This is a genomic window from Evansella sp. AB-P1, assembly GCF_029688925.1.
GTDB lineage: Bacteria > Bacillota > Bacilli > Bacillales > Salisediminibacteriaceae > Evansella.
In genome coordinates this window covers 1-57,671 of sequence record NZ_JARUKY010000021.1, presented here as the reverse complement: position 1 = coordinate 57,671, position 57,671 = coordinate 1, and the positions used below count along the sequence as shown (strand labels likewise).

General features: G+C 34.2%; 60 protein-coding genes. 37 read left to right on the top strand and 23 right to left on the bottom strand.

The annotated features are described in order from the left end of the window. Positions 1-67 precede the first annotated feature (67 nt). The 4 genes from QA612_RS18800 to QA612_RS18785 form a co-directional block, all read right to left on the bottom strand. Positions 68-478, bottom strand: coding sequence for a YppG family protein (locus QA612_RS18800; protein ID WP_278285364.1), 411 nt, complete (start codon positions 476-478; stop codon positions 68-70). A 13-nt stretch (positions 479-491) separates the two neighbouring features. Beyond that, positions 492-920: an Hsp20/alpha crystallin family protein gene (locus tag QA612_RS18795; protein WP_278285363.1), complete on the bottom strand. Its 429-nt coding sequence runs from the start codon at positions 918-920 to the stop codon at positions 492-494. A 490-nt stretch (positions 921-1,410) separates the two neighbouring features. Continuing rightward, positions 1,411-2,097, bottom strand: coding sequence for an ATP-binding cassette domain-containing protein (locus tag QA612_RS18790; protein ID WP_278285362.1), 687 nt, complete (start codon positions 2,095-2,097; stop codon positions 1,411-1,413). Between the two features lie 286 nt (positions 2,098-2,383). After that, positions 2,384-3,490 (bottom strand): radical SAM/SPASM domain-containing protein, encoded by a 1,107-nt coding sequence (locus tag QA612_RS18785; RefSeq protein ID WP_278285361.1) that lies wholly within the window; start codon positions 3,488-3,490, stop codon positions 2,384-2,386. Between the two features lie 294 nt (positions 3,491-3,784). Between QA612_RS18785 and QA612_RS18780 the strand changes: the two genes are divergently transcribed. The 3 genes from QA612_RS18780 (at position 3,785) to QA612_RS18770 (ending at position 5,708) form a co-directional block, all read left to right on the top strand. After that, positions 3,785-4,201 carry a universal stress protein gene (locus QA612_RS18780; RefSeq protein WP_278285360.1) on the top strand — a complete coding sequence of 139 codons (417 nt, stop codon included), beginning with the start codon at positions 3,785-3,787 and terminating at the stop codon, positions 4,199-4,201. 141 nt (positions 4,202-4,342) lie between these two features. Beyond that, positions 4,343-5,419 carry a mechanosensitive ion channel family protein gene (locus tag QA612_RS18775; RefSeq protein WP_278285359.1) on the top strand — a complete coding sequence of 359 codons (1,077 nt, stop codon included), beginning with the start codon at positions 4,343-4,345 and terminating at the stop codon, positions 5,417-5,419. A 43-nt stretch (positions 5,420-5,462) separates the two neighbouring features. Then, positions 5,463-5,708: a glutaredoxin family protein gene (locus QA612_RS18770; RefSeq protein ID WP_278285358.1), complete on the top strand. Its 246-nt coding sequence runs from the start codon at positions 5,463-5,465 to the stop codon at positions 5,706-5,708. 705 nt (positions 5,709-6,413) lie between these two features. Here the strand turns inward: QA612_RS18770 and QA612_RS18765 are convergent. Beyond that, complete coding sequence (locus QA612_RS18765; RefSeq protein ID WP_278285357.1) at positions 6,414-7,085, bottom strand: hypothetical protein; 672 nt, start codon at positions 7,083-7,085, stop codon at positions 6,414-6,416. Between the two features lie 180 nt (positions 7,086-7,265). Beyond that, on the bottom strand, positions 7,266-7,997 hold the full coding sequence (locus QA612_RS18760) for a BMQ_0737 family morphogenetic spore coat protein (RefSeq protein ID WP_278285356.1): 732 nt from the start codon (positions 7,995-7,997) through the stop codon (positions 7,266-7,268). Positions 7,998-8,555: 558 nt separating this feature from the next. On the opposite strand from QA612_RS18760, the gene QA612_RS18755 reads away from it, so the two are divergent. The 5 genes from QA612_RS18755 (at position 8,556) to QA612_RS18735 (ending at position 12,788) form a co-directional block, all read left to right on the top strand. Then, positions 8,556-9,224, top strand: coding sequence for a hypothetical protein (locus tag QA612_RS18755; RefSeq protein WP_278285355.1), 669 nt, complete (start codon positions 8,556-8,558; stop codon positions 9,222-9,224). A gap of 513 nt (positions 9,225-9,737) precedes the next feature. Continuing rightward, positions 9,738-10,361 (top strand): hypothetical protein, encoded by a 624-nt coding sequence (locus QA612_RS18750; protein WP_278285354.1) that lies wholly within the window; start codon positions 9,738-9,740, stop codon positions 10,359-10,361. Between the two features lie 181 nt (positions 10,362-10,542). After that, the gene (dapD, locus tag QA612_RS18745) at positions 10,543-11,262 is read left to right on the top strand and encodes a 2,3,4,5-tetrahydropyridine-2,6-dicarboxylate N-acetyltransferase (protein WP_278285353.1); all 720 of its coding nucleotides are present in this window, start codon (positions 10,543-10,545) and stop codon (positions 11,260-11,262) included. Positions 11,263-11,280: 18 nt separating this feature from the next. After that, positions 11,281-12,405: an N-acetyldiaminopimelate deacetylase gene (locus QA612_RS18740; RefSeq protein ID WP_278285385.1), complete on the top strand. Its 1,125-nt coding sequence runs from the start codon at positions 11,281-11,283 to the stop codon at positions 12,403-12,405. A gap of 131 nt (positions 12,406-12,536) precedes the next feature. Further along, complete coding sequence (locus QA612_RS18735; RefSeq protein WP_278285352.1) at positions 12,537-12,788, top strand: YkuS family protein; 252 nt, start codon at positions 12,537-12,539, stop codon at positions 12,786-12,788. A 47-nt stretch (positions 12,789-12,835) separates the two neighbouring features. On the opposite strand, the gene QA612_RS18730 is transcribed toward QA612_RS18735, so the two are convergent. Continuing rightward, positions 12,836-13,672 carry a mechanosensitive ion channel family protein gene (locus QA612_RS18730; RefSeq protein WP_278285351.1) on the bottom strand — a complete coding sequence of 279 codons (837 nt, stop codon included), beginning with the start codon at positions 13,670-13,672 and terminating at the stop codon, positions 12,836-12,838. A 314-nt stretch (positions 13,673-13,986) separates the two neighbouring features. On the opposite strand from QA612_RS18730, the gene QA612_RS18725 reads away from it, so the two are divergent. The 3 genes from QA612_RS18725 to QA612_RS18715 all read left to right on the top strand — a co-directional run bounded on the left by QA612_RS18725 (position 13,987) and on the right by QA612_RS18715 (position 15,991). Further along, entirely contained in the window at positions 13,987-14,538 is a 552-nt protein-coding gene (locus tag QA612_RS18725; RefSeq protein ID WP_278285350.1) for a peroxiredoxin, read from the top strand. 111 nt (positions 14,539-14,649) lie between these two features. Beyond that, complete coding sequence (locus QA612_RS18720; RefSeq protein WP_278285349.1) at positions 14,650-15,096, top strand: TlpA family protein disulfide reductase; 447 nt, start codon at positions 14,650-14,652, stop codon at positions 15,094-15,096. 229 nt (positions 15,097-15,325) lie between these two features. Further along, positions 15,326-15,991, top strand: coding sequence for a potassium channel family protein (locus tag QA612_RS18715; protein ID WP_278285348.1), 666 nt, complete (start codon positions 15,326-15,328; stop codon positions 15,989-15,991). A gap of 107 nt (positions 15,992-16,098) precedes the next feature. Here QA612_RS18715 and QA612_RS18710 read toward each other — a convergent pair whose 3' ends face one another. The 3 genes from QA612_RS18710 to QA612_RS18700 form a co-directional block, all read right to left on the bottom strand. Further along, a complete protein-coding gene (locus tag QA612_RS18710) occupies positions 16,099-17,466 on the bottom strand; it encodes a hypothetical protein (RefSeq protein WP_278285347.1) in 1,368 nt (455 codons plus the stop codon). A 223-nt stretch (positions 17,467-17,689) separates the two neighbouring features. After that, positions 17,690-19,354, bottom strand: a complete 1,665-nt coding sequence (gene rnjA / locus QA612_RS18705; protein ID WP_278285346.1) for a ribonuclease J1 — start codon at positions 19,352-19,354, stop codon at positions 17,690-17,692. Position 19,355: 1 nt separating this feature from the next. Beyond that, positions 19,356-19,565: a DNA-dependent RNA polymerase subunit epsilon gene (locus QA612_RS18700; RefSeq protein ID WP_278285345.1), complete on the bottom strand. Its 210-nt coding sequence runs from the start codon at positions 19,563-19,565 to the stop codon at positions 19,356-19,358. 763 nt (positions 19,566-20,328) lie between these two features. On the opposite strand from QA612_RS18700, the gene QA612_RS18695 reads away from it, so the two are divergent. Beyond that, positions 20,329-21,120: a Cof-type HAD-IIB family hydrolase gene (locus QA612_RS18695; RefSeq protein WP_347568883.1), complete on the top strand. Its 792-nt coding sequence runs from the start codon at positions 20,329-20,331 to the stop codon at positions 21,118-21,120. A gap of 47 nt (positions 21,121-21,167) precedes the next feature. Here the strand turns inward: QA612_RS18695 and def are convergent, their stop codons facing one another. Both def and QA612_RS18685 read right to left on the bottom strand, forming a co-directional pair. Then, a complete protein-coding gene (def, locus tag QA612_RS18690) occupies positions 21,168-21,752 on the bottom strand; it encodes a peptide deformylase (protein ID WP_278285344.1) in 585 nt (194 codons plus the stop codon). A 129-nt stretch (positions 21,753-21,881) separates the two neighbouring features. After that, positions 21,882-22,079, bottom strand: a complete 198-nt coding sequence (locus tag QA612_RS18685; RefSeq protein ID WP_278285343.1) for a sporulation protein YjcZ — start codon at positions 22,077-22,079, stop codon at positions 21,882-21,884. 282 nt (positions 22,080-22,361) lie between these two features. Between QA612_RS18685 and QA612_RS18680 the strand changes: the two genes are divergently transcribed. The 5 genes from QA612_RS18680 to lpdA all read left to right on the top strand — a co-directional run bounded on the left by QA612_RS18680 (position 22,362) and on the right by lpdA (position 28,388). After that, positions 22,362-23,012 (top strand): YkyA family protein, encoded by a 651-nt coding sequence (locus QA612_RS18680; protein ID WP_278285342.1) that lies wholly within the window; start codon positions 22,362-22,364, stop codon positions 23,010-23,012. Between the two features lie 491 nt (positions 23,013-23,503). Beyond that, positions 23,504-24,592: a pyruvate dehydrogenase (acetyl-transferring) E1 component subunit alpha gene (pdhA, locus tag QA612_RS18675; RefSeq protein WP_278285341.1), complete on the top strand. Its 1,089-nt coding sequence runs from the start codon at positions 23,504-23,506 to the stop codon at positions 24,590-24,592. 3 nt (positions 24,593-24,595) lie between these two features. Next, positions 24,596-25,573: an alpha-ketoacid dehydrogenase subunit beta gene (locus QA612_RS18670; protein WP_278285340.1), complete on the top strand. Its 978-nt coding sequence runs from the start codon at positions 24,596-24,598 to the stop codon at positions 25,571-25,573. Between the two features lie 99 nt (positions 25,574-25,672). Continuing rightward, on the top strand, positions 25,673-26,974 hold the full coding sequence (locus tag QA612_RS18665) for a dihydrolipoamide acetyltransferase family protein (RefSeq protein ID WP_278285339.1): 1,302 nt from the start codon (positions 25,673-25,675) through the stop codon (positions 26,972-26,974). A gap of 4 nt (positions 26,975-26,978) precedes the next feature. After that, complete coding sequence (gene lpdA, locus QA612_RS18660) at positions 26,979-28,388, top strand: dihydrolipoyl dehydrogenase (protein ID WP_278285338.1); 1,410 nt, start codon at positions 26,979-26,981, stop codon at positions 28,386-28,388. Between the two features lie 188 nt (positions 28,389-28,576). On the opposite strand, the gene QA612_RS18655 is transcribed toward lpdA, so the two are convergent. Both QA612_RS18655 and QA612_RS18650 read right to left on the bottom strand, forming a co-directional pair. Further along, positions 28,577-28,981, bottom strand: a complete 405-nt coding sequence (locus QA612_RS18655) for a hypothetical protein (protein ID WP_278285337.1) — start codon at positions 28,979-28,981, stop codon at positions 28,577-28,579. A 350-nt stretch (positions 28,982-29,331) separates the two neighbouring features. Further along, positions 29,332-30,846, bottom strand: a complete 1,515-nt coding sequence (locus QA612_RS18650) for a glycine betaine uptake BCCT transporter (RefSeq protein WP_278285336.1) — start codon at positions 30,844-30,846, stop codon at positions 29,332-29,334. 244 nt (positions 30,847-31,090) lie between these two features. On the opposite strand from QA612_RS18650, the gene QA612_RS18645 reads away from it, so the two are divergent. From QA612_RS18645 to QA612_RS18625, 5 genes are all read left to right on the top strand, one after another. Then, entirely contained in the window at positions 31,091-32,023 is a 933-nt protein-coding gene (locus QA612_RS18645) for a polysaccharide deacetylase family protein (RefSeq protein ID WP_278285335.1), read from the top strand. Between the two features lie 23 nt (positions 32,024-32,046). After that, positions 32,047-33,189, top strand: coding sequence for a peptidoglycan DD-metalloendopeptidase family protein (locus QA612_RS18640; RefSeq protein WP_278285334.1), 1,143 nt, complete (start codon positions 32,047-32,049; stop codon positions 33,187-33,189). A 255-nt stretch (positions 33,190-33,444) separates the two neighbouring features. Beyond that, positions 33,445-33,906 (top strand): hypothetical protein, encoded by a 462-nt coding sequence (locus tag QA612_RS18635; protein WP_278285333.1) that lies wholly within the window; start codon positions 33,445-33,447, stop codon positions 33,904-33,906. Between the two features lie 405 nt (positions 33,907-34,311). Beyond that, positions 34,312-34,608 carry a DUF3055 domain-containing protein gene (locus QA612_RS18630; RefSeq protein WP_278285383.1) on the top strand — a complete coding sequence of 99 codons (297 nt, stop codon included), beginning with the start codon at positions 34,312-34,314 and terminating at the stop codon, positions 34,606-34,608. 315 nt (positions 34,609-34,923) lie between these two features. Beyond that, positions 34,924-35,043: a GapA-binding peptide SR1P gene (locus QA612_RS18625; protein WP_278285332.1), complete on the top strand. Its 120-nt coding sequence runs from the start codon at positions 34,924-34,926 to the stop codon at positions 35,041-35,043. A gap of 232 nt (positions 35,044-35,275) precedes the next feature. On the opposite strand, the gene QA612_RS18620 is transcribed toward QA612_RS18625, so the two are convergent. Further along, on the bottom strand, positions 35,276-35,443 hold the full coding sequence (locus tag QA612_RS18620) for a hypothetical protein (protein ID WP_278285331.1): 168 nt from the start codon (positions 35,441-35,443) through the stop codon (positions 35,276-35,278). A 652-nt stretch (positions 35,444-36,095) separates the two neighbouring features. Further along, entirely contained in the window at positions 36,096-37,580 is a 1,485-nt protein-coding gene (locus QA612_RS18615; protein ID WP_278285382.1) for an aminotransferase class I/II-fold pyridoxal phosphate-dependent enzyme, read from the bottom strand. Between the two features lie 136 nt (positions 37,581-37,716). Here QA612_RS18615 and QA612_RS18610 point away from each other — a divergent pair, with 136 nt between their 5' ends. Next, a complete protein-coding gene (locus QA612_RS18610) occupies positions 37,717-37,995 on the top strand; it encodes a UPF0223 family protein (protein ID WP_278285330.1) in 279 nt (92 codons plus the stop codon). Positions 37,996-38,036: 41 nt separating this feature from the next. Here the strand turns inward: QA612_RS18610 and QA612_RS18605 are convergent, their stop codons facing one another. Continuing rightward, complete coding sequence (locus QA612_RS18605; protein ID WP_278285329.1) at positions 38,037-38,663, bottom strand: YktB family protein; 627 nt, start codon at positions 38,661-38,663, stop codon at positions 38,037-38,039. 324 nt (positions 38,664-38,987) lie between these two features. Between QA612_RS18605 and QA612_RS18600 the strand changes: the two genes are divergently transcribed. Further along, on the top strand, positions 38,988-39,176 hold the full coding sequence (locus tag QA612_RS18600; RefSeq protein WP_278285328.1) for a hypothetical protein: 189 nt from the start codon (positions 38,988-38,990) through the stop codon (positions 39,174-39,176). A gap of 54 nt (positions 39,177-39,230) precedes the next feature. On the opposite strand, the gene QA612_RS18595 is transcribed toward QA612_RS18600, so the two are convergent. Beyond that, positions 39,231-39,368: a hypothetical protein gene (locus QA612_RS18595; RefSeq protein WP_278285327.1), complete on the bottom strand. Its 138-nt coding sequence runs from the start codon at positions 39,366-39,368 to the stop codon at positions 39,231-39,233. A 171-nt stretch (positions 39,369-39,539) separates the two neighbouring features. Here QA612_RS18595 and QA612_RS18590 point away from each other — a divergent pair, with 171 nt between their 5' ends. Next, positions 39,540-40,319: an inositol monophosphatase family protein gene (locus QA612_RS18590; RefSeq protein ID WP_278285326.1), complete on the top strand. Its 780-nt coding sequence runs from the start codon at positions 39,540-39,542 to the stop codon at positions 40,317-40,319. 264 nt (positions 40,320-40,583) lie between these two features. Here QA612_RS18590 and QA612_RS18585 read toward each other — a convergent pair whose 3' ends face one another. Beyond that, positions 40,584-40,766, bottom strand: coding sequence for a DUF5325 family protein (locus QA612_RS18585; RefSeq protein ID WP_278285325.1), 183 nt, complete (start codon positions 40,764-40,766; stop codon positions 40,584-40,586). A gap of 209 nt (positions 40,767-40,975) precedes the next feature. Here QA612_RS18585 and QA612_RS18580 point away from each other — a divergent pair, with 209 nt between their 5' ends. After that, positions 40,976-41,323: a YlaH-like family protein gene (locus tag QA612_RS18580; protein WP_278285324.1), complete on the top strand. Its 348-nt coding sequence runs from the start codon at positions 40,976-40,978 to the stop codon at positions 41,321-41,323. Between the two features lie 234 nt (positions 41,324-41,557). Here the strand turns inward: QA612_RS18580 and QA612_RS18575 are convergent, their stop codons facing one another. Both QA612_RS18575 and QA612_RS18570 read right to left on the bottom strand, forming a co-directional pair. Continuing rightward, positions 41,558-41,764 carry a YlaI family protein gene (locus QA612_RS18575; RefSeq protein ID WP_278285323.1) on the bottom strand — a complete coding sequence of 69 codons (207 nt, stop codon included), beginning with the start codon at positions 41,762-41,764 and terminating at the stop codon, positions 41,558-41,560. Positions 41,765-41,836: 72 nt separating this feature from the next. Continuing rightward, positions 41,837-42,190, bottom strand: coding sequence for a DUF5665 domain-containing protein (locus QA612_RS18570; RefSeq protein WP_278285322.1), 354 nt, complete (start codon positions 42,188-42,190; stop codon positions 41,837-41,839). Positions 42,191-42,366: 176 nt separating this feature from the next. On the opposite strand from QA612_RS18570, the gene QA612_RS18565 reads away from it, so the two are divergent. Next, positions 42,367-42,822 carry a pyridoxamine 5'-phosphate oxidase family protein gene (locus QA612_RS18565; protein ID WP_278285321.1) on the top strand — a complete coding sequence of 152 codons (456 nt, stop codon included), beginning with the start codon at positions 42,367-42,369 and terminating at the stop codon, positions 42,820-42,822. A 360-nt stretch (positions 42,823-43,182) separates the two neighbouring features. Then, the gene (locus tag QA612_RS18560; protein ID WP_278285381.1) at positions 43,183-44,496 is read left to right on the top strand and encodes a PhoH family protein; all 1,314 of its coding nucleotides are present in this window, start codon (positions 43,183-43,185) and stop codon (positions 44,494-44,496) included. An 82-nt stretch (positions 44,497-44,578) separates the two neighbouring features. Here QA612_RS18560 and QA612_RS18555 read toward each other — a convergent pair whose 3' ends face one another. Then, positions 44,579-45,073: a peptidyl-prolyl cis-trans isomerase gene (locus tag QA612_RS18555; RefSeq protein ID WP_278285320.1), complete on the bottom strand. Its 495-nt coding sequence runs from the start codon at positions 45,071-45,073 to the stop codon at positions 44,579-44,581. A 95-nt stretch (positions 45,074-45,168) separates the two neighbouring features. Between QA612_RS18555 and glsA the strand changes: the two genes are divergently transcribed. From glsA to QA612_RS18535, 4 genes are all read left to right on the top strand, one after another. Continuing rightward, positions 45,169-46,098, top strand: coding sequence for a glutaminase A (glsA, locus tag QA612_RS18550; RefSeq protein WP_278285319.1), 930 nt, complete (start codon positions 45,169-45,171; stop codon positions 46,096-46,098). Positions 46,099-46,197: 99 nt separating this feature from the next. Continuing rightward, complete coding sequence (locus QA612_RS18545) at positions 46,198-46,479, top strand: Fpa/YlaN family protein (RefSeq protein WP_278285318.1); 282 nt, start codon at positions 46,198-46,200, stop codon at positions 46,477-46,479. 272 nt (positions 46,480-46,751) lie between these two features. Further along, positions 46,752-50,198: a pyruvate carboxylase gene (pyc, locus tag QA612_RS18540; RefSeq protein ID WP_278285317.1), complete on the top strand. Its 3,447-nt coding sequence runs from the start codon at positions 46,752-46,754 to the stop codon at positions 50,196-50,198. A 150-nt stretch (positions 50,199-50,348) separates the two neighbouring features. Next, positions 50,349-50,795 (top strand): Dps family protein, encoded by a 447-nt coding sequence (locus QA612_RS18535; protein ID WP_278285316.1) that lies wholly within the window; start codon positions 50,349-50,351, stop codon positions 50,793-50,795. Between the two features lie 318 nt (positions 50,796-51,113). On the opposite strand, the gene QA612_RS18530 is transcribed toward QA612_RS18535, so the two are convergent. Next, on the bottom strand, positions 51,114-52,016 hold the full coding sequence (locus QA612_RS18530; protein ID WP_278285380.1) for a COX15/CtaA family protein: 903 nt from the start codon (positions 52,014-52,016) through the stop codon (positions 51,114-51,116). A 597-nt stretch (positions 52,017-52,613) separates the two neighbouring features. Between QA612_RS18530 and cyoE the strand changes: the two genes are divergently transcribed. The 5 genes from cyoE to QA612_RS18505 are packed head-to-tail and all read left to right on the top strand — an operon-like array spanning position 52,614 to position 57,440. After that, on the top strand, positions 52,614-53,546 hold the full coding sequence (gene cyoE / locus QA612_RS18525; RefSeq protein ID WP_278285315.1) for a heme o synthase: 933 nt from the start codon (positions 52,614-52,616) through the stop codon (positions 53,544-53,546). A gap of 33 nt (positions 53,547-53,579) precedes the next feature. Further along, positions 53,580-54,593, top strand: coding sequence for a cytochrome c oxidase subunit II (coxB, locus tag QA612_RS18520; RefSeq protein WP_278285314.1), 1,014 nt, complete (start codon positions 53,580-53,582; stop codon positions 54,591-54,593). A 27-nt stretch (positions 54,594-54,620) separates the two neighbouring features. Beyond that, complete coding sequence (ctaD, locus tag QA612_RS18515) at positions 54,621-56,465, top strand: cytochrome c oxidase subunit I (protein ID WP_278285313.1); 1,845 nt, start codon at positions 54,621-54,623, stop codon at positions 56,463-56,465. 2 nt (positions 56,466-56,467) lie between these two features. Further along, positions 56,468-57,085 (top strand): cytochrome (ubi)quinol oxidase subunit III, encoded by a 618-nt coding sequence (locus tag QA612_RS18510; RefSeq protein ID WP_278285312.1) that lies wholly within the window; start codon positions 56,468-56,470, stop codon positions 57,083-57,085. Positions 57,086-57,089: 4 nt separating this feature from the next. Then, positions 57,090-57,440, top strand: coding sequence for a cytochrome C oxidase subunit IV family protein (locus QA612_RS18505; protein WP_278285311.1), 351 nt, complete (start codon positions 57,090-57,092; stop codon positions 57,438-57,440). Positions 57,441-57,671 lie beyond the last annotated feature (231 nt).

Genomic DNA, 57,671 nt, shown 5'->3' with positions numbered 1-57,671 from the left:
ATAGATAAAAACGGACGACTGTTTTTGTCCGTCCGTTTTAATGAATGAAAGTAAATGATAGGTAGTATTAATTCTTTGTAGTGAAAAATCCTCCGACCTGTTTTACGATTGGTGATACTTGGTTACCAATTTTCATTACTTGATCTATTGTTGTTGATGCTTTTTCAAAGTCGAATTTACCATCCTTTGTTTTAAAGGCTGACATAAAGCTAGTTTTTTGCATTCCATGTGGTGGATAACTGTATCCTCCTGGTCCTCCATGAAAAAAAGGGGCATGCTGCATTTGCTGTTGTTGTGATTGAGATTGCGGTGGTTGTTGCGTATTTTGTTGCTGTGACTGCTGCTGCCCTTGATTTTGCTGCATTGGTGGTTGGTTAGGTTGTTGCCAATAGTTAGATTGTTGATAAAATTGTGGAGGATACATTCCATTGTTCATTGATTGATGATAATTCCTACCATGGAAAGGTGGAAAGTACATTGTTCAACCCTCCTTAATTAATTTCGATTCGTTTCTTTTTATTTGGAATTTTTATTCGAAGTAAACCATTATTTAATTCCGCCTTAACTTCTGATTCATTTACAGCAAATGGTACTTGAACCACTCTTTCAGCACGTTCAAATCGATGATTGTGTTTATACGTTTTATTTATATCATCGGTTTCTTCAACAACCTCCTCTGATTGAACAGAGATTTTTATAAAGTTGTGATAAATATCTAGAGATACTTGTTCTTTTTTTACACCTGGAAGCTCAGCCTCAATGATGTATTCATTTTTTGTTTCATATTGGTGAATAGGAATGAAGCGTGGAGCTTGTAAGGAACGAACAGTATCTTGAAAAAATGAATCGATGGATTGCAAAATATCCCCAAATGGAATTTCCTTAAACGGGAGAGAAGGACGATTCTTTTCTTTACTCATTGGACATCACCTCACTATTGTTTCCACTAGTATCGTATGAAATAAAAAGGAGTAGCGCATGGGCAGCTGCCTGAAAATATATAGAATTTTTTAAGAAACAATGTTTTTTAAATGTTTAATGAAACAATTATAAAAGAAGTATGTACGTAATTAAATGAGAACTGATCGTCGTTGGGAAAATGAAATCAAGAGACGGTGGATTGTTCATTCTGTCATTTAGTTATACTACGTGAATTTTCTTTATTATTTTTTCAATGTGCTTGTCTAGCACCTGGGAGATAATAAGAGTAAAATTTGAGTATAATGGAAATGTGTTTTTGAAGGGGAGTGTTTATAGTGGATAAGCTTCAAAATATTTTAATTGTTTTATTTTTAGTAGGTGCTGCAGGGGTTGTAATTGTCTATACAATCTTGACAATATTAGCGGTCTTTGCCGGGGCAGAATAAATCGGTGCTCTCTTACAGAGAAGCACCGATAACATAAACCTGATTATTGAATATTTCGTTCATTTTCACATACTTGACAATTTTCTAGTAGTAAAACTCGATCAGCACCCTCAGTAATAGTAGTGTCACTGCTTACCATAATTACTGTTGATCCTTTTTTCTTTGCAAAACGAAGAAGTTGTTTCAACACTTCATGTCCTTCTTCACCTACAAGTGATTTTGTTGGTTCATCAACTAAAATTAGCTTTGGATTAGTGAAGAAGATACGTCCCACCGTGGCAAGTGCCTGTTCCTTTGAATCAAGACCATCTAGTGTTTCTTCAAGGGTTTCATCATTAAAGCCAAGGTCTCGTAAAATTTGCTCAGCTTCCTTTTCTTTTTCCATATAGTTATCATCATCTTCTGGTAGATCGAGAAGGAGATTTTGTTTTGCAGTTAAGTAAGGAATTAAACTACCTTCGTCTGTTATGAAACCAATATTTTCAACACGCCATTCCCGACGCTTAGGTAAGGATAATATATTTTGTCCAAAAACCTCGATTGTTCCTTTATTTGGAGGAGTCATTGCAGCAATTAATCGTAATAAGGTTGACTTTCCTGATTGCTCAGCACCAGAAATTACAACCAGTTCCCCTTCAGATACAGATAGATTCATGTCTTTAAATAATATATTCATTTCTGAACCATTGTGAAATTGTTTTAATATATTTTTAAGATTTACGGCATACATCTTTAAAGCCACCCCCACATGTTGGTAAAACAATACTGTTCATCCTCACTAGTGACAGAATGAAACTCTCTTACTAATATTAAACCATTTCCAGAAAAAGATTGAAACCGCATTCATTTAAAAAGTGTGACAATTTTTTATACTTTTTGAACTTTAAACTATAAAAAGGTTAATTGTGGTTAGAGGATAAACCTTTTCCAAGTTATCATCTTACTAGTTGGGAAACTAGAACTTTTACCTTCAACTTAAACGCCCTTGATTTATCCTGTAAATAAACTGATTTAAATTATAGCCTATTAGGTTCATACGTACAGTAAGGTTCATCTGTCATCATGTTTCCTGTTTCATAATATGCTCGAGCTCGACATCCAGAGCATACATTTACATATTCACATATAGCACATTTTCCTTCAAGCATCTCATTATTACGTAGTGTTTGAAATAAAGGGGAGTAGTCCCATATGTCTTGTAAAGGTTGTTTAAGAATGTCTCCCGCTTCCAAAGGTAAGTAACCACAAGGTCTCACTTTTCCTTTGTGAGATAAGAAGAATACACCTGTTCCGGCAAGGCAACCTTTCGTAACAGCAGCCATACCGTGAGAATTACGTGTAATTCTTTCTCCGTTTTCTTTTGCTTTTTCTCGCATTATCCGATAATAATGGGGAGCACATGTTGCCCGTATTTCAAAATCAACCTCCCGTGAACGATCATAAAACCATCCTAATACATTTTCGTACTCTTCAGCAGTGAGCATATTATTTTCCACGATTTCAACACCACATCCAACTGGCACGAGCATAAATAAATGAAGGGCATGGACATTATGTGTTTGCGCTAATTGAAGCATTTGCTCAATTTTATTAACGTTATGCTTTGTAATGGTCGTATTAAATTGTAGTTCAATTCCTTGGTCTTGAACAGCTTTTGCCCCTCTAATTGCATCCTCAAAGGATCCGGGTAAACCTCTAAATTGGTCGTGAATAGAAGCGTTTGGACCATCGAAGCTTATTGCCACTCTTCGAATCCCGGATTGTTTAATACTTTTTGCAATATTGCTGTTGATGAGTGTGCCATTAGAGGCCATTGCTAAGGTTAATCCTTTAGTATTTGCATAGTTTGCGATTTCAAAAAAATCAGGTCGGTACAAAGGCTCGCCACCGGTTAAAATGACAATTGGATTTCCTAGCTTACTTATTTGATCAATCACTTTAAAGGCTTGTTCTGTTGTAAGTTCATCGTTAGCTCGAATAGGCTGTGCTGTAGCCCGACAATGTATACACTTTAAGTTACACCCTTCTGTTAACTCCCAAAAAATGACCCTTGGAATATAATCCTTTGTAAATAATGCTACCCCATTTCCCTTTTTTTCAGTCATATGATGAATTCCTGTCATACATTTCTCCCCTTCATTCATGTCTTATTTAATGAAAATGAATATGTTTGTAAAAAGTTTAGAAAAACGAACATTTTGATCTATGTTAAGAATACCTCTTTCAAATATTTCATTTCAATCTACATGTGATTAATTCACATAAACGTCAAAAAAGGGTCAATAAAGAGGTTTATACGAAAGTTTATTGGGAATATGAAAAAAGAAGTATTTTGTGAAGAGATGAATAAAGCGTTTACAGACTGAGTTCTACAGGATATGATGAAAGAAAAAGCAAGTATGTGAGGGGGATGTCTAATGATTATCGTACCAATTGATGGTTCCACACATGCATTGAAAGCTTTAGAATTTGCTATTTCAATGGCAAATCAATATGAAGAAAAATTACTTTTATTAAATGTTCAACAAAAAAATGGACCTCATTATGCTAAGGAAGTAATAGGGAAGAACGAGAAAAGAAATAAGGAAGTAGAAGGTTTACACCTATTAAGAGATGCTATTGAACAAATAGATGGGAAGGTTTCGTATGATACGAAGGTTAGGATTGGCATCCCATCCATAGAAATAAGTAATGAAGCAAAGGAGTCAAAAGCCCGTTGTATTATAATGGGATCTAGGGGAAATGGCCCAGTGGTGAGTGCTATTTTAGGAAGCGTAAGCTATGGAGTTTTACACTTGTCTCCATGCCCAGTGACTGTTGTCCCAAATAAGTGATTTACTTTTTATAATAACTCTCCAATGGGGAGTTATTTTCTGTCTATGATTAAAATGCTATTGAATTAGTTCCTATAGGCATAGGACATGAAAAATAGTATAATTTTTCTTAGACGGTTTTGTTGTAAGGATGGTGTAAATGTGTGGAACAGTGTTTATAATTTTGATTGGGTAGAAATAGGAATTGCCATTGGTATTGTTATTATTTTTCATGTATTTCGTAAGATATTTACTACATATATTTTTAAACTTATTTTAAGAATGTCAAGAAAGGTTCCGACAGATCTTATTACAAACGTTCTTCTTTCCTTTGAAAAGCCTATAAGAGTATTTTTCACGTTTATTGGTTTTTATGTAGCATTTGTATATTTACCTTTTCCTGAACGGTTTGATGAACCTGCTATTCTAATATTACGTTCGTTTATAATTTTTTTAATTGCTTCGGGACTATACAATTTATCTGCTACTAGCTCCAGCTTGTTACTGAAGGTTGGTAGCCGCTTTAATTTAGAAGTTGACGATATTTTACTACCGTTTATTTCAAAACTTCTGCGTTTTGCTATTATTGCTATGGCAATAAGTATCGTCTTAAATGAATGGGATTATAATGTAAGTGGTTTTATAGCGGGACTAGGTTTAGGTGGACTAGCATTTGCATTAGCTGCTCAAGATTCTTTAGGGAACTTTTTTGGTGGAGTCGTTATTATAACAGAAAAGCCATTTTCTATAGGTGATTGGATTAAGACCCCAAGTGTAGAAGGAACTGTGGAGGATATAACCTTCCGAAGCACAAAGATTCGTACCTTTGCTCAAGCGATTGTGACAGTACCAAACTCTACTTTAGCGAATGAACCTATAACAAATTGGACACAAATGGGGAAGAGACAAATTTCATTTAATTTAGGTGTAACTTATTCTACCCCGAGAGAAAAAGTAGAACGTTGTGTAAGGCGTATTGACGATATGCTACGAAATCATGATGATATTGATCAGGAGTTAATTATGGTCAGGTTTAATGAATTTAATGATAGCAGCTTAGATATTTTCCTCTATTTTTTTACAAAGACAACAGCTTGGGTGGAATATCTTAAGGTGAAAGAGAATGTAAATTTACGTATTATGACAATCTTACAAGAAGAGGGGGTCTCTGTTGCCTTTCCAAGTAGAAGTATTTATTTAGAGAAAAAGGAACCAGTAAAAAGCGATAGGACAGAATAGACAAAGTTATATAATGATTTCACCAATTTGAGGGGGGATTTTCATGGTGGATAGTATTACTGTCTACACAAGTAAAGGATGTTCTTACTGCAAAAAAGTGATAGAAATTTTAGAGGAAAATGAAGTAGCATTTGAAGAAAAAAATATATCTTTAAATGTGGATCATTTTAAAGAGTGGAAGGATAAAGAGGTTTTAGGAACTCCAGCTACTTTTTATAAAGGTGATAGTGTTATTGGGTTAGATAAAACAAAGCTACTAGAGCTCGTACAGCAGGTTAAAAATAATTAATTTTATAACCTCATAGTAAAACATGTCAGAAGTGGTGTATAAAAAATGTGCCACTTCTTTTTTATATTATATAGGGTACCTTACACTATGTGTAATTTTACACATAGTGTATAGAGACGTTAATTCTTTTAATGGGAAGAGTTGATTATAGATTGTAGTGTCATGGAGAATTGAATGAAAAAGAGTAAGGAATAAACGGAGTGGATGTTACTATAATTACTTGAAATGATTAGAAAATTATTTAAGGAATGTTATGCGTAATTATGCTGCAACAAAAATGGATGAATAAAGAACTAATTGTGATACTTAATAAAGATAGAATGTAACAAGACATATGGCTGAACGAATCTTCCTTGTATGGTAATGTGTCTATCTATCAATTACCAGAAGTTACAAGATTAGGTGCTTGTTTAAATTTTGGTATTAAAAAAGCTAATTTCAGCTATGATTCTATATATGATGATGAATATTATGCACCAAATTATTTATCTGAGACAATGAGAGGATAAATAAAACAAAGGCCGATATAGTTGGAAAATCTACCATCAATTTTTATATTAAGGAGAAAGAAGCATTAACGATTTTTAAGGAACTGTTTGAAAAGTATTAAAGGAGTTCAGAGGAGAAAAAGAATAATAAGAGAAAAGACCAGGCCACTATGAAATACCTAGTCTATAGCTTGTGGATAAACTTGTTATTTAATTTCTAAAATTGAAAAGAAATATTATTAAGTGAACGTAATCCTTTACGTAGCTCATCACTAAAAATATATCCCTCAATGATCACTTTCGTATTTTCCTCCTTATTTTTTATTCGTACATTTAAATTTGAAAAAGTAAGAGCCTCATTCGGATTGAGTTGTTCGCAATGCATAGGCTTTAGCCAATGAAGCCCATCAGAACGAACTTTATCTTTCCAATCCTTGTGCATGTAACTCCATTGTTCTTCATTTAAATCTAATTCATTATTTAATTCCATATTTTTTAGTGCAATTTTTCCACTTAAGTACGCAGAGTTAGTAGGTGTAATTTTTATGCAGATGAATGGATGATGTAGGGGCATATTTCCATTATTTTTTATGATAAAGTTCCCTAGTATTAATAATTCTTGTTCTTCATCGGTCATATCAGGGAGAATAGTCGAAAAATTAAAAAACGAAGTTGCATTGTGAAACTCTTCTATGATTTGTTTTTTCTTATCATTTATCATAACTCTTGCAATCTCTTGATTGCTATCAAATTCATTTGTTTTTATTAATTCATTTTCATATTGTTTTATCATCTTTTCGTATCTTGCTATTTCTGATTTGTAGTGGATTGTTTTTTGTTTTAATTGAAGTAAAGAATCCCTATTATTATATTTACGTTTATTTTTCATACAGCATTTCCTCCCCTTACGTAATCATATTAGGTGAATCGTATGTAATTTACTTTTATTTAAAATGGAAGAGAAATAAGCAAAAATACGTTTCAATGAAATACCTTTCGTTATATATGGCATAGATAAAGGAGGAGTACTCCTCCTCCTTTACTATTATGATAGTATGCTATTAAACAATTATTTCTTCTTATGAGGTGGGAATATTTCTGGACATTGTGGTGGAAATTCAAACTCTGGACATTCTTTCGTAATAATAGGAATCGGAATAATATCTCTAGGTTGACATATTTTTCCTTCGACTTCTAATTTAACTTCTGCTTCAACTTGTATTGATTGACAAATAAGTAGAAGAAGGTCAATTGTCCACTCCGTTCCGTCTCCATTACATATGAATGACCCCTCACAGTCAAAGTCATACACATGGCAAAGTACATCTGTTCCTTCAGGAGCACATAGAATAAATTTCTCTAGCTTAAAAAAGTCAATTGGTTCTGAAAAAAGAGGTGCAATTACAGGTTTTTTCTTTGAAGGATTGCTTTCAGCTTCTAGAACAATTTGAAATTGTCCTTGCTTTTGAATTTTTACAATTTGTAATGTCGTGTCCAAATCTTCATCAAAAAAATCTCTTCTCTCTCCTACTTCTTTACATAAAGGGTCGTCATGCTTTTTCTTCTTACCCTTTCTTTTTTCAGGGTCAGGCAATAATAATTGACAACTTACTTCCACATCAGCTGGAAGAAAATATTCACAAACATCATTAACTAAGTTTTCTTTAGTTTGCTTATCTGGATCTTCTTCCGTAAAGAAAACAATGTCATCTTGTGTGAATTGAAATTCTTTTTCAGCCGGATGAGTAATCCAGTCATAGACTTTCGGGACCTTTATACATAATCTTTCTAGCTTATGCATATTTTATTTTCATCCTTTCTCAGTTCTAGGGTTTATATGGGAACTACTTCATCATATGAATCCATAGGTCTGTTGTGTAGGAACAATGCCCATTTTAAGCCATTTTCTATAAGTTATTTTTCCTCTTTCATTTATGAACGCTGAACAAAGAGTAATTCGTGAATGTGAGGTCTACCCTGAAAATAAGATAATCTGCCCGCAATTAGTGGAAAAATTGAAATGCGGTAAGATAGAAGCCGCCAATGTTCCCACAAATGGAGAAAAAGAAGGTTTGCAGGAAGGGAATATACCTTAGAAAGAGATTTTCATCCTGCATGGTGCAAATGTTCACTTGCATGTGAGGACTACCCTGAAAATAGCTGATATCAAAATTAATATTATCGGCAAATAAAGATCAGGTTAATCATTCGTTCCATCCCACTCCATTTTCACCACCTAGCCCCGGGTAATTCTTTAGGCTTTCTTTTAGAAAATATAGCGTTATTCAAATCTGTTTATCATTACATAGTAGAAATATGCATACAATGAACTAACCCATATAACGAGGAGTGGGAGGGAATGGTAAAACGTATAGAGTTAGATAAAAGGAATAGAAATAATGTAAAGTTACAAATGAAGCAGAGGATCATTCATTTAAAATCTGAATTATCACGTTATAAATCAAAGATTAGGGATTATGAAGAAAATTATCATTATAAACTCTTAGAAGAATTAAAGGTAAATAATCATGATTTACAAAACAATCTAAAAAGTAAACAAGTGGAATTGGATAATACGAAAGAAAAGCTCATTGATAAAGAAAAGAAGGTTCAACAACTTACAGTGAATTTAAATCAATTAACGGAGGAGAAGAATAGATCGAAAGTAGTTCTTGAAGAAAAGATTCAGCTAGAAAAGCAATTGGAACAATATAAAGAAGAAGACGATAAAAGAAAGAAGGAACTTTCAAAATATCAAGAAGAATTAAATGACCTAAAAGAAAAATTAAAAGTTTATGAAGGGGAGTTAGATACAGAAGAAAGAGAGAAGGCAAAGAAGAAACCAAATAACGATACAATTCCTTCTAGAAAGAAGAGCACATGGTTTTACGAAAGTGTAAAACATAATACGCCACAATCTCATTTACTACCTAAGCATCCTAAGAAAGTAAATAAAATTAGGTCTGATACATTTATCTTAAAGAATAGAAAAAAAAGAAAAAGAAGAAAAAGTAACAATGATGAATAGGCATAACTTATACACAAATCATCAACCTTCACATATATTATTATTATCTTACTAAAGTTTGGAGAGTTGATGATGGCTATAAGAAAAATTAGAAGCAGCTCCTCTTCCAGTGCAAAGAAAAAAGCGTTATACCGAAAAGGGAATTCCAGTAGGGGTGGCTGTGGATGTGGACAGAGGTTAAAGAAGAGGAAAAATAAATGATTATAATAATTTCAAACAAATATATTAGATAATTATGAGCTAAAACCAATTTAACGGAATTAGCTCTTTTTATTTTGGGTAATGTTTAAAGGTGTGTTGTTAATACTAGAATTACGCGAAGGAATGTATTACATATTTAATTTAACCTTAGAAAAATTTGAAACTATTCAGGTTTTAACACGTCTAATATATAAAGACAAAGTTTACTAGATAAATTAGTAGAATAAATGCAAAATCAATACATAGCAATAGAAGAGAAAGACGGTTAACTAGTTTTAATTATGGGAATGCTATAAAAAAGGAGGGATTCTGTTGAAGGTGAATAGAAATTGGATAATGTTAATAATCTTAGGTGTAATTATTTCAATAACAACTTACTATTCTTTTTCATATGCATCAAGTACAGAAACTCCAAAACAACACGAATACAATTCTCTTCCAATGATTAGTGAGGGGGAAGATTGGCAGAATAATGAAAAGGAATTAAGTAATACGAACATAATTCCTGTCTCAAATAAAACATATGAAGATGAATCTGATGAACAGGATTACATGGAAGCTACTTTCATAGATAAAGAAGTACAAATTGGTGATGGGAAAGACGTTTTATTGAAGGTTCAAGGTGAACCAAATGAACGTGGCATGTATCAAGGTGGATATTATTTTGATTATGGAATGAGGACATACTTCGTTAATCCAGAAACGGAGAAAATAAATGCTATTGCAGTACCTAAAAAATACCTTAATATGGACAAGTGGAAGGAATCAGAAAAGTCGTTATTACCTGACCTAAAATTAGAAGGATTAAACGAAATGGATGGGTTATGGATGGAAATATATGACTGGAGAGAATACGATGTGATGATTGAACGTGAACAGAAAGGTGATGAACCATTCTGTGTATGGTTATTAGAAGATTCATTGTTTACAGATTGATAAAATGCGTTTGTTTACAGAATGTAAGCAAACGTCTTTTTATTTAATACTTGAAAGAGAACTCTAATACGTGGTGTAACTATACAATAAGTGATTATACATAACGTTATGATTGCATTTTTTTTCATGAATGTCTATTATTAGTATGTGTTAATAAGACAATAAAGAGGAGGAAGAAAAAATGAAAATGATGGATGCAAATGAAATTATTAGCTTTATTTCCAATAGTGTGAAATCTACACCTGTAAAAGTACATATAAAAGGGCAATTAGAAGGGGTAGACTTTGGAGAAAATACGAAAACGTTCATCCAAGGTGATACAGGGGTCCTTTTTGGTGAGTGGAAAGATATTCAACAAGTAATTAAGGAAAATGAAGGGAAAATTGAAGATTTCGTAGTAGAAAACGATCGTAGAAATTCTGCAATCCCATTACTTGATATGAAAAATATCCATGCGCGTATTGAGCCAGGTGCTATAATTCGTGACCAAGTGGAAATTGGTGATTCTGCTGTTATTATGATGGGTGCATCTATTAATATTGGCGCGGTTGTTGGTGAAGGTACGATGATCGATATGAACGCTGTTTTAGGTGGACGAGCTACAGTAGGGAAGAATTGTCACATTGGTGCTGGAGCAGTATTAGCTGGTGTTATTGAACCTCCATCTGCAAAGCCTGTAATCGTAGAGGATGGAGTTGTTGTTGGTGCAAATGCAGTAGTTTTAGAAGGGGTAACAGTAGGTCAAGGTGCAGTAGTTGCTGCAGGAGCTATTGTTACAGAGGATGTACCTCCAAACACTGTAGTTGCAGGTACTCCAGCTAGAGTCATTAAAGAAATTGATGAAAAAACAAAAGGGAAAACGGAAATCAAACAAGAACTACGTAAATTAAATGAGGAATAAGAAATGACTGAACAAGAAATGGATGCTCTTAATATAGAAGACTTTATTACTATACGGCGAGAGCTTCATCAAATACCGGAGATAGGCTTTGAAGAAGTAAAAACACAAGCGTATTTACTCGACTATATTAAGGGTCTCCCTACTGAAAATTTGGAAGTTCGTACGTGGAAAACAGGAGTATTAGTTAAAGTAAATGGATCTGATCCGTCAAAAACAATTGGGTATCGTACAGATATGGATGGGCTACCAATGGAAGAAGAAACAGGACTAGCATATTCCTCAAAGCATAAAGGGATGATGCATGCTTGTGGACATGATCTCCATATGACTATTGCATTAGCTGTATTGACATATTTTTCGAAGAATCGTCCAATAAACAACTTACTATTTGTCTTCCAACCTGCAGAAGAAGGGCCAGGTGGAGCAAAACCAATGCTTATGTCAGAAGAGTTTCAAGAATGGAAGCCAGATCAAATGATTGCTTTACACATTGATCCTACGCTTCCTGTAGGGATGATAGGGACGAAAACAGGCTTACTTTTTGCAAATACTAGTGAATTGTTTATTGATCTAACTGGGAAAGGTGGACATGCTGCTTATCCACACCAGTCGAATGATATGGTCGTAGCTGCGAGTCATCTTGTTACTCAGCTACATACAATCGTATCTCGAAATGTATCACCATTAGATTCTGCTGTTATTACCATCGGGAAAATTACTGGAGGTACGAAGCAAAACATTATTGCAGAAACCTCTCGATTAGAAGGAACCATTCGAACTCTTTCTATTGAAGCAATGGATAAAGTGAAAAAGAGAATTGAAAGTATTGTAGCTGGGATTGAAACTAGCTTTGAATGTCGTTCTTCTATTGATTACGGTGCAAACTATTGTCAGGTATACAACAGTTTTGAATTGACGGAGGAATTTATTCGCTTTGCGGAAGATTCTCCCCATGTGGATGTTACTATTTGTGATAAGGCAATGACTGGAGAAGACTTCGGATATTTCCTTGAAGAAATTCCAGGCTTTATGTTTTGGCTAGGGGTTCAAAGTGAATATGGATTGCACTCATCTAAGCTTAATGCTAATGAACAAGCAATAACCCGAAGTGTTCCTTTACTTATTGATTATTTAAAAGGATAAAATATATTCTAAACGTGTTATGGTTTTTCTACCATGTAACACGTTTTTTTCTTTAAAAATGAATTTTTTGCATAGCTTCCAAAATTTTGGTCATCTTATTAGTTGTAACAGATAAAAGGAGGTACTGAACGATGGCTAAAATTGGTGTTGAACAATCATTAACAGATGTACAGCAAGCATTACAAGAACGAGGGCATGAAGTTGTTTCTTTACAGCAGGAGCAGGATGCAGCAGGATGTGATTGCTGTGTCATTACTGGCCAAGATGAAAACATGATGGGAATGCAAGATACATCAACAGAAGGATCAGTTATTAATGCTCACGGCATGACTGCTGAAGAAATTTGTCAACAAGTAGATTCTAAAGTGAATCAATCATCATAATTATTGGAAGAGGCTGCCCAATGGACAGCCTCTCTTTCTTTTTTGTATTAAGTATTTTTCTGTATGTAAACTTGATGAGGAAATGGGATTTCAATATTATTCTTATCTAATGCTTCTTTTATTTCCTTACGTAGCTTTCTTTCAACACCCCATTGCTCCATATTTTCTGTCTTAGCAATTACCCGTAAAACTACATCACTATCTCCAAGGGCTTGGACACCAACGACATTTGGACCTTCCTTAATCTTATTTTCTTCTTCTACTGCAATTTTGTCACATACTGCTTGAATAACAGCAATAGCTTCATCTATATTTTCATCATAAGCAATACTTATATCAACTAGGGCTCGCATATTAGAACGGGAATGGTTACTAAGGGTGCTAATCTCTCTGTTTGGTATAAAATGGACTGTACCATCAAAACCTCTTATCTTTGTTGTTCGTAACCCTATCTCTTCTACAATTCCATCTACACCAGCGACTGTGACATATTCTTCAATCTCAAGCTGTTTTTCCAATAGTATAAAAAAACCTGTTACAACGTCACTAACGAGACCTTGGGCTCCAAAACCAATTGCTAGTCCAACAATCCCGGCACCAGCGATTAAGCCTGTAACATTTAAGCCAAATATCCCTATTAAAAATGTTGCTAAAATAAATAAAATTATATATGAAAAAACATTTAAAGCTAATTTCTCTAAAGTTTTTACTCGTCCAATAGACATGTTTTTTTGATTACTCATTCGTTCAAAGCTATTAGATATAAGTCGTCTCCCAATAGCACGGACAATAAAATATACAATCAAAATAGTGACTAATTGTACAGCTGCTACTATAATACTCGTCCAAATGTCTTCCCATACAATGTCGTTAATCCAATTCATAGTAAAGACTCCTTTCATATTTTTACTATACAAACCTCGTCATATGAGTTTAACATAAGTTATACAAAGACAAAAATAATACGTTTTTGATTCAAAATATTTTGTTTCTGAGAAAGATTTCTTTATAATGATTAATTGTGACAGTTGACACAAATTGATAAAAATCATTTCAAAAAGTGAGTTTATAATTTTACGAATAGGGGCATAATGTTGAAAGAAATTTGTCAAACTTTATCACATATTGGTTGACTATTGATAATGTTTATTTTATAATAATGTTTGTAAATAAGGGTTAATAATTAGGAGGGTTACATATGTCAGATAAGCGTATGGTAGCAAAACAAGCGCCAAGGTTTGAAATGGATGCTGTTTTAGCAAATAAGGAATTCGGTAAAGTTAGTCTTGAAGAAAATATGAAGCAGGATAAGTGGACAGTTCTTTTCTTCTATCCAATGGACTTCACTTTTGTTTGTCCTACAGAAATTACGTCTTTAAGTGATCGTTACGACGAGTTCGAAGATCTAGATGCTGAAATTATTGGTGTTTCTACTGATACTATCCACACTCATTTAGCATGGATTAATACAAATCGTGATGATAATGGTCTTGGAGATCTTAAATATCCATTAGCAGCGGATACCAATCATACAGTATCTCGTGAGTATGGTGTATTAATTGAAGACGAAGGTATTGCCCTTCGTGGACTGTTCATCATTAGCCCTGAAGGGGAGTTAATGTATTCTGTTGTAAACCACAACAACATTGGACGTGATGTGGATGAAACATTACGTGTTCTACAAGCATTACAAACAGGTGGACTTTGCCCAGCAAACTGGAAGCCAGGTCAAGAAACATTAAAGGTATAAATGTAAGCATAAAAAGGCCTAGCAATTGTTAGGCCTTTTTGTACATTTTAAAAAAATAGGGCTTTTCATGTCATTTGATATTTAAGAAGCTTATAACAAGAGGTGAATATAATGAAACTAAGAACTCCAATGCCGGAATTAGAAGGTGCTACAACTTGGTTAAATGGGGAAGTAAAGCGAGACGATTTAGTTGGGCACAAACCAACACTATTCCATTTTTGGTCTATTAGCTGTGGTTTATGTAAAGAGGCAATGCCTAATGTTAACGAGTTTCGTGATAAATATAAAGACCAATTAAATGTTATTGCAGTACACATGCCAAGATCAGAAAAGGATTTAGATTTAGAGGAAATAAAAAAGGTTGCTGAAGAGCATGAAATTACTCAGCCTATCTTTGTTGATAATGCACATAAGTTAACAGATTCCTTTGAAAATCAATATGTTCCAAGCTATTATGTCTTTGATGAAGAAGGACAGCTGCGCCACTTCCAAGCTGGTGGTGGCGGCATGAAGATGCTAACGAAGCGAGTTAATAGGGTACTGGGAATAAAGGAGTAACATTTTTAACGTACTGAAGAAACTGTCGCCGTGTAAACGGTTGACAGTTTTTTTCGAAAGAAAGTATAAAATTTTCACTCTACGTAAGGTGTCTAGCTCCATACGCTTTTCTTATGCTTTATTAAGTGGGGGTATTTAAAAATATAATTGCAGGTTTTAAAAAACCTTTGTATGATGAAAGAGAGATAAGATCAGGTCATATTGGGTTAGACGGGGGAAGGTACATAAAATGAAAAAACAATTTGCTGTTATTGGTTTAGGGAGATTTGGTGGAAGTATATGTGAGTCGTTAAGTAAACAGGGAATGGAAGTTTTAGCAATTGACACAAACGAAGAAAAAGTGAACCGATACGCTAATGTAGCTACTCATGCTGTTGTGGCTGATTCAACAGATGAGAGTACATTAAAGAGCCTAGGAATTCGTAATTTTGATCATGTAATTGTAGCGATAGGTGATAATATACAATCTAGTATTTTGACCACTTTGATGCTTGTTGAGCAAGGAGTAAAGCACATTACTGTAAAAGCACAAAATGACTACCATGAAAAAGTTCTTAATAAAATTGGTGCACATAAAGTAGTACACCCTGAGAGAGATATGGGAGTACGGATTGCTCACAATATCGTTTCGAAAAATGTCTTAGATTATTTAGAGCTTTCAGATGAATATAGTATTGTTGAATTAATGGCAGGAAAAGCTGTTAACGGAAAATCATTAATAGAGTTAGATATCAGAGCTAAATACGGATGTAATATCATGGCTATTAAGCGAGGAGAAAGTATTAATGTCTCCCCACACGCAAATGAGTTACTCCATAGTGGGGATATACTAATTGTTATTGGTGCAGATGCAGATATCAATCGTATGGAACATACACTTTTCGATGATGACTAAAATAGCCAAAAAGGAAAGATAACACTAAGTAACAACGTAGAAAACTATAAAGAAGACGTTACCAAAAGTAATAGTTTTGGTAACGTCTTCTTTTGTAGTGGCTTGAATTATAACAGAAAGTAAGCAACTGCAGTACCAAGAACGATCACATACAAAGCATGTGGTAAATTAAGGGCAGTAATTCGATATGGATTTTGTTTAGTATTCATAGAGGTTAACGTAACTGCCATTCCATATGTTCCTGACGTACAGTTAAGAGCAGATCCAGTTATAAGAACGATCGCAATACTTAATGGATTCATGACTGTTAATAATGGTGTGATGACTTCGCTTAAAATTCCAATTGTAGCTACAGGATGAACACCAAACAGAGCCATAACTAAAAATGTTAACTGTAGAATGATCAATATAAGAATAGGATAATCAGCAGCACTCAACACCGGGTACTGGATAACTTGTAATAATGTTGTTCCTTGTAGACTGTTAGAGAATAGTGCTAATGCTAGGAAAAGTACAACAAAGTTTTGCATAGAGTTTGTTCGTACTTTCCAAGTTTCCCAGCCAATTGTCCAAAATGTTCTCCACCGTTTTATGATAATAGACCAAACTGCAGCAAATGGGAAAAGAATGAGAGTTACAGTTAGTATAAAATCCAAATAAAAGACATTCCCTATTATTATTACAGTTGCTAGAAAAAGTGAGAGAGCAATGATTAATTGAATAATTTTCTTCATAAGTACTTTTGTATTCAATTGATGATTTTTATTAGGGGATTCATATGGAGTCTTGCGATAGAAAAATCTTCCCCATAATGAGTCACCGATAAATGCGGCAATAGAAATGATTAATAACCATGGTAATAAGCTAGCATATCCTACTCCAGTTGTACTAATGGATAAAGCAACCATTACTTCTAATGGACTCCATAAAAGGGCAACCGAAAAACCCCTTAATGTAGTCATAATAATAAACGTGTTTTTCACTTTATCTTTGACAGTGGACAAACTTTCTTTTAATACAGCCTGTGAGACAGGAACTGCTGTTAAATTTAAAAAAGCACCTAAAGAATAAGCTGTAATTGCACTTCTAGGATAGAGCTTACCTAAATCCTCAACATTTGCTCTCATTAATTGATTTAACTTTTTATCAAATCGGCCACTTCGAACAACACTATTCATCCATGGCAACATTGCTAATAGGGCTAATAAGGAAATTGTAGACGTCATAAAATAGGGTAGATGTAAAAAGTTGTGTCCTTCTGAAATAAATAAGAATAAACCAATACTAATAAATACTAACCCTATAACTTTAAATAATTTAGTTGCTGTAATAAAAGATAAAAAGAGCATGGGAATAGCCAACAAACCGACGAAATAGTCTATTTGACTACTCTTTATGAAGGTATTTCCTATATGTAATATAAAAACAATAGAATAAAAAATATACAAATGCTGATAAATGCCTTGGAGCTTCATTATGGAATTGATGCCACCTTACTTAACTATATTTCTTTTACAAAAATTGAACAAAAACACATGCTCAATTTTGCACAACATGTCATCTACTTTACTCCACTTTCCTAATTAATTCAATCCATAAAAGTACTTAAAGAAGAAAACAAAAAACAGACAAGATAAATAATAAGGATCTTGTCTGTCTTTACTTAGATATATTTCTAACAATAGGCTTATATTAGCTTTAAATTTCCATTATGATAGGTAGAATCATCGGCTTTCTTTTTGTTTTTTCATACAAAAATGGGCCTAACATATCCGTAATTTCATTTTTAATTTCCGACCATTGTGACGTTTTTCTTTCCATTAATTCATTAAGATGATCAGAAAGCTTTGATTGTGCTTCATTAATTAGGTCACCAGATTCACGCATATATACAAAACCTCGAGAAATAATATCTGGTCCTGCGGCAACCTTAAATTCTTTCATATTAAGGCTAACAACAACGACTACTAGCCCTTCTTCTGAAAGTATACGTCGATCTCGTAAAACAATATTACCAATATCTCCAATTCCATTTCCGTCAACATAAACATTACCAGATGGTATTTTCCCAGCTAAAGAACCTTCATTTTTATCAAGTGCTAATACATCCCCATTATCCATTATAAAGCAATTTTCCGGTTGTACACCACAGTCTGTCGCTAAAACATTATGTTGCTTTAACATTCTATATTCACCATGAATCGGTAAAAAGTACTTTGGCTTCATAAGTCGCAGCATTAGTTTTTGCTCTTCTTGTCCACCATGACCTGAAGTATGAATATCATTTAAAGAGCCATGGATGACTTCTGCGCCTGCTCGATAAAGTTGGTTGATAATTTTACTAACACTTAAAGTGTTCCCAGGTATTGGAGATGACGAGAATACAACCGTGTCTCCTGGAATGATCTGAATTTGTCGATGTGTTCCGAAGGCAATTCTAGATAAAGCTGCCATTGGTTCACCTTGGCTTCCAGTACACAGGATGGCAACTTGATCACTCGGTACTTTATTAAGCTGTGAAGGTTCAATAAATGTATTTTTAGGTGCTTTAATATAACCTAATTCTAATCCAATATTAATGGCCGATTCCATACTCCGTCCAAACACAACTATTTTTCTCTTGTTTTTAACCGCAGCTTCTACAGCTTGCTGTAAACGATAAATATTTGAAGCAAAGGTAGCAAATATAATTCTACCTTCTACTGAACGGAAGATTTGGTCAATACTTTCCCCAACTTTGCGTTCGGACATAGTAAAACCAGGTATTTCACTATTAGTACTGTCGGATAGTAGGCACAATACTCCTTCATCACCTATTCTAGCCATCTTTGTTAAATTAGCTGGCTCACCAACTGGTGTGAAGTCAAATTTGAAGTCACCAGTATGAACAATATTTCCCGATGGAGTTTTTACTACAATACCGTACGAATCAGGAATACTATGTGTTGTTCTAAAAAAGGATACTGACGTTTTTTGGAACTTTATAATTTGGTCCTCATGAATTTCCTTTAGTTCAGCTTTTCGTAGTAATCCGTGTTCTTCTAATTTATTTCGAATTAAACCAAGAGCAAGCTTCCCACCATATATTGGAACATTAAGCTCCCTTAGTAAATAAGGAACGCCACCAATGTGGTCTTCGTGACCGTGCGTAATAAAGAGCCCTTTGATCTTATCTTGGTTTTTAACTAAGTACGTATAATCAGGAATAACGTAATCAATGCCTAACAATTCGTCTTCTGGAAATTTAATACCTGCATCAATAATAATAATTTCATCTTGAAACTGCACACCGTACATGTTCTTACCGATTTCACCCAAACCCCCGAGGGCAAAGATCGCAACTTGATGATTTTTAGCTTTCATTTTACACATTCTCCAATTTAAAATTTTCGTTTTGTTGTTCATATGCTAAAGCATCGCCTTTTAATGGGGTGACAAATTCAATGTTATATTGACGATCAGCAAGTTTTTTTCTAACATCCTCTTCAGAGTTTGCCTCTAAATACATAGCTTTTGTTTTTTCACGAACAGGCACTTCGTGAATGGTTTCTTGATAAAATACTTTAAAAATCATTAAATCCTCTCCTTTTGTTCTTTTTTTTTATATTGGCTTTTTCTAATTGATTTTTGTTTTAATTGATTAAAAGAAACTACAAAAAAGAAAACATATCTCTCTTTATTAGAGAATCATCCGAACCGGATAAACGAAAGCTTCTTAAACTCATATCAATGTAAAAGAATTAGCCTTTATATTTAAATTAATACGATAGGATTGTCTATAAATGTATCATTCGATCCTATGTATGTTATCCCCATGAACTATATTTGTTTAAACGCTGTTCAATTATACAATTTTTTAACACAAATGATAATCCTCCTTTCTTATAAAAAAGAAAGGAAGAATTAAAAGTGAAAAATTTTTATTAAATGTATAATTTTTTTGGGAGTAAATCTCGACATCGTTTTAATAATCGTTCTCTCCACCTTTTCAACATTTTAAACCCTCCTTGTTTGCAATTCAAGACTTACGATTTGTTTTTATGATTAGTATTTGTTATTTTTTTATAATATTGTAAGGGAAACGTTGGTAATACTTTGACAAATGTTAATCTATTCATGTAAATTAATGTGGTAGAAAGGTAATTATCATGTAATTTTAAGGGAGACCTCACAAGCAAGTGGAAATTGCACCATGGAGTATGAAAATTAATTTTAATCCAATTGGAATGAGTGGAATCCTACGAGTCTTCTCAAAGAAGTATAAGTTAGGGAAGTAGGATCAGTTTTAAGTAAAATGCACTTTTAAAGTAGTAATTTATATAAAGGTAGTTGAATGTATGATGACAAACAAAAAAGTTGTTTTTTTAGATATTGATGGAACAATTTTAAATGAAAACAAAGAAATTCCTGCATCTGCAAAAGAAGGAATTAAAAGTTTACATGAAAATGGATATTATGTTTCTATTGCAACTGGTCGTTCTCCAGATCATTTTAGGGATATAATAAAAGAATTAGAAATCACCTCTTATGTAAGCTTTAATGGGTCATATGTAGTTTTTAATGGTGAAGTGATTTATGAGAACCCCTTGAATACGAAGGATTTATTAAATCTAGAGGAAGCAGCTTTGAATAGGGAGCATCCTATGGTTTTCCTAAATGAAAATGAGCTTTTTGCAAATCATCCTGATCATCATGCGATTCATGAAAGTATGGGTTCATTAAAGTTAAAACATCCTACATTTCATCAATCCTTTCATCATGTAAACCCAATATATCAAGCTTTATTATTTGTTGAGAATCATGAGACACAGTGGTATGAGCAAAATCAAAGACAATTTGATTATGTACGTTGGCATGAAAAGGCAATTGATGTATTACCTCCAAACGGTTCAAAGGCTAATGGGATTAAAGAAATGCTTAAAAAATTAAATATTCCTGTGGAGAATACCATTGCTTTCGGAGATGGATTGAATGACATAGAGATGCTTCGGTATGTAGGTTATGGAGTGGCCATGGGTAACGGCGTAAAGAAAGCAAAAGAAGTAGCTAATCACGTTACTGATGACGTAAGCAAGGATGGACTATACAAGGCCTTTGTTGATCTTAATCTAATTAATGAATTAAAATGAAATGCAAAAACTACGGACTAAAAATCCGTAGCTTTTGCATTTCATTATTATGTTAAAGGTTCGTCAAATTCATTTCTTTTTATCACCTCATTAGGAGGTAAAGTTTGTTTAAAAGAATCATTATTTTCTTCGATACGATCATAAAACATAATCCCATTCAAGTGGTCAATTTCATGCTGAAATACAATAGAAGGTAGTCCTTTTAATTTTAATGTTACTTTTTCGCCCTCTTGATTTATACCTTGCACTTTTATTCTTGCATATCGAGGAACAATTCCTGGCACGTCCCTATCAACTGACAGGCAACCTTCTCCGTTCTCTAAATAAGTTGTTTCAACAGAATGGCTAATTATTTTTGGATTATAGATACCAACATTAATTAAGTTGTCATTGTGGTCTGGTACTCTTACGGCAATCATACGTTTACTCACATTAATTTGAGGAGCAGCCAAACCAACACCAGCACGCAAACCATATTTTTCAGCAATTTCTGGATCTTGACTATGTAAAAGAAAGTCCATCATTTCTTTCAATATTCTATAATCATCTTCTTTTGGTGGAAGGTAAACTTCAGATGCTTGTTTACGCAATGTTGGGTGCCCTTCCTTAATGATATCTTTCATTGTTAACATTTCGTTTCTCCTTTCTGCATGTCCAATAAAATAAAAAAAGATATTAATATTATTTCACACTCACATCATATACTATTATAGGTGAAATGAGAAGAAACGAGAGTAACTTCTACTCCCGTTTCAAAAAAATTATCTAATATAGCCAGAACGATAAGCTCCGAATCCTAAAAGAATAATTAGGATAAACAAAATAACGACTAAAGCAATTCCTATACCTAAACCACTATGTGCACCGTATGCTGGTGCTGGAGCAGGGTAAAAAGGTCTAGGTGGTACACCATAGCTGAATGAACATGGATCACAATATCCACCACCATATCCGTACATGGTAATGCCTCCTTTGTTTGGTCAAAAGTAATTATTTATTCATAGTTATTCAACTTAGTGGTATAGCTACTGATGAGTTGAATAAAATGTAGGTGTGATGCGATGTACTAATATGCTATGCATATACACAAAGTTGGAGTGGATATATACCTATTTAAAGTACTTGGATTGATATTAATTGGCATTATTTTTTGAAAAAATGTCTTGTCAAATGTATGAAAGTAGGATAGTTTTGTTAAAGAGGAGTTTGTTTTTTTTTCATGATTTTAGGGGGGAAGAAATTTGAAAAAACTTTTTATGTTGTTTTTCGTCGTTCTTTTAATACCAATCCTTGCAGGATGTGAAGAAGAAGATAATCCTGTTGAATTTATGTACGAGCATCTTGAAGAAGCAGTTAGTATTGAAAGAGCTGTAGGAGAAAAACAAGACCCATTAACGGAAGCTGAAGATAATGAATTACAGTGGTATACAGAAATGTCTGAGACATCTGATATGGAAGAAATTGAATATTTAGCTCAGCAAGCTATTCAATCAGCTGAAGATAGACGGGAATTGATGGAGGAAGAAAAGGAAATTATTGATGAAGCATTTGAGGAATTTCAATTAGCAAAGCCTTTTATTGATGATATTGAAGATGAATCTTTACAAAACAATGCTAATTCAATGGTAAGTATTATGGAAGATCGATATGAAGTATATCAAGAGCTTTACGAACACTATATAGAAACAATTGATATGGATATTGAACTGTACACGATGTACTTTCAAGAAGATTTAGCTTTTGAAGAATTACAACAACAGCATGATTTGGTTAATGAAGCTTATCAACGTATTAATGAATTAAATCAAGAATTTAATGAATATACTGCTAATTTCAATGAATCCAAAAGAGATTTTTATGATTTAGCAGAGTTAGATGTTGTTTTTGAGTGAAATTAAAAATCAATAGTTTAAATTTAGAGGGTATTTCATTGTATTCATAATGAAATACCCTCTTTATGTTTGTTTTTTTATAAGAATGTTTGTGAGCAAATAAATTGCAAAGAATATATAACAGGATTAAAATACATATATAACAGTTGGTAAGAATAGATAAAAAACGTTAGCAACATAAAAATAGTAAAAAACAATGAAATCAAGTAAAAAATCGTTGACTAACGTCAAAACCTTCGTGTAAACTATTCTTCGTAGCACACAGTTGTATTAGTTATATATTAAATATAATGTGACAGAAAGTATTGTTTATTAAATGGGACTAACAAAGATTAAGAACCGTTCTGAAGGGTATACAACGTTTAGGAACAATATATGGACAAAGGTCCACATGGTTTTTTAGGTTATGGGTATCCTAAACAATGGCGACTAAGTGAGGACAGTTTGAAATTTATCCCATCGTGAAAAGAAAGGAAGAGGTGAGTTCATTCATGGAAAAAACAAAAGAGTTACAGAACATTGAAAGTCAATTTGAAACATTTCAAATACTGAATGAAGATGGCGAGGTTGTCAATAAAAAGGCAATGCCAGACTTGTCTGACGAACAATTGAAAGAATTAATGAAGCGTATGGTTTATACACGTATCTGGGATCAACGTGCAATTTCACTAAACAGACAAGGACGTCTAGGTTTCTATGCACCTGTTGCAGGGCAAGAAGCTTCAATGATTGGTACTCATTTTGCTCTTGAAAAGCAAGATTGGATTTTACCAGGTTACCGTGATATTCCTCAAATCGTTTTTCATGGAGTGCCTTTAGAGCAAGCATTTCTATGGTCAAGAGGACATTTAGCTGGAGGTCAAATGCCAGAAGGCGTAAATGTTATGATGCCACAAATCATTATTGGTGCACAAATTACACAAACAGCTGGTGTAGCAATGGGGTTAAAGCGTAAGAAAAAGGATGCAGTTGCAATCACATATACTGGTGATGGTGGTGCTTCTCAAGGTGACTTCTATGAAGGGATGAACTTTGCTGGCGCATATAATCTTCCTGCAGTTTTCGTTGTACAAAATAACCGATTTGCAATCTCTGTTCCAGTAGAAAAGCAATCAGCAGCAAAAACAATTGCACAAAAAGCTGTTGCAGCAGGTATTCATGGTGTTCAAGTAGATGGAATGGATGTACTAGCTGTTTATGCAGCTACACAAGAAGCGCGTAAACGTGGTCTTGAAGAGAATGGTCCAACTTTAATTGAAACATTAACATATCGTTACGGCCCACACACAATGGCGGGGGACGACCCAACTCGTTATCGTTCTTCTGATTTAGATGACGAATGGGAAAAGAAGGATCCACTAGTACGCTTCCGAAAGTTCCTTGAAGGTAAAAAATTATGGACGGAAGAAGAAGAAAATGAAGTAGTAGAACAAGCAAAAGAGGATATTAAAGCTGCTATTAAAAAGGCTGACAGTGCTCCTAAACAAAAGGTTACTGATTTAATCAATTTAATGTTTGAAGATCAACCGCACAATTTAGTGGAGCAAATGGAAGAATACAAGGCAAAGGAGTCGAAGTAAGCTATGGCGCAAATGACATTGATTCAAGCGATAACTGACGCATTGCGTGTGGAATTAAAGAATAATGAAGATGTCCTTTTGTTCGGTGAAGATGTAGGACAAAACGGTGGGGTATTCCGTGCAACAGAAGGATTACAAAAAGAGTTTGGAGAAGATCGTGTTTTTGACACTCCATTAGCTGAGTCTGGTATCGGTGGATTGGCTGTTGGATTAAGTGTAACTGGATTTCGTCCAGTAATGGAAGTTCAATTCTTTGGTTTCGTATTTGAAACGTTTGATGCGATTGCTGCTCAAATGGCTCGTATGCGCTATCGTTCTGGTGGAGTTTACAATTCTCCTGTTACAATACGTTCCCCATTTGGTGGAGGGGTAAAGACTCCTGAACTTCATGCTGACAGCTTAGAAGGATTAATGTATCAAACACCAGGTCTGAAAGTAGTTATACCATCAACACCATATGATGCAAAAGGTTTATTAATTTCTGCAATTCGTGATAACGATCCAGTTGTATACTTAGAACACATGAAATTATATCGTTCTTTCCGTGGTGAAGTTCCAGAAGGAGAGTACACAATTCCACTAGGAAAAGCAGATGTTAAACGTGAAGGAAAAGACATTTCCATTATCACATATGGTGCAATGGTTCATTCTTCATTAAAAGCTGCTGAAGAGCTTGAAAAACAAGGAATTGATGCAGAGGTAATCGACTTAATGACAATCAGTCCTTTAGACATTGAAACAATTATTTCTTCAGTAGAAAAAACAAATCGTGTTATCGTGGTTCAAGAAGCTCAAAAACAAGCAGGTATTGCAGCGAATGTAGTAGCTGAAATAAATGAAAGAGCAATTCTGAGCTTAGAAGCACCTGTATTACGAGTAACTGCTCCAGATACAATTTTCCCATTTGCTTCTGCAGAGGATGCATGGCTACCAAGTTATAAAGACATTGTTGAAAAAGCAAAGGAAGTTGTTGAATTTTAATACTATCAAAAGATAAAGGTTGAAAAGGGAATTTCCCTTTTCACCTTCCTTACTTTTAATTGAAAAGATAATCATAGAAATGAAACGGAGGCGTTAGTCGTGGCATATGAGTTTAAAATGCCTGATATTGGTGAAGGAATCCATGAAGGTGAAATAGTAAAATGGGAAGTTAAAGAAGGGCAAGAGGTTAAGGAAGACGATGTCCTTTGTGAAGTGCAAAATGATAAAGCTGTTGTTGAGATTCCATCACCTGTTGATGGGAAGGTTCACAAGATCCATGTAGAAGAGGGCGTAGTAACTACAGTTGGTACAGTTATCATTACCTTTGAAACAGATGCTGTTCAACCTCCATCAGCTCATGGTGATCATGAGGAAGATGCTCCAGTTGAAGAAAAAACTGAAGCTGTAGAACAAGCAAAAGAAGAAGAAGCATCAGAACCTGCAGCACATGTGGAAGTAGATGAAAATCGCCGTGTAATTGCAATGCCTTCCGTACGTAAATATGCACGTGAAAAAGGTGTAACGATAGCTAAGGTTGCAGGATCAGGTAAAAATGGTCGTATTTTAAAAGAAGATATCGATAATTTTGTTTCTGGTGGTGCACCAGTAGCAGAAGCTCCAGCTGCAGAGGAATCTCAAACAGTTGATACTTCAGTAGCAGAAAAGAAACCAGTAGCTCCATATACTCCAGCAAATGCAGAGTTAGAAACTCGTGAAAAAATGTCTGGTATTCGCAAAGCTATCTCAAAAGCAATGGTTAACTCTAAACATACTGCTCCACATGTAACATTAATGGATGAAATAGAAGTAACGGACCTTGTTGCACATCGTAAGAAGTTTAAAGAAGTAGGTGCACAAAAAGGAATTAAACTTACTTACCTTCCTTATGTTGTTAAAGCTCTTACATCTGCACTACGTGAATACCCAATGTTAAATACATCACTTGACGATTCTACTGATGAGATTGTACACAAGCATTATTACAACATCGGTATAGCAGCAGATACAGAAAAAGGGTTATTAGTTCCAGTTGTTAAGGATACTGATCGTAAATCTATCTTTGCTATTTCTGATGAAATTAATCAATTAGCTACGAAAGCTCGTGAAGGCTCTTTATCAGGCGATGAAATGAAGGGTGCTTCTTGTACGATTACTAATATTGGATCTGCTGGGGGACAATGGTTTACACCAGTAATTAATCACCCAGAGGTTGCTATTCTTGGACTTGGTCGTATTGCTGAAAAAGCAGTGGTTCGTGATGGTGAAGTAGTTGTGGCTCCAGTTCTTGCATTATCATTAAGCTTTGACCACCGGATCATTGATGGTGCTACAGCACAGCATGCACTGAACCATATTAAACGACTTTTAAATGACCCACAATTAATTGTTATGGAGGGATAGTATTATGGTAGTAGGAGACTTTCCTATTGAAGTAGATACACTTGTGATTGGATCTGGTCCTGGTGGTTATGTTGCTGCAATCCGTGCAGCTCAACTAGGACAGAAAGTAACAGTTGTTGAAAAAGAAAACTTAGGTGGGGTTTGTTTAAACGTAGGTTGTATTCCTTCAAAAGCACTTATTGAAGCTGGCCACCGTTATCATAAAGCAAACCATTCTGAAGATATGGGTATTTCTGTTAGTGAGGTTAAATTAGATTTTACTAAGGTTCAAAAATGGAAGGACTCAGTTGTTAAAAAATTAACAGGCGGAGTAGAAGGACTATTAAAAGGTAATAATGTTGATATTGTAAAAGGGGAAGCTTTCTTTGTAGATGATTCTACTGTACGAATTATGGATGAAAAATCTTCTCAAACATACAAGTTTAACAATTGTATTGTTGCTACTGGCTCTCGTCCAATCGAGTTACCTAAATTTAAATTTAGTGATCGTGTTGTATCTTCAACAGGAGCACTTACTCTAAAAGAAGTACCAAAAAAATTAATCGTAATCGGTGGAGGCTATATTGGAATTGAATTAGGATCAGCCTATGCTGACTTAGGCTCTGAAGTAACGATTTTAGAAGGTACAAAGTCTATCCTTCCAGGATTTGAAAAACAAATGAGTCAATTAGTATCAAAACGTCTTAAGAAAATGGGCGTTACGATTAAAACAGAAGCATTTGCTCAAGAAATGGAAGAAACAAAGGACGGAATTAAAGTTAAAGCTGAAGTTAAAGGAAAGATTGAAGAATTCGAAGGGGATATCCTATTAGTAACTGTAGGACGTAAACCTAACACAGAAGAGCTTGGTTTAGAACAAGCAGGTGTAGAAATCGACGATAGAGGTATCATTAAGGTTGATGAGCAATGCCGCACTTCAGTAAAGAATATTTACGCGATAGGTGATATTGCACCAGGTCCTCAATTGGCCCATAAGGCATCTTATGAAGCAAAAGTAGCTGCAGAAGCTATTTCAGGTCATCCATCAGTAATTGATTATACAGCAATCCCGGCAGTTGTGTTCTCAGGACCTGAGCTCGCAACAGTTGGTTTAACTGAAAAAGAAGCGAAAGATGAAGGTTACGATGTTGTAGTGGCTAAATTCCCATTTGCAGCTAACGGACGAGCACTTTCCTTAAATGAAACAGATGGCTTCTTAAAAATGGTTACACGTAAGGAAGATGGCCTAGTATTAGGTGTACAAATTGCTGGAGCAAATGCTTCTGATATGATTTCTGAAGCTTGTGTCGCTATTGAAGCAGGTATGACTGCAGAAGATTTAGCATTAACAATTCATGCACATCCATCTTTAGGGGAAATTACGATGGAAACTGCAGAAGTTGCTCTTGGTATGCCAATTCATATTGTAAAATAATCTTGTTAATATTTAAAACCAGGCGATTTAATTATCGTCTGGTTTTTTCATTTTCAGAAGGGTAAGTTCTAACGAGTATACGTCACCCTTCACTACTGAACTATTTGTATTTTCAGGATAACCCCCAAAAAAATTATGCCACATCCTATTCGAATGTGACACATTACATTATTATATGATCTAAGCTATTAAGAAGAGACTTCTTCATGTAAGTGTAAAAGGTTTCTTTCTAATACTTTTAATATTTCTTTGGTTTCTTTTAACCCCTCAATTCTTACCATTACATCTAAATCGTAGATGACAATAAGAGTTGGAAAAACATTAATATTATAATAATTGGTAAGCTGTTGTTCATAAGCAGGAATGATATTTATACTGTGATTATATTCTGGGTGTATCCTATTAAATTCTAGTAATGCATCGTAATAGCTACTTTCTTCTTGGATATGATTTTCGTCAGAAAACAAGAAAGTGGTTGGTTCGTTTTCATTTGTATATAATGAAGGATCATACGAACTATTAGTATCTGTAATTTGACAGCTAATCAATAGGAAGAATGAAGAAAACAAAAAAATGACTATCTTTTTCTTCAATCCCATCCCCCCTTAGATTAATACATGTATGAAGCATAATTAAGAAAAGCGCAAGGCGCCCCAATTACGCCTAAGTCCTGTAGGCAAAGGTTAAATCATCGACATCCTGTCTCCTAGACAACTTTCGAAGTAAAAATTTTATACTTTCTTTTAAAATAGTAGCATTTTTTCTATGTATAAAACCCTTCGTAACATAACTGTTATATAAATGAAAGCTTGTGATACATAAAATTTATATTTGCTATAATAAAGGTTTCTTTTTTTATAGTTGCCGTCCCTCACGTTATTTTCATCCTAACTACAGTCTATATGACAAAAAACTAAAAAAACTACTCCTGTTAAGAAGTAGTTTAATCATATTTTTTAACTTTTCTGGGGGGAATCTTTTCAGCTCTTAATGCTTTAACTAAACTGGCAATCATAAAGATCATTATAATGGTGAATGGAAAAGCTGCAATAATGGAAGCTGTCTGTAAAGCATCAAGTCCACCAGACCAAAGTAGAACTGCTGCTGTTAATGATTGAATAATTCCCCAAATAAACTTTACTCCATTAGGTGGATTCATACTACCATTCGTTGTTTGCATTCCTAATACGAATGTAGCTGAGTCTGCTGATGTGATAAAAAAGGAAGCAATTAATAAGATTGCAAGACCGGACGTGATTAATCCAAATGGATACTCTTGAAGCACAGTAAATAAAGCGATTTCCATTCCTGATTCTTCAATGACTCCCATTATATCAATATTATCGAAAAGTTCGAGATGAATAGCAGTTCCACCAAAGACTGAGAACCAGAGAGCCCCAAAAATCGTAGGAACTGCAATAACACCAACAATAAATTCTCGAATTGTACGTCCACGGGATACTCTTGCTATAAATGTACCGACGAAGGGAGCCCAAGCTATCCACCAAGCCCAATAAAAAATTGTCCAATCCTCTACCCAGTCGGATTCCGGATTAAAGGTATCTAATTGAAAGCTCATTCTAACTAAATTCTGTATATACCCCCCTATTGTTTGTGTAAAAGAATTCATAATAAAGTTAGTAGGACCAGAAAAAAGTAAGAATAGCATTAAGAAAATAGCTAAATATATATTAGTTTTACTTAATATACGGATCCCTTTATTCAATCCAGTTTGTGAAGACGCCATATAAAGTATAGTAATAACGATTATTACAAGCATCTGTAGAAAAGTTGAATTTTCAATTAGAAACAAATTTGAAATTCCACCACTGATTTGTGCAGTACCGAAGCCCAGGGATGTTGCAACACCAAAAATAGTAGCAAATACAACTATTACATTGATTGTTGTACCAAGGGGACCATTTATTCTATCTCCTAGTAGTGGTTGAAAGGCAGCACTTAACACACCTGGAGAATCCTTTCTAAATTTAAAGTAAGCTAACGCTAGTGCTACTACAGAGTAAATAGCCCAAGGGTGTAACCCCCAGTGAAAAAATGAGTATCGAAGAGCAATTGCCGCTGCTCTTTCTTGTGTCTCAATATTTTCTGCAGTAGGAGGATAATAAAAATGATAAAGTGGTTCTGCCACTCCCCAAAAGACAAGACCTATACCCATGCCTGCTGTAAAAAGAAAGGAAAACCACGTTAAGTAATTATATTCAGGTTCTTCTCCTTCTTTTCCAAGCTTTATTCTCCCCATTGGACTTACAATTAGAAATAAAGCAAAGGACAAAAAGCCTGTAGCTGCTAGAAGATAAAACCATCCTAGTTGATCGGTGATGTGTCCTTGGATTAAAGATGTTACCGCATCTAAATTATTTGGAGCTATGACTCCCCATAATATAAATGCACCTGCAATAATAACAGAAATAATAAAAACATTAGTTAATTTTTTCATAGCAACAATTTTCCTCCACAAAAATATTTTTGAATGTATGTAGCAAAGCAAAAATATAGTATAGTAAATAATAGCCTGCAATATTTAAAGTGCTACTATAAAAATGCATGAAACTAAACTAATTATGTGTAACTTCGGAAAAACTATTCTAGTTGCTAAAATTAGATAAGTAACATTGAATAGGGAATTTGTATTTTTATAAGGTGTGTTGAAAATGTTATAAAAAGAAAGAAGGGGTTTAGGGATGAAAAAAGGACTAATATTTTTAAGTGTAATTTTATTTATTATGTTTTTAATAGGATGCAGTAATAACAATGCACAAAACAACAACGAACAAAATAACGAACAAATAAACAATAATGAAAACAATAATGATAGTAATGAATCAAATGAAAATACCGATATGAATGAAGGAAATGAAGAAGATGAGGCTGTAGATGGAGATATTAATGAGGATAATGGGAAGGAAGAAGATGAGGACGAAGTTGTGGAAGTACAGGATCCATTATATGAACTAACAGAGGTTTGGACAGTTAGACCAATTGAACCAGAAACTACGAATAGTAATGTCGTGCTTTTAACAATTGATGATTCCTTCGATACTAGTTCAAAAAAACAATACTATGCTCTTGAAATGGCTGAAATTTTACAGAACTTAGATGCAAGTGCTATTTTCTTTGTAAATGGAGCAGGATTACAAGGTAGTGAATCTCATATTGAAGAAAATAGAGAAATGTTAAGAAAATTATATGAAATGGGCTTTGAAATTGGTAATCATACAATGACTCATCCCAATCTACGAGAAATTTCCGAAGAGGAGCAACGTCAACAAATTGTAGAGCTAAATGATTTGATCGAAGAAATTATAGGGGAACGACCTCGTTTTTTCCGTGCGCCATTTGGTGCAAATACAGATTATTCTAGACAAGTAGTAGAAGAGGAAGGGATGCAGTGGATGAATTGGTCATACGGATTTGACTATTTTCCACAATATGTCGGTGATGCTGAAGCATTAACAGAAATAATGCTTGATCCAACTAGTGAAGGTGTTTCCTTAACAAATGGTGCCAATTTATTAATGCATGATCGAGATTTTACTACAGAGGCATTGCACGATATTGTCGTGGGATTACAAGAAAAAGGGTTTGAAATTGTTAATCCTTCTTTAATTAAATAGATTTTCGAGAGGGCTGTTATTTCATGAAAGGAACTATTTTAATTCTATTGACCTGTATTTTTTTAATGGGCTGTACTTTATTATCCAATGAACAGGCAGAGCCCAATAATATGAACGAATATAATGAAAGATCTGCAAAGAATCATATTGAAAAAAATAAAAAAGAACACCAAGAAAGAGAATTAGAAGAAATTATACATGATATTACGCTAACAACTACTGAGATAAATAATCATACTGTTGTTAGCGTAGAAGCATTAATGGAAGAAGTGGAAGGGACATATGAGTTTGATGAAATCAATCGTACGTTAAAAATGAACGTATTGGGTAGAGAGTTTTATCTCGTTTATGAGGTGCCAGTATTAGAGGTAGATGGGGAATATCTATCTGAGGAAGTATATCTTGAAATTGATCAAGAGACACTCACTCCATATGTGACCATTTCATTTCTAGAGGTTGGTTTTGAAACGGAAATGAATGTTGACAATGAAACAGAAACATTAGCATTTTTATGGGAAGATGAAGTGATTCAAGCTTGGAGCTCAAGAGGAGAAGAATCATTTGATCTACACTCTATGTCTGTAGAAGAAATGATTAATTATTTATCTTTTTTAGAAAGACCTATTGAAAATGCTCAAGTTAGTACAGTAATTAGCCACTTACCAGGTGCCCCGCGACCTTATCGTAACGGAACACATGAAGGTATTGATTGGTATGAATATGGGACAGGTGCTGTTATTACTACAGACACACCAATTAGAGCAATGGGCGAAGGTGTGGTAGTTAGAGTGGATCACGATTTTGAGGAATACGAATCTGCACAAATAAGAAATGAAGACCTTAGACTTTCAGCTGAAATTGGTTTTACTCCTGAGTATATATTAGATAGATTGCGTGGAAAGCAGGTCTGGGTACAGTATCAAAACGGTGTAATGAATCGGTTTGCTCATCTTCATCGTATTCCAGATGAATTAACATTAGGACAAACGGTAGATGCTAATACTGTTATTGGATATGTGGGGAATACTGGAACAAGTTATTCTGTAGACAATCAATCAGGATTAGGTTTACATTTACATCAAGATCTACTGATTTATGGAGAATTATTTTGGGAACCTTATTCACCTGAGGAAGTACAGCGAATATTGCGAAGTATTTGGAATTAAACACCAAAAGAGAGGGAGGAATATACCATCTCTCTTTTTTTGTGTGAAAAATGGAAATAATTATAATTAATTGTAAATAAATGGTTGTGATAAGTGGAAAATTCAAACATATGCAGGATTTTTGTCTAATTATAGCTAAAATTTTACGCATGTATTAATTTGATCTGTTGACATAAGTCGACAAAATAAGTGAATTTATTATGCTAAACTTAGTAAACCTCACATATCAAGTTATTATTTCTAGGTGGTGAACCCATGAAAAAGTCAAAGTCTCAATTTTTAGATGAATTAAGAATGGAAGTAGGTCTTGCATATGATTATTCATCTAATAAAGAAGAGTTTCTTGAAAAAGTTTTAAGAACGATCTATCATGCGGGAGTTAACCATTGTATTTTAGCTGTGTACTCTCCTATGACAAATGGAGGTTTTAAGCGTGAGTTTGTACTAGGAGAAACAATGGCAAGAAAAGGGAAAAGGTTTGGTTTTGGTTTTATTTCACTATGTTCTTTTAGAGGCACTGTATTAATGAAAAAAAACGGAAACCAAATAATATTAGCTCCAATTTATGAAGAAGAGAAATTAGCTTACGTTATTTCATTGAATATTTCTGCAAGCGCCTACTTAATTACCCAACAAGACATAGATTTTATAAATGAATTAGTAAAATTTATTGAAATGAAGAGAATGGCTTTTATTGAAGAAGAAGAAGAGGCATAGTTTTTTATGTTTTTGTTACAAATATAAAGCAAAGAAAGCCCCTTAATTAATTGATGGGGATAAATTTCAACTATTCTTTGACCCTACCAAATCGATTCGTAGGAGGTTCGTGGAATCATATTTTATTTACCTAGGAAGATAAGAATTTATAAGTTTTTTCTAACGATGTCTAGGAGTCAGGACGTGGTCTGTACTTAGGCGTAATTGGGGCGCCTTGCGCTTTTCTATTGACAACTATTCTTTCATCATACCATCTAAAATTCTACTTATTAATATGAATTTAGTTTAAAATAATCAAAAGCAAATGTTAATTCCTACACAATAAAAACATTAAATTTGCAAATTGTTTTAAATTAAATTATAATTAAGAATATTCAGATATTTAAGGAGGGATTTTTAGTGGAGATGTATGAGAGGCTTTATGACGAGACGGAACGTGTGAACGTGAGATTTATTGGTATGACTACTGAAAATGCACGTTATGATTTTGGCCTAGTATATACGAATATGTTTTTTGGAAAGCCACTCATAACTTGTATGCAAACTGGTCGCTCCTTTTTAATGTGTGCTGAAGAGGCTGAAGATGTTGATTTCCTAAAAAGAAGCTTAAAGTTAAATGACGTGGAAGAAGCACAAGCCTTGTCCGAATTCTTTAAAGTATCTTTACCTCATATGAGTCGAGAAGCACAGTACAATGAATAATATTATACATTAAAAATTAGGACACATTATTTTTCGTGATAATGTGTCCTTTTATGTGGAATCAGAATGTAACATTTCGTGGAACAACCTATATTCTAATTATTAGCTTCATTTATATTATTTCTTTCATGACATAAAATCGTTATACAGTAATTTATAATAGTATAACTTTATTGTCTCATTTAATCCAAATTATAATAAATGGGCTTTTTTTGATGAATAATGTTATACAATATATATTGACACACCAAAAGTGACATACTAAAATAGAATTAAGCTAAAGCGCTTACAAAATTTTAAAGGGGTGCATCGTACATGGAAAGTATTGTATGCCAATCTTGTGAACAGGTTATTGATTATTATGAAGGGGAAAAAGTATCTGTTCTGTATGGGAAATGCTGTAGTGAGTGTAGTGGTGGACATTCAGAAGAATAATAATGTTACAAATACAATAGATTAATTTCATTTAAACGGAGCCCTATTATAAGGCTCCGTTTCTTTTTATTTGGCTATTCTATACAGTCTGATAATTTTATTCTGGAGTCGCCGTCTTACATTACTGAACCAATACTAAATTTCAGGGTAGACTGCCGATGCAAGTGAAAAATTTCAGGGTAGACTGCCGATGCAAGTGAAGGCTTGCACCATGTGGAATGAAAATCTCTTTCTAAGGTATATTCTCTTCCCGTATTTGTGATCTTCCGCCGTTCGCGGGAAGAATATCGGCTTCATTCATCCCGCATTTTCGTTTTCCATCGTTTGCGGGAAAAATGACGGCTTCATTCATCCCGCATTTTCGTATTTCCATCGTTTGCGGGAACAATGACGGCTTCATTCATCCCGCATTTTTGTTTTTCCATCGTTTGCGGGAACAAAAGCGGCTTTATTCATCCTGCATTTTTGTTTTTCCATCGTTTGCGGGAACAATGACGGCTTCATTCATCCCGCATTTTCGTATTTCCATCGTTTGCGGGAACAAAAGCGGCTTTATTCATCCTGCATTTTCGTATTTTCCATCGTTTGCGGGAACAATGACGGCTTCATTCATCCCGCATTTTTGTTTTTCCACCGTTTGCGGGAAGAATATCGGCTTCATTCATCCCGCATTTTCGTATTTTCAGGGTAGACGAAAGAAAGCGTCGGACAATGTTCCCGCAACAGGAAAAAAAGATTTGCAGGCACATAGAAGGAAGCCAATGAACCTGCAAAAGGGATAAAGGAGATTTATCCGTTTCTTCCGGATACTTTCACCACAGGCATAAGTGCGACATCTGTTCATGCTTCACAGTGTCTGGGGCACGGCCTCAACTTCCACACTAGACAATTTTGTATACAGCTAAAGCACATGGTCCTGTCTCTGCCTCTGCAAGTGTTGCTCTGTTGTTATATGCGTCGAGACAACTCGAAGTTTATTCGTGAAGCATATGCTCGTCACTGGAGTCGCTACCTTCCACTCCTGAACCGTTTCTATTTTTAGGGTAGCCTATTTAAATAATAGCTTTTCTTTCTTGAATTACGCGAATTGTTTTTAATGTTTGATCTTCTGGTCCTTGAACAGGCAAACCTACTTCAATATTTTTAGCAATATATCGAAGATTGTCTTCATCGATTATTTCACCAGGAATTAATATTGGAATTCCTGGTGGATAGACCATGACGAATTCTGCACTTATTTTGCCTGCTGAATCCTTCAATGGAACAACTTCTGTATTTGCGTAGAAGGCATCTCTTGGAGATAGAGATAATGTAGGGATATTTGGTACATGAACACTTACTTTCTCATTCTGATGCTCCTTAATATACGTTTGCTGTTTGAATGATAGCTCTCTTAGTGCTTCTATTAGTAATTCAGTTTTTTCTTCCGTATCTCCTATTGTAATAATACATAGAATATTGTATAGGTCAGATAATTCTACTTCAATCTTATAATTTTCACGAAGCCAAATTTCAACTTCATAACCTGTAATCCCTAAATTTTTAATGGAAATCGTTAATTTGGTTGGGTCCATATCGTATATGGCGTGTTCATTTAGTAATTCCTTTCCTGGGCAATATATACCTGGGATTTGATTTAGCTTTTCTCTCGTTGCTTCTGCTAATTTAATGGTTTTCGTTAATTGATCCTTTCCATGTATCACTAAGTTTCGTCTTGCTGTATCTAATGATGCTAGTAATAAGTAGGATGTAGATGTTGTGGTTAACATACTTATAATACTTTGAATTCTATTAGGTGAAACAAGATCCCCTTGAACATTAAGCACAGAGCTCTGTGTGAGTGATCCTCCTAACTTGTGAACACTAGTGGCTGCCATATCCGCCCCCGCCTCCATTGCAGATAAAGGAAGGTCTTCATGAAATTGAATATGAACACCATGAGCCTCATCAACGAGTACAGGTATATTTTTAGAGTGTGCTAAATTAACAATTTCTTTTAAATTAGCAGATACACCAAAATATGTTGGGTTTATAACTAGAAGTCCTTTTGCATCAGGGTGAGCTGTAATAGCTTTTTTTACTGCTTCCGTTGTGATACCGTGAGAAATCCCTAGCCTATCATCAATTTCAGGATGAATAAAAATAGGGGTTGCACCAGAAAATACGATTGCAGACATAATGGATTTATGTACGTTACGTGGCACTATAATTTTTTCTCCTGGCCCACATACACTCATAATCATAGTCATAATTGCCCCACTTGTACCTTGAACAGAAAAGAAAGTATAATCTGCTCCAAATGCTTCAGCAGCTAATTGTTGAGCTTCTTGGATGATTCCACTAGGGTGATGTAAGTCATCAAGAGGAGCTATATTTATTAAATCTAAAGATAATACATTATCTCCTATAAAATCTCTAAACCGAGGATCCATTCCCTTTCCGCTTTTATGACCTGGAATATGGAATTGGACCGGGCTTTGGTTTATATGGGCTAATAGTCCGTCAAATAATGGAGTGGTTTGTTGTTTTTTATTAATCAATGAATTCACCTCGGGATTATATAATTCTTATTAGTTTCATGTGAAGTATATATTTGTTATCCTTCTAATAAAACATAGAGAGTATACCAAAATACACAGTGCTTGGAAAGTAAAGATTTTAAGAGGTGACATAATGAAGGAAAAGAATATTCAAATTCCTATTTCAATGGATTGGTCAAAAGAAGAAATTATTGATGTAGTAAATTTTTATGAAGCAGTAGATTTAGCTTATAAAAAAGGGGTTGAGAGGGCACTTTTCTTAGCTTTATACCGTCGATTTAAGGAGATAGTTCCAGGTAAAGCTGATGAAAGAAATGATTTTAAAAAATATGAAGAGCAAACAGGTCAATCACCGTATCATACAGTAAAAAAAGCTAAGGAAGATAAGAATTCGCCTATATTAAAAATGTAAAAGCTCGCTGAAAGCGAGCTTTTTCTCGTTAGAAAAATATCTTAAATATCGGAATTCATGGATGTCTTATATAGAGGTACTAAATCTTCAAACGTTTGTTTAATAAAGGATACGAATTTTTCCCCATCATGTAACAATGGGTCAGTATGATTTATATGTCGTCCAATTAGAAATTCTGCTTTCTTCACATCATGAAAACGAAGAAGCGCCTTTTCAAGATCAATAGTACCTAATGTTTCGGCATCTTTTTTCATATGATCCAATGATACTACGTATTGAGAAGGAATATTTTTACGTATTGAATGTATATCATCTAAAAACCTTTGAGCAATTTCTTGTTTATTTGGGAGTTCGTAAATATAGGCTAACCAAATAAACACGTGGTCATCAAATAGTCCAATTTGAAAATGAGGATGCTTTTTATAGCCCCTTTTATTATGACAAATGGCCATCCACGTATCGTTAGGGGGATTGACACTACGTCGAGCATGTTTTGCTATATGTAGATACATCTCATTATCCACTATAGAAGATAGAAATGGGCATAATTCATCACCAAGTTCTTTAAATTTTGGTTGTATTCTTTGTTGAATTGCTTCCATTCTTTCGTCTAATCCATCAATTTTAAATGTGGTAAAATCAATTTTATTAAATCCTTTGAATGTCATAAAAGCCTCCTTCTAATGGAATGTTCCATTCTATCTCTGTTTATTCAGTCTACAAAAAAAATAATATTTTTTAGTTTATCATATTATTTCAGATTGTTAAATTCTGATGCAATTCATGGTATAGAAATGTTTAAACACAATTATGTTGTGGAAAATGAGAAAGAACAGAAAATAATAGTTCCAACTTGAAGTTTTCCCTCATATGCTATAGTAATTCTATAGAATTAAGACAGGCGCATATGCTTATAGTTTGAAATATCTGAAAATTTGGTTTATTATTGTTCTAACTCATTTTAATTGAAAAAATGAAAAGGGGTGTTAGTCATGGAAAAGGTTATTCAAACGTTAAAGAGAAAAGACGGAGAAAAAAGAATTCCCGTTTTAAAGTTGGAGCTTGACTATGAACTCCTCACACTATTTGATGCACTTCAAAAAGATGATAATGAGCAAATCGTAAAAAGTAAGAAGAAGTTGGCAGAATTAAGGAACGAGTGGATTCTTTTAGAAGCTTAATAAAATGGTAAAGTGAACCTATAACGGTTCACTTTTTTTGCATTATAAATGTACCTATTTATTATGATTCAATAAAATATCTTCATTTTCAGTTGCTGTACCTTGCCCATATTCTAAAATATTACTTGATTTTAACTTCCAAAGCCATTTTCTGCTAATAGATTCAAAATCATCGTAATTAGTGTTCCTCATTGTTGAAACCTCCAAATTGGCATGTTTCATATTATTCATTAATTAATTATTAGTTACGGAATAAGTGTAATTAATGAAAACATAATCTTTTGTCAGATTATTTGCGATTAGAAGAAGCAAGGAGTATCATTGTAATAAAAATGTTACCTAATAAGAGGAGTTGATATATTCATGTCTGATATAAATTGGAAATTAGTACATGATACTGCTATTGAGTGGACAAGTGAAGCGGGACAATACATACGTTCTAAAATGAAAGAATCTTTTTCCGTTTCAACGAAAGCACATCAAGATGATTTGGTGACAGACGTAGATAAAGCAGTGGAGGATTTCTTTAAGAATAAAATTGTAGAAACTTTTCCTAATCATCGATTGATGGGGGAAGAGGGGTCATATGAATCAGTTAAAGATTTAGAAGGTATAGTTTGGATATTAGATCCAATTGACGGTACAGTTAATTTCGTCCACCAAGAGTCTTTTTTTGCAATTTCAATTGGAATATTTCATGAAGGAATAGGAATGGTTGGGATTGTTTATGATGTCATGAGAGATGAGTTATTTACATCAATAAAAGGTAATGGTGCTTATATAAATGGAAATCAGATTAAGCCACTGACGAAAACGTCTTTGAATGAGTCAATACTAAGCTTTAATCATGGGTGGGTATTAAAAGATCGTCGACTAGAAGAATTAGTAAAAGAGGCAAGAGCTATTCGTTGTTATGGCTCTGCAGCTTTAGAAATAGCTTACGTAGCAGCGGGAAGGTTAGATGCTTATATTAGCTTTAATTTAGCACCTTGGGATTTTGCTGGAGGATCAGTTATTCTTAAAGAAGTGGGTGGTTTAGCCACAAATTATGAAGGAAAAGAGCTTACCTTTTTAGATAAAGATACATTTATTGCTGCTAATCCATCTATACATCATGATATTTTTGAACGATTCTTAAAATAAGAACAAAAAAGGAAAGGATAACTATATGAATAGTTTGTCCTTCCCTTTTTAAAAAGAATGTATAAGTTTTTTTCTAATTATGTCTAGCTCCAGGCGCCATCTGCTCCTCGGTAAACTCGTTCGCCAAGGTGTATGGAAGTGAATTCAGGAAGTACTTCTATTCGAGGTCAAATAATCTTAACGATAAACAAAACTTGGCTTTTCGCCAAGAACAGCGAAAGCTTTAATTTTAACGGGAAAAATTTCTAAAAGATGAATCCATATTTACTGTGTTGTATTTATATATTTTCTTTTTAATGCAAATCCCAATCCAACAAAAATAATAGTAAATATAATTGCAGCTATTATAATTAGCATACTTCCCTCAGCTAAGCCTATACCAATACCAATTAAGCCAGTAATTCCTAAAACGGCACATATAAAGAAGCGCCAATCAAATTTTTTCATCTCTCTCACCCCTCCTCCGTACTAGTTTAACAGATGAAGGGTTACTACTCCATTTATATATATTACTCCTTTGTAAAAAGTCATAAACAATCTTTTACTAACTATTGGGGAATCTAAATAGGTTATTTATATTGTATATGCTATAATGAAGAAATGATTATGATATAAAGTTTTTGTCTAATTCATTCAATTATTTTAGGAGTGAAACTATGTTTTTAGCAACAGTGAATGAGTCTGTATCGCCAAATATGACGCCAATAGCTACATGGCTTGGGGCAACTGATCCAGAGAACTTTTTATTTGCATTTGCAATACTTTATCTTATTGTTAATGTTTTAACGATTGTTGTCTTTAACCTTGGATTTGCTAGAAAACTCCCATTACTAAAATTAATCGTAGTTTATAGCGTAATGCTTTTTGGTAATATTTTAATTACATTTTTAGCATTTACGCTACCAATTATTGAATCTTTATTTGTAGCTACGCTTGTTTTAGGAGTGTATAAACTTCAACTTAAAAGGCATAAGCAGGAAATTGCTAAATCGGAAAGTGAATAAAACATTTAACAAAGTAAGACTGAAAAAATAAAAGCAATTGGCAAATGCCAGTTGCTTTTATTTAAAGATAAGACAGTATAAAATTGACGCCTTGCGCTTTTCTTATGGACTCTGTTAAGGATAGTGTTAGTATTAATTTTAATAAAGATTTAATTTTTGTTTACGCGTTGTCTCGATATATATGACAACAGAGCCATTTTTTAATATGATACTACATTCTTTAATATTTTTTTACTAGTGAATAAATTCGTCTTCCTTTTCTTGACTTGAGTACTGCTTGAAATTTCCCGTTGCTTTTCTCTCGCTTGTTCTTGTTTCAATACGTTCATTACACTTATCACACATATAAGTGTGTATAGGTCGGTTTCGAAGCTTTTTGGCTAATGGGGAATGATCATTTATATTTTCAATCGTGTCACATAATACACATTTAACTCGCATAATTCACCTCGTTTTATAGTATGTATGGAAAAGCCTTTAATTAACAATAGTATAACATGACGAATAGAGATGCTAAACCTCTGTTTCACTCATATTCACATATTGTAATAGATTATTAATCCATTCACCAATTAAAGGAATATCTACAAATTGTCTTAATATTAGACCCAATAAAGATAGTACGATTACTGTACCAATAGTTAAACCTAATCCTCTACCAATTCCCACTAGAATATTAATTAAAAAAACTCGCCGAGGGTTTGTATAATTTAGTAATATGTCTCTTATTTTAGCCTTTTCCAATATTCGAGATATCCGTTCTAGTCTGAAATCTAATTTATCTGCTTTTTCTAAGTATCTAGAATAGGCTTGAATTTCCTTAAGTACTTTTTCCAGTTCTTCTCGAATATTGTTATCTCCATTCATTTTAAATTCCCTCTCTTCGTGTCATAAAGCTACATTATTTATAGTATGGGTCAATAAATAAATATAATTAGTAATTAAAAATCGAGTTTTTCAAAAAAACCAGTTAGAATAGTTTTAACTTAATTAAAATATAGGTATAGTAGTATTGTAAGGAATTATAGGGAGGCATGATGTTAATGGCAAATCAAGTAGAAACAAAGTTAACGGAAGAACTTTTACCTTTATTAAGAAAAGAGCATTATGTAACAATAGCAACTGTTGATCACGAAACTGGTGGGCCAAATGTTAATGCAATTTCATGGGTGTATGCAATTGATGAAAAAAAAGTACGGTTTTCAGTAGATAATCGTTCAAGAATTGTTGAAAATTTAAAAAAGGAACCTCTAGTTACCTTAACTTTAATTGGTGCAGGTTCTACATATGGCATAACAGGTAAAGCATCTGTTATCGTTGAAAAAATGGAGGATGTTCCACTAAAATTAGCACTTATTGAAATCGATGTTTCTGAAGTTAGAGATGTTATGTTTTATGGAGCTCGAATTACGACTGAACCTAAATATGAAAAAACATATGATAAAGACGCTGCTGAAAAATTAGATCGTCAAGTGATGACTGCAATGAAAAAAGGATAATGTTAATATTTATAGAACCTAAATAAAAACAATAAAACCGAGCAAGTACCTTTTATATAACTTGTTGTCTGGTTTTATTGTTTTTTATTTTGAGTCTAGATATAAAATCTTTGGAGGGAAGAAGTTTCGATATAGTAAACATATTTTGTTTATAGTATATGTGCAACTAGATATTTCTTCGTAGCGAAATTTTGCAAATTATTAAGTATTCTTCACTGGCCAATAATATTTTTCATTTTGTATCTATTGTTCGTTTTGGAGTCTATCTTTCTTCTCAAGTACATACATTGTAATAAGAGATAGAGATTATTACATTATTAATTGGTTGTAGGAGGCGAGAGGTTGAGTACAAAAAGATATATATTAGATACGAACGTCCTACTACAAGATCCATTGGCGATTTATTCATTTGAACAAAATGAAGTCGTCATTCCAGCAGTTGTATTAGAGGAAGTAGATTCAAAAAAAAGAAACATGGATGAAATAGGAAGAAATGCAAGGTATGTTGCACGATTAATTGATGATCTACGGGAATCAGGAAAACTTCATGAAGGTGTACCGTTAGAAAATGGAGGTAGATTCAGGGTAGAACTAAATCATCGATCATTCGGAAAGTTGAAAGATCATTTTTTTGAGAGTACGAACGATAATCGAATTTTAGCAGTTGCGTTAAATATGCGAATGGAGGAGGAGGAGAAAAAGTCAGGAATTCAAGTAACCCTTGTGAGTAAAGATGCTCTTTTAAGAGTGAAAGCTGATGCACTAGGAATTCATGCTGAAGATTTTTTAAGTGATCGTGTCGTACAATACGATCATATGTACTCAGGCTATAGTGAAATTTTTATATCACCAGATAAATTAGATCACTTATTCGAAAAAAAATATCTTTCATTAGATAAGATCAATATGAAAGCTCCATATCCAAATCAATTTTTTATTTTAAGGGACGAAATAAATCATTCTAGATCTGCCCTTGGTATAGTAAGTAAGGATTCTCAATCTATAAAGCTCTTTTTGTCAAATGATGATACAATTTGGGGAATTCGTCCAAGGAATGTACAGCAAAGAATGGCTTTTGAGCTTTTAACGAGAGATGATATTCCTCTAGTAACATTAGCAGGAAAAGCTGGTACAGGTAAAACACTATTATCTTTAGCTGCGGGCCTATTTTTAACAGAAGACTTGCAGAAATACAAAAAACTATTAGTAGCTCGTCCTGTAGTTCCTGTTGGAAAAGACATTGGATTTTTACCAGGAGAAAAAGAAGAAAAACTAAGACCATGGATGCAGCCCATTTTTGATAATCTTGAATTTTTGTTTAATGCTAAAAAGCCTGGGGAATTAGAACAAATTTTAGCAGGGATGGGTTCTATTCAAGTAGAAGCATTAACGTACATTCGTGGAAGAAGTATACCAGATCAGTTTATTATTATTGATGAAGCCCAAAACTTAACGAAGCATGAGGTAAAAACAATACTAACTCGTGTTGGTGAACGAAGTAAAATTGTACTAATGGGGGATCCTAAGCAAATTGATCATCCTTATATTGATGAATATACAAATGGTTTAACATATGTAACGGAACGAATGAAACATTTAGCTGAATCAGGACATATGAAAATGGAGAAAGGTGAAAGGTCTGGTTTAGCACAAATTGCGGCAGATTTATTATAAATTTTTGTTTCTCTATGTAACCTAAAAAACTGTCTCATTACGAAGGTGAATCGTAATGGACAGTTTTTTCTGGTGACAGTTTTTATTTAATAATGATTCCGGTAATATTAGTTACAGGATCTTCTTTATTTTCCCCATTCCCAAGGTAAAAATGAACTGGACCATCTTCTGATAATGGTTTCCCCTGATTTGAAAAACCGAGTATCCCTTTCATTGCTTCCTCAAAAGAACATTGGAATTCTTCGCCAGATTCTCTTAAAAATATTACTTTTTTTGCTTGCTCTTTAGGACGAGTATTTTCTATAAATGGTCCTAAAGGCATTCCATAAGACTTTTCAGTAAGTTCTTTTCTACTCATTTTAACATTATTTCCGTTACTAGTAGGTAAGGCACCTTCTAACCGTTGTTGATTCCATGCTTTTGCTAATTTTTCTAATTCAATTTCATTATGATCTTTATATTCTTGGGAAAAATAACTACTAAGATCAACTTTCCTTTCATCGAATATCCAGACACCTGGATCAATCGTAAGTTTATGATTTACTTCTCCTGATATTGTAAAAGTAAGATTGTTCAACGGTGTATTCTCCTTTCAAGAGGTAGTTCATTATAAGTATAGAGGGAAAAAATACGTTTGTCACCGATAGAGTATTATAGGAAGGGTGTATATATGTGATTTGTGAGGATCAACTAGTAATAAATAAATTTGTAAAAGAAGCAAGTAAGTATACAAAATTGGGGGAAGTGGCTGATTATATACCAGCACTTAAAACAGCTGATCCAGATACATTATCTTTTGCAGTTTTTGGAGAAACAAGCTCATGTCTTTGCGCTGGAGATAGTAATGAAACATTTACATTGCAAAGTATTTCTAAAGTAATCACACTAGCACTAGCACTGATGGATAATGGTGTAGAAAAGGTGTTTTCAAAGGTTGGAATGGAGCCTACGGGAGACCCCTTTAATTCTATGATAAAATTAGAAACTCACTCACCTTCAAAACCACTGAATCCTATGATAAACGCAGGTGCACTAGCTGTATCCTCCATGATAAAAGGGGAAAATGTGGATGAGAAATTAAGTAGACTTTTAAGATTTGTTCAAGATCTTGCAGAAGATTCAACCATTACATTTAACGATATGGTAGCACAATCGGAATTTGATACGGCAAATTTAAATAGATCTTTATGTTATTTTATGAAGCAGCACGGGGTTATTGATGATGATGTAAACACGCTACTGGAATTCTATACAAAGCAATGTGCAATAGAAGTTAGTTGCAGTCAACTTGCAAAAATTGGTTTCATTATTGCAAATGAAGGCAAAAAATTAAATTCAAATGAGCAACTCATTCCAACACATATTTCTAAAATATTAAAAACATTTATGGTAACTTGTGGTATGTACAATGCCTCAGGTGAATTTGCCATTAGAGTTGGTATTCCTGCAAAAAGTGGAGTCTCAGGAGGTATAATGGTTTCGGTTCCTAACCGGATCGGTATTGGGATATATGGACCAGCATTAGATGAAAGAGGAAATAGTATAGCTGGAATGCACCTGCTAGAAGCATTATCTAACCATTACAATTTAAGTATCTTTTAAAAATAGTTGTAGATAAAACACCTTCTATTGCAATTTTATAAAGGAACAGATAATATAATTAAATAAGGAGAGTTTTATTATAATGGAGGAGGGATTCCGTTGTCAGTTGAAACCCTATCCGGACAGAGCGAAAAAGCATATGCCCTTCTAAAAGAAGATGCTCAAAAGATACTAAAACTAATTGAAGTGCAGATGGAGAATTTAACTATGCCGCAATGTCCTCTTTATGAGGAAGTTTTAGATACACAAATGTTCGGTTTATCACGTGAAATTGATTTTGCTATACGCCTTGATTTAATCCAAGAAGAGGATGGAAAAGAGTTGTTAGATCAATTAGAGAAGCAGCTTACTTCGTTACATGACAGATCAACGAACAAATAACAAAGACTGTTAGGAAATAAATAATGTCTCTAGTATTTATTTTGATTTTTATACAAATTAAAAGTTAAAATTTTCCTATACAAAAACAATCAACCAAAGAGCAACTTTTGGTTGATTGTTTTTTTCTTTACACAAAAAATTCAATAATATATTCCTCATTTGGTATATAATAGTTGATATGTGAATTGAATTATCATTATTTATTATATTTTATTGACTAATTTCTATATAATTAATTTTCGATTATCTTATGAAGATAAGGAGGAAAATGTATGAAATGGTTGGCAAAGATTAATAAGGTTTTAGTGGCAAACAGAGGGGAAATTGCTATACGGATTTTTCGTGCGTGTACAGAGCTAGGTATTAGGACAGTTGCCATTTACTCCAAAGAAGATACAGGATCCTATCATCGTTACAAGGCAGATGAAGCGTATTTAATTGGTGAAGGGAAAAAACCAATTGATGCTTACCTGGATATTGAAGGTATTATAGAGATTGCAAAAAGGAACGATGTTGATGCTATACACCCTGGTTATGGATTTCTCTCTGAAAACATACAATTCGCTAAACGATGTGAAGAAGCTGGAATTATTTTTATTGGCCCTAATACAGAGCATTTACATATGTTTGGAGACAAGGTAGAAGCAAGAAAAACAGCAATTAAAGCTGAAATACCAGTCATTCCAGGTAGTGATGGACCAGTATCTAATGTAGAAGAAGTTGTTACATTTTCAGAACAGAACGGTTTTCCTATCATTATTAAAGCTGCATTAGGTGGTGGTGGAAGGGGAATGCGTATTGTTCGTTCAATCGAGGAATTAAAAGAGTCATATGAACGAGCTAAATCAGAAGCGAAAGCCTCTTTCGGAAATGATGTTGTGTATGTGGAAAAGTTCGTGGAGAATCCAAAGCATATAGAGGTTCAAATATTAGGAGATCATTACGGAAATATTGTTCACCTTTATGAACGTGATTGTTCTGTTCAACGACGTCACCAAAAAGTAGTGGAGGTAGCTCCAAGTGTTTCACTATCAGATGAGGGACGTGAGAAGATTTGTCAGGCAGCGTTGCAATTAATGAAAAAAATTAACTATGTTAATGCAGGTACAGTAGAATTTCTTGTGACTGCAGAGGAAGATTTTTATTTTATAGAAGTGAATCCAAGAATTCAAGTAGAGCATACAATTACAGAATTAATTACAGGTGTGGATATTGTTCAGTCTCAAATTTTAATAGCAGACGGAAAGGATTTACATAGTTCAAATATGGGAGTACCTCAACAAAAACAAATAAAAACGATGGGATTTGCCATTCAATCCCGTGTTACTACAGAAGATCCTGAAAACCAATTTATGCCAGACACTGGGAAAATAAGTGTCTATCGTAGTCCAGGAGGATATGGTGTTCGGTTAGACGCTGGAAATGGTTATCAAGGTTCTGTTATTTCGCCACACTATGATTCATTATTAGTAAAGGTTTCTACTTTTGCTCTTACTTTTGAAAATGCTGCAAAAAAAATGGTGCGTAATTTAAGGGAATTTCGAGTTCGAGGAATTAAAACAAATATTGCATTCTTAGAAAACGTCGTTCAGCATCAAAAGTTTTTAAATGGTGAATATGATACGTCTTTTATTGATACGACTCCAGAATTGTTTCTATTTCCTAAACGTAAAGATAGAGGTACAAAAATGCTTTCCTATATAGGACATACAACAGTTAATGGATATCCTGGTATTGGGAAGAAGAAGAAGCCAGTTTTTGAAAAAAGGCGACTACCAAAAGTAAATTATATGAATCCAATACCAGAAGGAACAAGACAGGTTTTACAGGAACATGGTCCAGAAGGGCTAGCCCAGTGGGTTAAAGATCAAAAAGAAGTACTGATTACAGATACAACATTTCGTGATGCCCATCAATCATTGTTAGCAACACGAATGCGCACGAATGATTTACAGCAAATTGCTGAACCAACTGCACGACTTTTGCCTAACTTATTTTCATTAGAGATGTGGGGCGGAGCAACGTTTGATGTTTCCATGCGTTTTCTCCATGAAGATCCTTGGAAGAGGCTAATCGTTTTAAGGGAAAAATCACCTAATGTTTTATTTCAAATGCTACTTCGTGCTTCTAATGCAGTTGGCTATAAAAATTATCCTGATAATTTAATAAATGAATTTGTTGCAAAATCCTCTGACGCTGGAATAGATGTGTTTCGAATTTTCGATAGTCTGAATTGGGTTAAGGGAATGGTTCCTGCTATTGAGGCAGTCCGTAGATCAGGAAAAATTGCTGAGGCTACAATGTGTTATACAGGAGACATTTTGGATTCCTCTCGACCCAAATACGATCTTAATTATTATTTGCAGCTAGCAAAAGAGTTAGAGGAATCAGGTGCACATATTTTAGGGATAAAGGATATGGCTGGACTACTTAAACCAGAGGCAGCCTTTGAGCTTATTTCTGCATTGAAGGAAACAATTAATATTCCAATACATTTACACACTCATGATACCAGTGGAAACGGTATTTATACGTATGCAAGAGCTATTGATGCAGGTGTAGACATTGTTGATACGGCAATAAGTTCCATGTCTGGATTAACGAGTCAACCAAGTATGAACTCTTTATTTTTTGCTTTAAGTGGACATAAACGTCAACCTAAATTAAACATTGAAGAAGCGGAAAAATTAAACGTTTTCTGGGAGGATACGCGAAAATACTATCAAGACTTTGAAAGTGGAATGTTGTCCCCACACTCAGAAATTTATCAACATGAAATGCCAGGGGGACAATATAGCAATTTACAGCAACAAGCTAAAGCTGTTGGCCTTGGGGAACGCTGGGATGAAGTGAAAGAAATGTATCGTAAAGTAAATGATATGTTTGGAGATATTGTTAAGGTCACACCTTCTTCTAAAGTCGTAGGCGATATGGCATTATTTATGGTACAAAATGATTTGACTGAAGAAAAGATTTACGAAATAGGGAATCAGTTAGACTTCCCAGATTCTGTTATTGAAATGTTTCAAGGTTATTTAGGGCAACCGTACAAAGGCTTTCCAAAAAAACTTCAGGATATTATTTTAAAGGGGAAAGAATTTATTACAGAACGACCTGGAGAACGTCTTGAGGCAGTTAATTTTAACGTGTTAAGAGAAGAACTGTATCATAAGTTAGAGAGACAAGTAACAAGCCATGATATTCTATCTTATGCATTATATCCAAAGGTGTATTTAGACAATGAACAATTTATGAACCAGTATGGTGATCTTTCCGTTTTAGATACAGGGACATTTTTCTATGGATTAAGGTTAGGTGAAGAAATCGCAGTGGAAATAGAACAAGGTAAAACCTTGATAGTGAAATTAGTATCTGTTGGGGAAGCTCAAAAAGATGGTACTCGAGTTATATACTTTGAGCTTAATGGTCAACCACGAGAGGTCGTTGTTAGGGACGAAAGTGTTGAATCAGTGGTGTTATCTAAAATAAAGGCAGATAAAAATAATGAGAAACAAATTGGTGCTTCCATGCCTGGTACCGTTGTCCGTACGTTAGTAACAAATGGAGATAAAGTTAAAAAAGGTGACCACCTTATTATTACTGAATCAATGAAGATGGAGACTACGGTACAGGCAGTAAAGGATGGTATTATAAAGCAGCTTCATGTAAGAAACGGAGAATCAATACAAGCAGGGGATTTATTAGTAGAATTTGTATAAAAATTTGAGAGATGTAACACTACAAAATTCATCTTTGTATTATTTGGATGGAAAGGTAGTTTATTTTAGAAATATGTATGGAAAAACTGTTTAAGGTAATACTTTTTAGGGGAAAAAAGAAATGAACAAACAAATTGGGAGTTGATCTACATGGCAAATGAAAAAACAGCAAATATCTTAAATCGTCACGTTGCAAATTGGAATGTTCTTTTTGTGAAATTGCATAATTATCATTGGTATGTAAAAGGAGAAAATTTCTTTAAGTTACATGAAAAATTTGAGGAGTTATATAATGAGGCAGCTGGTCATATTGATGAATTAGCTGAGAGATTGTTAACACTAAAAGGAGAGCCAGTTGCAACAATGAAACAATATTTAGAAATTGCAACAATTGATGAAGCTCAAGGGGAAAGAGCATCAGATGATATGGTTCGAACTTTAGCAGGTGACTTAGAAAAATTAAGTATGGAGCTAAATGACGACATTGATGTACTTGAAGAGTTAGAGGACCAAGCGACAGCAGATATGCTTATTGCTGTACGTCAGTCTGTTGAAAAACATCATTGGATGCTCCGTTCATTCTTAGGTGAAAAATAAATAAAAATGTAGTTTATAGATAAACATGGTAATGAAATTTAACACCCTCTGAACATGATAGTTGAATTTCTTAAAAGAAGATGGTGTCTCTATGGTGATTAAACCTAAGAGACACCATTTTTATATAAAGATAAGAAAGTATAAAACTTTCATTCTACGTAAGGTGTCTAGGAGACAGGATGTCGATATTACGCCGTTGCCTACAGGACGTAGGCTGTACTTAGGTGTAATTGAAGCGCCTTGCGCTTTTCTTATGCTAATAAAAACGTTACCTACCATATTATGGGAGGTAACGCTATGTTGACTATAACATATTTACTATTTAGTGTGACTTCGAAAAGCTAACAATGCTAAGTATGAAACAATACCGAACAGTAAGCTTATAAAAAATGCATGGAAAATGGTTGTACCCAGAGAGAAACCTGAAAAAACAACAACAGCTCCACTTATTACTTGGACGGTAACAAAAATAAAACTAGTAAGCCCACTATAATATAACGTTTTTTGTTCCTTATAATTTCGATATAGGTGAATGAACAGGATAAGTATCACAATAAATAGAATCCCAGCAGTTAATCGATGAAAAAATTGCACTGCAACAGCTCCAGTTAGTGGTGGAATTAACTGTCCATTACATAACGGCCATCCTGCACAAGCTGCACTTGAACCTGTGTGCTTTACATATGCACCAGTATATACAACGATATACAAGTATGTTAATACGAAATAAATATAATTTCGCATTCCACTAGAGATCGTTGGTTGAACAAAGTGTGATGGCATATCATTTTCAAATGCCAATACGGTAAGTAACATTACACTTGCAAAGGAAATAAGGGAAAACCCAAAGTGTAATGCCATAACTGCATTTGATTGTCCCCAAACAACAGCAGCAGCACCTAAAAGTCCTTGAAAAACGATAAATATTACAGCAATAATTGCAAAAAATTTCGTTTCTTTTATATGCTTTAGCTTTTTCCAACTCCAGATAGATAAAATAATTACCATAATGCCTAATAATCCTGATACGACCCGATGAGTATACTCAATAAGTGTTTGTATCGTAGGGGACTCTGGAAATACTTGCCCTAAACATAATGGCCATTCTGCACCACATGCATCTCCTGACCCTGTTTGAGTCACTAATACCCCTTGAATTAGGACGACAATCATCCCTAATGTCGTTATAATGCCAAAAATTTTTAACGGAAGGTTATTCACCACTTCACCGACTTTCTATTATGTTATGTATAAAAAGTTTTATAAAAATAATTTTTTCAAAAACACAATAAATATACTATTTTGAATATCTACATTCTTTATGAAATATCCTTAATAATAATGAAAGTGTTTCGACCTTCATTTTAATTCAAATATGAAAAAAAAGTCAATTTATCAGATTATATATTACTATTCGTTCCAATTTGTAATCTTTCGTAAGAAAAAAAGTGCAAGGTACTTTATTTTTATTGAAAAGATTATTAATATTAATATAGTGATTATGGTAAAATGAATGTTAGATGATGTGGAACTAAAATATTTGCTTTCTTTAGAAGAAAAAAGTAAGGAATGTTTACTTAATATAAACTGTAAGTCTAATAATAAATAATTTACATTGGATTATTTATTACTTGTTCAAAATTTAAGAGGTGTTCTAGCTACAAAATCTTCTTGGGGTCATAACTTTCCTTATATCTTGATTCTCATATTAACAAGATAATTTTTATTTTTTACATCATCAGTATGCAGATTATTAGACTTACGAGAAGTTTCGTGATTTGATAAGAAAAAGAGAATATTTTATGGGGGGTGAATGAAGTGAATAAATCAAGTACACTGACGTCTACAGAAACTTTAGAAGCAGAAGTTACAACAAATGAACAGACAAGAGTTTCTTGGAAATCTTATGTTGCAATTTCTAAAACTGGAATTGTAATGTCTAACTTAATTACTACGTTTACGGGACTTTTTCTTGCTGCTTATTATACGGGGACTACAATTAGCAATGATCCACTAAATGCATTACTAGTGTTGTTGGGGTCAGCATTCGTAATGGCTGGAGCATGTGCTCTTAATAATTACATTGATCGTGACATTGATCATTTAATGGAACGTACAAAGTCTCGACCTTCTGTAAGTGGTGAGCTTACGGGGAAGCAAGTATTATTTTACGGTTTGGTTGTTTCTGCACTAGGTCTCATTTTCTTAGCTATGACAGAGCTCATAGCTGCAGTAATCGGTTTAGCGGGGTTGTTCATTTATGTAGTCCTCTATTCTATGTGGACAAAACGAACGACGACTTTAAATACAATCGTTGGTAGTTTTTCAGGGGCCGTTCCTCCACTAATCGGTTGGGCAGCAATTGATCCAAGCTTACATCCAATAGCTTGGTCACTATTTCTCATTATGTTTATTTGGCAACCACCACACTTTTTAGCACTAGCAATGAAAAGGGTGGATGAATATAAAAAAGCTGGCATTCCAATGCTACCTGTTGTTGCAGGATTTAAAGTGACGAAACGACAAATCGTATGGTATGTAGCTGCACTTATTCCTGTATCTATGACATTATCACATTTTGGAATGGTTTATACGGTTGTAGCTGCTTTGCTAGGGGGTGGCTGGTTAGTCATTGGTTTAGCAGCTTATAAGTACAAAGATGACTTAAAATGGGCAAAACACATGTTTCTTTATTCTTTAAATTATTTAACGATTTTGTTTGTTCTTATGGTCTTTGTACACATGTTTTAAAACTTAAAGAGAGAAAGAGGGGTTTGTGACGAGATGAAGCACTTATGGCGACTGCTTCCATTTACTTTCATCTTGCTTTTAGCTGGATGTGGAAAGCAAAATCTATCAGCATTGGATCCGCAGGGACCAGTGTCTGAAATTCAGTTTTCTTTAATTATGCTTAGCTTGTACATTATGATTTTTGTTATCGTTGTTGTTTTTGTCATTTATGTACTCGTGTTGATTCGCTTTCGTGATCGGCCAGAACATACGCATATACCGAAGCAGGTACATGGTAACAAAGCATTAGAAGTGATATGGACTACAATTCCAATCGTTTTATTACTTATTTTAGCAGTACCAAATGTAATGCAAACATTTACTCTTGCTGATACGGAGCCTACAGATGCAGATATGGTAGTAAGAGTACATGCTCATCAATTTTGGTGGGAATTTGAATATCCTGACTATGATATCGTAGCTGGACAAGAAATGTATATTCCAACAAATACGAAAATTATTTTAGAGTTAGAAGCAAGTGATGTAATACATTCATTTTGGGTACCTGCTCTTGCAGGGAAACAGGATAATGTTCCTGGAATTATGAATCCGATGTGGATTGAAGCACCAAATGAAGGAGTTTACATGGGGAAATGTACAGAGTTATGTGGACCAGCCCACTGGCAAATGGATTTCAAAGTAATTGCAGTAGATCCAGATACATTTGAAACATGGGCAGCAAATATGGTTGAAGGACCTCAGGATGTTGCTGATACAGGCAATGAATTAGCAGTTGAAGGTCGGGCTGTATTTGAACAAAGCTGTATTTCGTGTCATGCAGTTGCAGGTGAAGGTGGTAATCCACAAGGTGGACCAGATCTTACGAACTTTGGAGAACGTATAGTAGCAGCTGGTTACTTGGAGTTTAATGATGATAATATTGAAGCCTTTATACGGGATCCACAAAGATATAAGCCTGGTAATGCCATGCAGGCGTTTCCTAATATGTCTCAAGATGAAATGGACGCACTTATAGAATATCTACACACATTAAAAGTATTAGAATAATTGGTTTAGTTAAGGGGGTAAAACAACGTGTCATATGCGAAGGCTCAATCTAAAAGTACACTTTGGGATTGGCTGACTACTGTTGACCATAAAAAGATCGGTATTATGTATTTGGTCGCAGGTGCATTTTTCTTTGCTCTTGGTGGTTTAGAAGCAATATTAATGCGTATTCAGCTCATGTTTCCAGAGTTCACCTTCCTACCGGCGCAAACGTTTAATGAATTATTAACGATGCACGGTACGACGATGATTTTCTTGGCAGCAATGCCACTACTATTTGGTTTAATGAACTATATCATACCTCTACAAATTGGGGCTCGTGATGTAGCATTTCCATTTTTAAATTCGTTAGGTTTTTGGTTATTTTTATTCGGGGGAATTCTTTTAAATATTAGTTGGTTTGTTGGTGGAGCACCAGATGCAGGGTGGACAGCATATGTCCCGCTTTCTAGTGAATCTCCTGGAACAGGTATTGATTACTATGTGCTCGGATTACAAGTAAGTGGTGCAGGTACGTTAATTGGGGGTATTAACTTCCTTGTAACGATTATAAACATGCGTGCGCCTGGTATGAGTATGATGAGAATGCCATTATTTACTTGGAGCTCTTTTGTAGCATCCATTCTTATCTTATTTGCTTTTCCAGCTTTAACTATTGGGTTATTATTACTAATGCTAGAACGAGTTTTTGATGCAACATACTTTAATGTAGGTATGGGCGGTAACGTTATTATTTGGCAACATTTATTCTGGATTTTTGGGCATCCAGAGGTATACATTTTAATTTTACCAGCGTTTGGAATATTCTCAGAGGTTATTCCTACTTTTGCAAAAAAGCGACTTTTTGGTTATTCTGCTATGGTTTTTGCAACGCTGATCATTGGGTTCTTAGGATTCATGGTATGGGCTCACCATATGTTTACAGTAGGTATGGGTCCAGTAGCAAACTCAATATTTGCTGTAGCAACGATGGCTATTGCTGTCCCAACTGGAATAAAAATATTTAACTGGCTGCTAACCTTGTGGGGAGGACGCATTCGGTTTACTACTGCAAATTTATTTGCATTAGCATTTATTCCATCTTTCGTAATGGGTGGTGTAACTGGAGTTATGCTTGCAACAAGTGCAGCAAACTATCAGTTCCATGATACTTACTTTGTTGTAGCCCATTTCCATTATGTCATTATTGGTGGGGTAGTACTTGGATTATTTGCAGGGGCATACTACTGGTGGCCAAGAATATTTGGATATAAACTTGATGAGAAGCTTGGAAAAATCTTCTTCTGGTTATTCTTAATTGGGTTCCATTTAACATTCTTTGTCCAGCATTTCTTAGGATTAATTGGTATGCCAAGACGAGTTGCATCTTATTTAGATGGTCAAGGATTAAATGCAATGAACTTAATTAGTACCATTGGAGCATTCTTAATGGCAGTTGCCTTTATCATATTTGTAGTAAGTATCTTTACTTCAAGAAATAATAAAGTTACTGAGGAAGATCCTTGGGGAGATGGACGTACCCTAGAATGGACGATTCCTACACCAACACCTGAATATAACTTTGCACAAACACCACTTGTTCGTGATGTAGATGCATTATGGTATGAAAAATATGAAGGTGATGGAAAAATGAAAGCAGCAGAACCATTAGGAGATATTCATATGCCTAATGGAAGTATATTACCAATCGTAATTTCATTAGGATTATTTATTGCAAGCTTTGGATTTATTTATCATCACGCAGGCTTTACTTGGTTAGCTGTAGTAGGGTTAGCAATTACGTTTGGAGCAATGTTTGTACGTTCGATTAAAGAAGATCATGGGTATCACATACCTGTTGATGAAATAACAAATAATAAGGGGGGAGAGTAATTATGGCAGATCATACGATTGACCACAACACTTTACCTCCAAACCCTGAAAAGGCAACGCTTGAAGGTCGTAACAAGTTTATGGGCTTTTGGTTTTTCCTTGGAGGGGAAACAGTGTTATTTGCTAGTCTATTTGGTACTTATTTAGGTTTACGTGGTGGAACAGTAGATGGTCCAGGACCATCTGAGCTATTTCATTTACCATTCGTTTTCCTTATGACGATGATCTTACTAACAAGTAGTTTGACGAGTGTCTTTGCCATTATTTCCATGAAAAGAGGAAACTATAAAGGCTTACTTGCTTGGATGACAGTTACAGTTCTGTTAGGTGTAGCATTCTTAGGATTAGAAATTTATGAGTTTGTTGAATATGTTGATCATGGTTTAGGGTTTACAACTAGTGCCTTTGGTTCTGCCTTCTATACATTAGTTGGTACACATGGTGCCCACGTTGCATTTGGTATTGCTTGGATTACAACATTAATTATCCGTTATCGTAAATCAGGCTTAACCTTAACAAATGCACCAAAGTTTTATACAGCTGTTCTGTATTGGCACTTTATTGATGTTGTTTGGGTGTTTATTTTCTCAATAGTCTATCTTATGGGAATAGGAGGTTGATGAGATGGCACAGCACGGAATGGACCCAAGTGCTCCATTAACTGGGGAACCTTCAAAGAAAACGAAGCGAAAGCTAGCTCGTGAATTGAGAACTCAGATTATTTCCTTTATCTTAATGATTTTCTTAACGTCATTAGCCTTTGTTTCCATTGCTAGTGATGCAATACCAGCAAGCTTTGCACTTCCATTTATTTTATTGCTGGCAGTTATCCAGGTTATCCTCCAACTATATGTATTTATGCATCTAAATGAACGAGGTAATGGATGGCCGAATGCAATGATTTGGTCAGGTGTTTTGATTGCAATACCGACAGTAGCAGCACTAATGCTATTATTAGGTGTCGTGAAATGGTAATATAGTCATCAACAAAGCCCTCGCATTTGTTTGTGCGAGGGCTTTTCTTTTTAGACTGTGTTAAATAATGGTGTTGTTTTTGTAGCTATTTGAGCTCCCAGCATCAAAAAAATCAACAACAAAATTTAACTGCTTTTTTAAAAAAACCTTATTAATTGTATTCTATCAACTAAAGTGTTTTAATTTATTCATATCTCCTTTGATTTTTTAACTGTAAAACTAATATAATTT

Bases quoted from the DNA above. Each gene is read 5' to 3' on its own strand.
- QA612_RS18800 (WP_278285364.1), bottom strand. From the start codon at position 478: ATGTACTTTCCACCTTTCCATGGTAGGAATTATCATCAATCAATGAAC.
- QA612_RS18795 (WP_278285363.1), bottom strand. From the start codon at position 920: ATGAGTAAAGAAAAGAATCGTCCTTCTCTCCCGTTTAAGGAAATTCCA.
- QA612_RS18790 (WP_278285362.1), bottom strand. From the start codon at position 2,097: ATGTATGCCGTAAATCTTAAAAATATATTAAAACAATTTCACAATGGT.
- QA612_RS18785 (WP_278285361.1), bottom strand. From the start codon at position 3,490: ATGACAGGAATTCATCATATGACTGAAAAAAAGGGAAATGGGGTAGCA.
- QA612_RS18780 (WP_278285360.1), top strand. From the start codon at position 3,785: ATGATTATCGTACCAATTGATGGTTCCACACATGCATTGAAAGCTTTA.
- QA612_RS18770 (WP_278285358.1), top strand. From the start codon at position 5,463: ATGGTGGATAGTATTACTGTCTACACAAGTAAAGGATGTTCTTACTGC.
- QA612_RS18765 (WP_278285357.1), bottom strand. From the start codon at position 7,085: ATGAAAAATAAACGTAAATATAATAATAGGGATTCTTTACTTCAATTA.
- QA612_RS18760 (WP_278285356.1), bottom strand. From the start codon at position 7,997: ATGCATAAGCTAGAAAGATTATGTATAAAGGTCCCGAAAGTCTATGAC.
- QA612_RS18755 (WP_278285355.1), top strand. From the start codon at position 8,556: ATGGTAAAACGTATAGAGTTAGATAAAAGGAATAGAAATAATGTAAAG.
- dapD (WP_278285353.1), top strand. From the start codon at position 10,543: ATGAAAATGATGGATGCAAATGAAATTATTAGCTTTATTTCCAATAGT.
- QA612_RS18740 (WP_278285385.1), top strand. From the start codon at position 11,281: ATGGATGCTCTTAATATAGAAGACTTTATTACTATACGGCGAGAGCTT.
- QA612_RS18735 (WP_278285352.1), top strand. From the start codon at position 12,537: ATGGCTAAAATTGGTGTTGAACAATCATTAACAGATGTACAGCAAGCA.
- QA612_RS18730 (WP_278285351.1), bottom strand. From the start codon at position 13,672: ATGAATTGGATTAACGACATTGTATGGGAAGACATTTGGACGAGTATT.
- QA612_RS18725 (WP_278285350.1), top strand. From the start codon at position 13,987: ATGTCAGATAAGCGTATGGTAGCAAAACAAGCGCCAAGGTTTGAAATG.
- QA612_RS18720 (WP_278285349.1), top strand. From the start codon at position 14,650: ATGAAACTAAGAACTCCAATGCCGGAATTAGAAGGTGCTACAACTTGG.
- QA612_RS18715 (WP_278285348.1), top strand. From the start codon at position 15,326: ATGAAAAAACAATTTGCTGTTATTGGTTTAGGGAGATTTGGTGGAAGT.
- QA612_RS18710 (WP_278285347.1), bottom strand. From the start codon at position 17,466: ATGAAGCTCCAAGGCATTTATCAGCATTTGTATATTTTTTATTCTATT.
- rnjA (WP_278285346.1), bottom strand. From the start codon at position 19,354: ATGAAAGCTAAAAATCATCAAGTTGCGATCTTTGCCCTCGGGGGTTTG.
- QA612_RS18700 (WP_278285345.1), bottom strand. From the start codon at position 19,565: ATGATTTTTAAAGTATTTTATCAAGAAACCATTCACGAAGTGCCTGTT.
- QA612_RS18695 (WP_347568883.1), top strand. From the start codon at position 20,329: ATGATGACAAACAAAAAAGTTGTTTTTTTAGATATTGATGGAACAATT.
- def (WP_278285344.1), bottom strand. From the start codon at position 21,752: ATGTTAACAATGAAAGATATCATTAAGGAAGGGCACCCAACATTGCGT.
- QA612_RS18685 (WP_278285343.1), bottom strand. From the start codon at position 22,079: ATGTACGGATATGGTGGTGGATATTGTGATCCATGTTCATTCAGCTAT.
- pdhA (WP_278285341.1), top strand. From the start codon at position 23,504: ATGGAAAAAACAAAAGAGTTACAGAACATTGAAAGTCAATTTGAAACA.
- QA612_RS18670 (WP_278285340.1), top strand. From the start codon at position 24,596: ATGGCGCAAATGACATTGATTCAAGCGATAACTGACGCATTGCGTGTG.
- lpdA (WP_278285338.1), top strand. From the start codon at position 26,979: ATGGTAGTAGGAGACTTTCCTATTGAAGTAGATACACTTGTGATTGGA.
- QA612_RS18650 (WP_278285336.1), bottom strand. From the start codon at position 30,846: ATGAAAAAATTAACTAATGTTTTTATTATTTCTGTTATTATTGCAGGT.
- QA612_RS18645 (WP_278285335.1), top strand. From the start codon at position 31,091: ATGAAAAAAGGACTAATATTTTTAAGTGTAATTTTATTTATTATGTTT.
- QA612_RS18640 (WP_278285334.1), top strand. From the start codon at position 32,047: ATGAAAGGAACTATTTTAATTCTATTGACCTGTATTTTTTTAATGGGC.
- QA612_RS18635 (WP_278285333.1), top strand. From the start codon at position 33,445: ATGAAAAAGTCAAAGTCTCAATTTTTAGATGAATTAAGAATGGAAGTA.
- QA612_RS18630 (WP_278285383.1), top strand. From the start codon at position 34,312: ATGTATGAGAGGCTTTATGACGAGACGGAACGTGTGAACGTGAGATTT.
- QA612_RS18625 (WP_278285332.1), top strand. From the start codon at position 34,924: ATGGAAAGTATTGTATGCCAATCTTGTGAACAGGTTATTGATTATTAT.
- QA612_RS18620 (WP_278285331.1), bottom strand. From the start codon at position 35,443: ATGAAGCCGTCATTGTTCCCGCAAACGATGGAAATACGAAAATGCGGG.
- QA612_RS18610 (WP_278285330.1), top strand. From the start codon at position 37,717: ATGAAGGAAAAGAATATTCAAATTCCTATTTCAATGGATTGGTCAAAA.
- QA612_RS18605 (WP_278285329.1), bottom strand. From the start codon at position 38,663: ATGACATTCAAAGGATTTAATAAAATTGATTTTACCACATTTAAAATT.
- QA612_RS18600 (WP_278285328.1), top strand. From the start codon at position 38,988: ATGGAAAAGGTTATTCAAACGTTAAAGAGAAAAGACGGAGAAAAAAGA.
- QA612_RS18595 (WP_278285327.1), bottom strand. From the start codon at position 39,368: ATGAGGAACACTAATTACGATGATTTTGAATCTATTAGCAGAAAATGG.
- QA612_RS18590 (WP_278285326.1), top strand. From the start codon at position 39,540: ATGTCTGATATAAATTGGAAATTAGTACATGATACTGCTATTGAGTGG.
- QA612_RS18585 (WP_278285325.1), bottom strand. From the start codon at position 40,766: ATGAAAAAATTTGATTGGCGCTTCTTTATATGTGCCGTTTTAGGAATT.
- QA612_RS18580 (WP_278285324.1), top strand. From the start codon at position 40,976: ATGTTTTTAGCAACAGTGAATGAGTCTGTATCGCCAAATATGACGCCA.
- QA612_RS18575 (WP_278285323.1), bottom strand. From the start codon at position 41,764: ATGCGAGTTAAATGTGTATTATGTGACACGATTGAAAATATAAATGAT.
- QA612_RS18570 (WP_278285322.1), bottom strand. From the start codon at position 42,190: ATGAATGGAGATAACAATATTCGAGAAGAACTGGAAAAAGTACTTAAG.
- QA612_RS18565 (WP_278285321.1), top strand. From the start codon at position 42,367: ATGGCAAATCAAGTAGAAACAAAGTTAACGGAAGAACTTTTACCTTTA.
- pyc (WP_278285317.1), top strand. From the start codon at position 46,752: ATGAAATGGTTGGCAAAGATTAATAAGGTTTTAGTGGCAAACAGAGGG.
- QA612_RS18535 (WP_278285316.1), top strand. From the start codon at position 50,349: ATGGCAAATGAAAAAACAGCAAATATCTTAAATCGTCACGTTGCAAAT.
- coxB (WP_278285314.1), top strand. From the start codon at position 53,580: ATGAAGCACTTATGGCGACTGCTTCCATTTACTTTCATCTTGCTTTTA.
- QA612_RS18510 (WP_278285312.1), top strand. From the start codon at position 56,468: ATGGCAGATCATACGATTGACCACAACACTTTACCTCCAAACCCTGAA.
- QA612_RS18505 (WP_278285311.1), top strand. From the start codon at position 57,090: ATGGCACAGCACGGAATGGACCCAAGTGCTCCATTAACTGGGGAACCT.